The sequence below is a fragment of the Clostridium sp. C2-6-12 genome, assembly GCF_009928485.1.
Taxonomy (GTDB): Bacteria; Bacillota; Clostridia; order Clostridiales; family Clostridiaceae; genus Clostridium.
The window spans coordinates 1-57,671 of record NZ_JAABNP010000031.1 but is presented as its reverse complement, the minus strand read 5'-3'; the positions used below and the strand labels follow the sequence as shown (position 1 = coordinate 57,671).

The following is a 57,671-nucleotide window of genomic DNA, read 5'->3' as shown; positions in this document are numbered from 1 at the left end:
CTTTAAAATTTAAAAACAAAAAAACCCCTCATCCTAAAAAGGACGAGAGGTAAACTCACGCGGTACCACCTTTATTATCATTCATATTCATTTTTATATAAATTATGCTTAATTTATCTTTACTAAATACACCTGATATCTCAACTAGATACGGGAACGTCTTCCTATATCCTCTTTCTTTTAACGGTGAAAGTCTCCGTCTTACCTACTAATATTTCAGCTTGAAACTCCAGAGGGAACTTCAAAATATCCTCTTGCTGCGGGATCTCATCCTTCCCTACTCTCTGTAAGCTTTAGATAAATCTACTTTCCTCTATCATAGTCGTATCTATATATGATTTTTAACTATATTAGCACAATGAATTTCATAAGTCAATATATTAATATTTTATAATTTGATTACTAATTATGAATTTTATTCCATGTTAGAATAAATAAAAACATATAAGAGTAAATAAATTTATATTTAACCTCCATGATTTACTATATTCTATAAGCAACCCATCTAGAAAACCTTCCTATACTTTCAAAAGAAATTATACTGCACAATATCTCAGTAATTTTTCCAAATTTCCTATAAAGAAAGTTAAAAGCTAAAAATGGAAGCCATTGTTTTTTTGATTTTGGCAATCTTCTCATTATATTTTTAAAGGTATATATTTCTTTATATATCCACAGGTAGCCATTATATAATTCCTCAGGAGTCATATTCTTTGGTTCATATACAACATGAGAAGTATTATATTTAGATAAATTATAATCTATTATTCTATTTTCCTTTAATAGCGATGAATATAATTTTGTGCCTGGATATGGTGTCATTATGTGTGAAGTTACTGTTTCTATTTTATTTTTAACTATCCAATCTAAAGTATTCTTAAATATAGATGCATCATCTTCATCTAATCCAAAAACAAAACTTGCATTTATCATTATTCCTCTTTTATGAATTTCCTCCACAAGCTTCTCATATCTGCTTACGCTATTTTGAACTTTATTTACGCTTTCTATAGACTTGCTATTGATACTTTCAAAGCCTATGAAAAGGCTTTGGCACCCCGTATCCTTCATTTCATCTAATAATTGAGGCATGTCCACGATATTAGAAGTAACTGCTGCATTCCATTTTAATTTAAGGGGCTTTATTTCCTTTAAAAATTCTCTAGTCCATGTAGGATTTCCAATAAAATTATCATCAATAAACATAATATGTTTAGTTTTTAATGTTTTTATATCTTTAATCACATCTTCTATAGGTCTATTAATATAGGTTTTGAGAGAATTAGTGCAGCTATTATAGCAAAAATCACATTGAAAAGGACATCCTCTGCTTGTACTAATAATATTGGTATATAAATACTTCTTATTATCAATAATTTCATATTTAGGTGATACTATTTCCTTACCAGAAACATTTTCCATATCATAATATATCTTTTTCATTGAGTTATTCTCTATATCTTTAAGCACTTTTCCCCAAACTCTCTCTGCCATTCCTACCATTATTGCATTAAAACTATTGATAGTACCCTCTGGATCTGCTGTTATATGTATTCCTCCAGCAATTACTTTAACACCACGCTTTTTGAATTCCTTTGAAATTTCTGCTGCTCTATTCATAACATCAACAGTAACTGTTATTGCAACTAAATCAACAGGTTCATTAAAATCTATCACTTCAACATTTTCATTTTCAATAATAATTTCATGTTCTTCAGGAGTTAGGTTTGCTAGTGTTAATAAGGCTAATGAAGGAGACATTCTTGTTTTCAATTTTGTATCCATAGGTCTTGGTAACATAGCAGGTTGAATTAATTTAATCTTCATAACATTATCTCCTCAAGTATTCAAAATAGTAAAAATATTTTTCTTTTATTCATCATTTTTATATTCTAAAATATCACCTGGTTGGCATTCCAATGCTTTACATATTGCTTCCAAAGTTGAAAATCTAATAGCTTTTGCCTTTCCATTCTTTAAGATTGAAAGGTTTGTCATTGTTATTCCAACCTTCTCAGTAAGTTCTGTTACACTCATTTTCCTTTTAGCCAGCATTACGTCAATATTAACAATAATAGCCATATTGCTCACCTCATACTGTTAAATCATTTTCTGATTTTATATCTATGGCTTCTTTTAAAAGTTTTTGAAGAACAGCAGCAAAAACAGCAATTACTGAAGACCCAAAAATAAAAACTAAAGGTAGTCCCATTAGGCCTGGTGCATCATCAGCATCTGCTACAGAATATACTAATGGTATAAGTGCTACGTATATAGTCCCAATTGTAATTGCACAGTATTTTATACATTTTAAAGCATTTACTGATAATTCAGAAAAAGCTTTATTCTTATCGATATAGCTTAAAAGTTTTAAAGCTTGATATAATGCAAAGAAAAAAGTCATTGCTGATGCATAAACACCTATTAAAATTGGATAATGTAAATAATCAACAGCTGAAGGCAGCCAAAATATACATAAAGCAAGAACTGGCATTCCAATAAGTAAAACAGTTATCTTTAAAAAAATCGTTGAATATCTTTTCACAAAAAGCACCTCACTAATTTATTATAGATTTGATTTTAGCATATCTTTTATCGTTTATCAATAAATATTTATTAGTTTTCATTATATATTTATTGATTTAGCATATTGTGACGACAATTAAAACTCAATTGTAAAACAAAATGCTATTTTGTAAATCTAAATGCAATGTTTGTAACTGACAACTGAATATTTGTAAATGAAATGCAGTTTTTGTATGCGAAAAGCAAGTTTTAAAACAAAACACCACATTTATAATCCAAATTCATCTTGATTTCCACTTAATAGAACTCAAGTGTGTGCATTTAGTTTTTAAAATTTACTATGCTAATGACTTAATAGTAAACCGAATTTTGATAATAAATAACCCCTCACCCAAAAAAGGATGAGGGGAAAACTTAGTTGGTAAAACATTTAATCCAAATCATTGTTCTTCTTTATAACAAATAATAGGGGTTCCATCTTCTATATTATCAAAAATTGTTTTAGCTAAATATTTTGGAGCATTTACACATCCATGAGTTCCATTTCTCTTATATATATCGCCTCCAAAAGAGTATCTCCAACTGGCATCATGTATGCCTATATTTCCATTAAAAGGCATCCAATAAGTTACATCTGATTCATAATTGTGACCAGTTAAAGTTGCTCCTTTTTGTTTATAATTAAGCATGTACACTCCAACACTTGTGGAATTTCCCTTATTAGGATCACCTGTTACTACAGGCCCTTGAGTTATAAGCTTTCCATCTTTATAAAACCATAAATGTTGTCTTGTTATATTAATTTCTACATAAGTTTTACCTATGTCATCAATATTACCAATTTCATCTTCATCCCTAGATAAGGCCTTTTGAGTATATATAGGCTCTTTTTGAATTATTTCGCCAAGCTGTATATTTTCTAATAATGCTTTTGTTTCGGCAGTACAATTAATTTTCCATCCATAGAAGCCCTCTTTGACTTCTATAATTTTATTTATAGATGCTTTAAATTTTCTTGGTATACCAACCGTGTCATATTTTTTACTCAATCTTTTTACATATTCATTAACTGCATTTTCATTTATTATTATTTCTAATTTATCATCAACATGAAGCCACTCATTTATTATATTTCCATCTAATATTTCGTCTTTACTTCCAAATGTATATGTTATTTTTGTTGATACATACTTATTCAATAAATTCTTAGTTTCAATAGTTTTATCAGAATTTAACGTGTACTTTGGATTTTCGTAACAAAGACTTTTATCTAAATCTAATTTTGTTTTTCCTTGTAATATACTCGTTTTTAGGGCTTCTTTTAATTTATCTGTGTATATCTTATTTCCATATACTTCTTCAACCACTTCATAAGAGCCATTTGAATACTTAAAACTTACATTTTTAGGTTCTATAATATCTTTATTTAAGCAATTTAACTTATTTATGTTATCTTCTAAATATTCCTCATTATAGAGAAATAAATCATTTATATAATACTCTTGTTTTATTAATAATGAACTTATCCATTTAAATGAACTTTGCAGCTTATTAACTTTCCAAATGGAACTATTTTCATTATACTTCATTCCTATATCTTGTCCTTTTATTTCTTCTATTACTCCATTTCTTTCAACTAGCTGCAACTTATAATCCTTAATGTATTTTTCAATTATAAAATTTGCATCATCATGTGCTTTTAATGATACATCCACTCCATTTATTGCTGTATTAAAAAAGTAATGATTAGAAAAATATAATGAAATAATTAAATATATTAGTATGCTTGAAGCTATAAAAATAATGTTCTTTCCTATAGATTCTCTTTTAAAAAGTTTTTTTATATCAATATTCTTCATATAGATTTATACCCTTCATCAAAAATACATATTATTTAAACACAATTAATTTATAATATGATTACATTTTTGATTTTAAAACTTAATAATAAAAAATCCTTACTTACTAATTTATTTCTAAGAATCTCTTTCAATTTTCTTAGAATATCTCATATCATTTTTACAGCTATATTTTCATTATCTTCTTTTTTATAAGTCTATAAATTAGTTTCTATATTGCATCCATTATAAAAGATCACCAAAATTTAATTAAATTTTTTGGTGATCCATGATGAAACAGAGATATAATTTTATTAAAACTTTACTGAACTTCCAGGTAAAAATACTGTTATCCTAGTACCAATGCCTTTCCTGCTTAATACAGAGAAATATCCTTTATGTCCATCAATAATCCACTTTGCTATAGACAACCCTAAACCAGTACCACCATTCTTTCTAACTCTTGCTGTATCTGCTCTAAAAAATCGTTCGAAAATATGGGGGATATCCTCTTCACTGATTCCTATACCATTATCTTGAACTGAAAAATAAGGCTCTCCTTTTTCATTAACTCCAGTTCTTAGTGTAATTATCTCATTTTCTTCAGTATATTTAGCTGCATTTTCAATCAATATTCTAGCTGCCTGCTTAAGCAAACTAATATCTCCATATATAATTATATTTTCTGAAGTAATATACCTATAAACATGCTTTTCATCTATCATTTTTGATTCTTCATAAACTTCATTTATTAAATCATTTAATAATAATTCATTAAAGTTTATTTCAGTCTTTCCATTAATTCCTCTTGCTAAAAATAATAACTGTTCTACTAGATTTTTCATATTTTCAGCTTCACTTTTTATTGCAGTAATAGACTCATTTAAGACACTTTCATCCTCTTTCCCCCATCGATCCAGCATATTTGCATATCCTTGAATTACTGAAATTGGTGTCCTAAGTTCATGGGATGCGTCAGAAACAAACCTTGCTTGTTGCCTGTAAGAATCTCTCATTCTTTCTAAAAGATTATTTATTGCCTGTTCTAATCCATGAAGTTCACTATCTCCAGTATAAATTTTATCGTCTGAAATTATAGGGCTAATTCTAGAAATAGCTTCTTCAAGGTTTTGAAATTTTTCTTCATCAAAGTTAATATTCCCAAGTCTATTTGCAGTTTCAGCAATTTCATCAAGAGGTTTTAAGACTTTTCTAATTTTCATGGTACCAAAGATAATTTCCTTTAATATATAAAAGCCTTCTACAATCCCAATAGCCTGAGCTACCCTTATAATTAGATATAAAAAGCTTTCAGCTTCTCTAACCATAGTTTTACCGTTATCCCAAACTACAGTATAGGTGGAATTTTCTAAAGGATAGAAATTAATAATTCTCTTAGCATTAGGCACTAATTCTCCGTAGAAATTTATTTCTCCATCAATGCACCAAAAGCCTATAAGAAAGATTATTAAGAATATATCAATCCAAAGAAATTTAAAAAATAAATCTTTTACAAAAATAGAATTTAATTTTATTGCAATAGATGTAACATTTTTTGATTTATTTTTCTTACTCATCTTTTATAACATATCCTACTCCACGCACAGTGGATATTAATTTTGTATTAAAAACATCGTCTATTTTTGTTCTTAAAAATCTTACATATACATCTATTACATTAGTTTCTCCAACATAATCATAACCACAAACTTTTTCTATTAAAGTATCTCTATTCAATACTATATTCTTATTTTCCATTAGTATTTTTAATAAAGTGAATTCTCTATTAGTTAATTCTATTTCTGTCCTATCATACATAACCTTATGTCTTTGAATATCTAAAGTTAATAATCTGCATTTTAGTATATCATTATCTTTTTTTTCAATAGTATTTTTCTTTTTAAGGGCTGTTCTTATTCTAGCTAATAATTCTTCAATTGCAAAAGGTTTTGTTACATAGTCATCTGCACCTGCATCAAGTCCAGATACTTTGTCCATAACAGCATCTCTAGCAGTCAGCATTATAACCGGCAAATCTGATATTTTTCTAATTCTTCGCAATACCTCTAGTCCATTTATTTGTGGAATCATTATATCTAGTAAAACTAAATTCACTTCTCCTTTTTCAGCAATTTCAAGTCCTGTTCTTCCGTTATCTGCTTTTATTACTTCATACCCTTCATGCACTAATTCTAACTCTATAAATCTTGAAAGTTTTTCATCATCCTCAACAATTAAAATTTTAGCCATTTCTTTACCCTCTTTCTTATCTATTCTTTACGTTTTTTTATATTTGAAGATATAACCTTAAGTACATGGTTAATCTTACTAATTTCCGGTCCATTTCCTGAAATTGAATATTCTATATTGAGGAAAAAACCTAATATAAATAAAGGAATAGCTAACCAAAAAGCAAATAACAGTAACAAAATAACCACAGTAATTGGCATTCTAAGAAAGGTTTTATTTTCTTTTTTTATTTCAAAGAAAATATTATTACAAGTGTCTATAATTTTGCATACCCTTACAAAAAGCCCTTCAAACTTATTTTCTTTATTCCCATTTTTATAAGTATTATCTTGATTGTTATTTATAAAGAGTTCTTTGCTTTTCTTATTTTCGCTTTCTTCATTAGAATAATATATATTAATACTCTATTTTGTAATTTTCTCCACTTCCTCCAAATAAAGTAATGCATCTAAAATATTCCACTCTGACTTTTCTAGAGCTATTTTTGCTTCTTCATAACTTATATTGGTTTCATTTTTTAGTTTTTCGATAAGTCTATGACTTTCCATGCATCCCCCTCCACACTTATTCAAATTATCATCTCTTCTTTCAAAAAATACGCACCTCTAAAAAGAGTAGCTATGCTACAACACGGATCTTTTCACCTCTAAAAAGAGCAGCTATGCCACAATAAGGATCTTCTCACCTCTAAAAAGAGCGGCTATGCTACAATACGGACCTTCTCATCTCTAAAAAGAGTAGCCCTACTACAATACTGATCTTTTCACTTTTAAAAATTATACCACAAAAATATCTACCTAATATATAAGCTAAAATAAGAGGTTTTGAATAATTTCAAAACCCCTAGTACTATGCCTAATTATTATTTAGATTCTTTATAGCTTTCTTTAAAATCATTTTTTATATTATTGGCAGCTTCTGAAGCTTTATCGAAAATATCGTTAACTTTATTATTAGTATCAGGACCTGTTATTGAATATTTATATCCAAAAAGTAAACCTACAACTAACATTATTCCAACAGGCCAAAATGCTATTAACAGCAAAATCACTGATATTGTTAAAGATATCCTTATTGGTTTTGTATCATCTTTTGTAATTTCAAAATAATTTTCATTACCTTTACGAACAGCCTTCTTAATAAACTTAAATATTCTTCCTATAATTTCTCCAATACCACAGCTTTTATTTTTATGATTCTCTTCATTTTCTTTACTGTTTTCAACCACTTCTATAATTGTATTAGTTTCATTATTATCAGATTTTCTGTTCCTTTCTAAATAAATTATAGAATCTAGAACATCCCATTGACATTTTTCCAATACTTCTTCTGCTTCTTCATGACTTATATTTGCCTTTTCCATTAAAATTTTAATCATTTCTTCTCTTTCCATATTAATCATCCTCCAAAAAAATTATTTATTGCTTTATCTTGCTTATATAATACTTTGGAATAATTAATCTAAAATATAAAGAAGATTAAAATTAGATTAAAAAATATTTAAATTATAATAATCTAACAAAAACTAATCTTAACATTCTTACCCATTTTATTTAAACCTTCTTCAAGTTGTTTTGTTAATGCTAATTTTGCATCAAAATCAATATCTGTTCCTTCATGTGCAGCATTTTCAGACATTCCAAAATAAATATTTACATCTGTTGCTTCTTCAATCAACAAAAGAGCAAGTAATGATGCAGGATCTTTGCTTTTACATAGTTTAATACAGCTCATAGGATTTTTTATATAATTTTCAATTAACTCAACAACTTTTTTTATAGTAATGATACCTTCTGTGACGTAATCTAAACCTTCAATTGAAGACATATCTGGAATTTCTTCATTTCCACTTCCTTGCATTACTCTAATAGGCTTTTTTAAATAATTACTAACCACTTTAGCTGTACTTCCACCACAAATAACTTTTTTACCACTTTTAGAAAAGAATAAATTTAATACTTTGTTATCATCCTCCTTATTTTCAGGAGGACCAATAAGCATATTTACAACTTCCCTATCTCTAACTTTTACAACAAAAACAGTTGCATCATCATCTAGTGATTCTTCACTTAGTGTCAAGCTACAATTTACTATTTGTGCAGCAATATGAGCTGGTGACATTTGTTTTGTATCAAGACGTTCTAAAAATTCTTCAATTTCAGAATTTCTCCAGCCATTTGGTGCCAATTTACCTATTCCAGCATTAGTAACTCCATCTGTCATAAGTATGATAATATCCTCTTTTTGAAGAAGGATTCTACTTTCATGGATTTCTTTTTCCTTAACAAAGTGGACATTGTAATTGTAGGATAATCTTTTTCCATTTCTCAATATAATTGCACTTGGATTGTCATATTGTACAAGGTAAGCTTGCCCATTTGTAAGCTCTAATACTGAAAAAGTTGCATAAGCCAATCTTCTTTCTTTGCACATTGGAAGGGCTGTTGCTACAGTTTCTATGCAATCATCTAAAGGCATATTTTTAGATAGCATGGTTCCAAGTATTGTTGACGTTAAAGTAGAAAGTATATTTGCTTTAACTCCACTCCCCAAGCCATCTGAAAGTACTATTATTTTTTTATCTGGATTTTCAAAGACCTTAAACCAATCACCACATAAAGTTTCTGAATGTTTATTAATGCTTGCATATCCAGTTTCTATTGTTAAAGCTTCATCCTTTTCATACATAACACTCTTACTCCTTATCCTCTAGCATAATAGTGTTCTTCAAGTCTTGGATTGCAATCTTTGTTTCAGCTGCAGTTTCACCAAGTAGTGAAGCAATTTCATGTACAATTCTTAACTGTTTATCAACTATATCATCTGCCATAGCAGCTGCTTGTATTTTCTTTTGTATCAATTGATTTCTTTTTTGACGTTCTTCAGTAATATTTTTCATAATGCACACTATGATGCTATTACTCTTATCATACATAAATACTTGACTAAGATATGCATTATACTCAGCTAAGAAAGTGAATTTTTCAGTTTTTAAAGTATCACTTGTAATAATATTTACAAAATCAAATTCATCTAATATACGTGATACTGGCTGATTGATTATATCCTTAGGTTCTAAATGAAAAATATCACTTGCAGCCTTGTTAATCTGCTGAACTTTAAGATCCATATCTACTGTAAGTATTGCATTTGGTGTTATATTTAAAATTTGATTTGAGAAAGACTCTGCCCTTTCTTTCATATATGGTAAACACATGCTTATTTCTGCCTTTCCTGCAAAAACAGCTTCAGCTTTTTCACGGCAGGAAAAGTAACCGCACATACCGCAATTTAATTCATCAGCTTCTGTATATTTACCCATTTTGTGAAGAATAGCAGCAATCTGAAGTTCAGAAGGCTTTTTATAAATAATTGTATCTTTATCTGTATAAACCTTTTTCAAGGATTGTTTGCTGATTACATTAAAATCCTCAGAATAATCCAAGTTCCTTAAGTTCTTATTAATCTCTAAATTTGAAGTTAATAAAGAAATATTATTCCTTTGAAAAGATGGCCCGCCAACGCAGCTGCCTTCACAAAAACTCATTTCTACAAAACACCTTGAAACCTTATGATTACATATATCCTCAATTGCCTGAACACAATCTTTATATCCACTAAGGGAAATATATTCATGCTCATTATCTGGTTTCATTGAACCAATAATGCCACCATGAGTAGGAAATTTTCTTGATAGATATTTAGGCTCACCTTCTCCAAAATTTGAATTAGATATTTCTATGTTGTTATCTTTCAGCATTTCACTAAGTTCTTCAAAAGAAATTATGTAATCAACATGAGAATCTTTGTCATATCTCTCTATTTTTTTAGAAATACAAGGTGATACAAACACAATCACTGCATCTTTATATCTCTCCTTTAAAAGTTTTGAATGAGCCTCCATTGGTGTTATAACTGGAGCAAGATACTTGGAAGCCTTTGGATAATACTTCTTAATCAATTCATTTAAAGAAGTACAGCATGAAGATATGTAAGTTTTCTCTGGATTTTCTCCTAGAAGTTTTTCATATTCTGTTTTCACTAAATAAGCGCCTTCAGCTGTCTCAAAAACTTCTGCAAAATTAAGCTTTAAAAGTGCTTCCCTAAAGTCTGAAAAAGCAGAATGATAATATGCAGAAAAAGATGGCGCAACACTTACAACAACTTGCTTATTTTCCTCTAAAGCACCCTTTATTTTTTCTACATCACTAATTGCTTCTTTAGCTTTTTGCGGACATACAATTGTACAACGACCACATAGAATACATTCCTCTTCAAGGATCTGTGCACAGTGATTTTTTATTTCAATAGCTTTAACAGGACAATAACGAACACATTTATAACAGTTTTTACAGTTTACGTTTTCAAATTGTAAAATTTTCATCACATTACTCCTATATATCTTTTAAAGTTATATTTACTCTTTAACAATAATAACTCAAGCTTTATTTAATCAATATATTAAAATCTTTATCTTTATTTTTGTTTCATTAATATCATACACCTTGAAAGTATTTACTTATTTTAGAACTACATACCAATAATTTCCATCACATTTAATGGTACACTCTTATTATACATCATTTCCCATCAATCATCCTCTAAAACTTTTACTTATTACTTTTTAGTTCTTAATAAGAATTTTACTTATTTTAACCATACATTTATACTTATCCCTATCTATTTAATGTATTTTGAGTACTTATATTGCTAATATCAATACAAAATGTTACAATTTATTAGAAATAAATATGAATTAAATTTTATAAAATACGGCTATATAACTAATTTAATTATTTAAGCTTATATTAAGGAGTGAATTTCAATGGAAAAAATAGCAAGTTTCACAATTAATCATTTGGACTTACTTCCAGGTGTATATGTGTCAAGACAAGATAAATTTGGAGATACAGTTCTTACAACTTTTGATATCAGAATGACAAGACCAAATCTTGAGCCAGTTATGAATACTGCAGAAATGCATGCAATCGAACATTTAGCTGCAACATTTTTAAGAAATCATAAAGATTATGCAGATAAAACTGTTTATTTTGGACCTATGGGGTGTAGAACAGGTTTTTATTTAATTTTACATGGTGATTATAAATCAAAGGATATAGTATCACTTCTTATTGAACTATATAAATTTATTGCTGATTTCCAAGGAGAAATTCCAGGTGCTTCTGCTAAAGACTGCGGAAATTATCTAGACATGAATCTTCCAATGGCAAAATTCTTAGCTAATAAATTTCTTAATGATATTTTATTGAACATTAAAGAAGAAAATTTAAATTATCCTAATTAATATTTTCACATATAAAAATTATCGGCTTTAGTTTATTAAATCTAAAGCCGATAATTTTTTTGTTCACACAATAAAAATCTAGTAAATCTCAAATTAATTCCTCAAATCATTTTGTCTAATATTGCCCTAGTAGTGCTCTTTTCTTAGCTATCTTACAACATTGTTCAAAAATAAGAAATCCTATAAAAAAATAAATAGCAGAATTCATAATCATAATTCCAAATTCAGTAGGTGAAAAATTTATAATAGAATCACCATAAAGCGCAATTCTATATACAGCTTCTATTGAAGGTCTAAATGGAAGTATCACTGATAAAAGTCCATTTAAATTCTCTGGAAGTGGTAAAACTAAACCAATAAGAAAATATTGAATTATATTTAATAAAGATTTAATGCTTTTAAATATTAATGCTAAGCCTCCAAATATTAAAGAAATACCTAATATGCTAAACACACCAATGAATATTGGTATAAATACAGAACCAAAACTTATATTTAACCAATACTTAGTTGTGAACATTATTAAAAATAGAAGTATAAATGAAATTAGTACACTAATTACAATATTACAAAGGCTTCTTACCACTAATATACTTGATAAACCTATACTTGACATGTTTAATTGTTCCAATGTACCTCTATTAGCATCTCCTACAATGTTATTAGCTGTCTCTGAGTATGCCAGCATCATTATGTTCCAAATAAAATATCCAATAATAAAGCCTTCTATGGTATTACCAAAATCCAAAGAAGATACCTTCATACTTTGTCCAAAAACTTTAATCCCTACGAACATTGCTAGAAACAAAATATAGGAACTTAAAATATCTGAAAATGTATTAAATTTATATCGAGCTAATTCTTTTACCGACTTTTCCATTGATACTTTAAATAGATAATATGCTTTTATCACTTCTTTTCCCTCCTTCACTAGTAAGATTTAAGTAGACTCTTTCAAAGTCTACATCCTTTTGTTTAATTTCAGTAATCATAATATTTTTAGCTTTTAACTTTTCAATAATATCGTAAATATGGCTTAAATCAGAAATATCAATTTCTATTTTTTTATCATCTTCTGCAAAATAAAAATCATAATCTAAACTCATTAAATGATTTTTGATTTCTTTATTAACCTTTTCTAATAGTATAATTTCATAAGTCATACTCTTAAACATATTTAAAAGATTTTCTACACTATCTTTAGCCACTAGTTTTCCTTTATTTAAGATAACAACCTGATTGCATAATTCTTGAACTAAATCCATATGGTGAGTGCTCAATAAAATTGTTTTATCCATATCTGAAGCAATGTTACGTAAAATATTCTTAATATCAATATAGCTTTGAACATCTAAACCAAGGGTAGGCTCATCTAATAACACTATTTCAGTATCACATACTAAAGTCATGGCTATAGCTATTTTTTGCTGCATACCTCTGGATAAAGTATTAACAGTTATATCCCTTTTTTCGCTTAAATTAAATCTATCTAATAATTCATCAATTCTGCTTTCGATCTTTTTACCACCCATTCCCCTAATACCTGCAAAGTAGCGCAAGTTTTCTCTAGGAGTTAACCTCCAGTATAAATTTCTAGTACCCTCAAATAAAGCTGAAATATGCTCAATGGATTTACGATTTTCTTTATTAAACAATTTAATCTCACCTTTGTCTGGAATTATTAAATTGCAGATACTTTTAATTGTTGTAGTTTTTCCAGAGCCATTAGGACCAAGAATTCCACAGATAGCTCCTTTTTCTACTGAAAATGAAACATCATTAACAGCTGTTATTTTTCCATAATTTTTAGTCAAATTTGTAACTTCAATAGCTTTCAATTTTGCTCCCCCAAACCCTCTTCTAATTTCATCCTAATATTCTTTATCTATATTTTCTTCTGATACATATAATTCAAAACTATATTTTAAGACTAAATACTTTTAAATTTTTATATAATAAATTTAAAAGTATTTAGCCTTTATAAAATTTTAATTCTGAGCTCTAAATTATCCTATTACCTCAACTACATTACCTTCCTGATCTTTAATCATTGTTTTTTCTATTTTAACCTTTACTTGTTTCATAGTTTCTAAAGTAAAGCTTTTTTCCTTTGGAGCTAACTTAGCAACCAATTCCTTTACTATATCATCATTAATCATGAAATTAAGTGTATCTCCATCAACAGATATTTTAGGTTCACTTGAATAAGAAATAGTAATATTTTTATCATTTCCAACTAGGATTAATTCCCTCTCTTTAGGTATTCTACCTTTAAGTACCTTAGCTATGGTTGGTGCTTGAAGAGCTCCAAATACTATAGTATAACTTTTACCTGCAAATAATCCCTTCTTCTCTATCCAATTTAATTTGTCATTAAATAAAGTTCCTGTACTTGAACCATCTTTTTCCATTCCTACATCAACTAATTTTTGAATTTCTTCCTTATTTAATAGAGATTCCCTATTCAAATCTGTTACGTACAATGGAAGATACTTATCTATTAACTTTAAAAATTCACTGCTATTCCAACACTTTATTGCTTCTTCTTCATCTACAGTTATTCCTACAACTTGTAAAAATTCTACTTTTCCATTTGGTGTTTCTATTTCAGGTAATTCTGGATCTTCAACAAATGCTATTGCTCTAATTAATGAATCTGTTCCTATAGCTATTGGCCCATTAGCATTTAAGTAATGACCGGCTGCAAAATAATTACCTGAGGAAAATACGTATCTAGCTAGATTTTGCAGGAAATTCAAAGCCCAAGCTGGAGGTTCTGTTTCTAACTTATCTTTTTTTAATCTAAAAGTAAGTTCAAACCCATAACCACTGTATTCAGGATTCTCCCATTCCTTTTCATATAATTCAGTAAATCCATATGTTATAAAGTGCCAATGTGGTACAGGCTCTTCTCTTTCGTAAACACTTATTCCTGATAAAGGATCATTACCACCTAAAAAATAAGGAACTACTGTACCATAATGTTTAGGTTCCTGACTGCCATATATTTTCTCTAAAGCGCCGTCAATTGCCTCCCAACCAACAGCTTGTACTTCTTCCGTTTCATTGTTTTCCTCAATTTGATCCCCTAAATCAAATTTATTTTTATCATCCATAAATGTTTCTCCTTTACACTTCAAAAATAGTATTTTATTTATTAATTCTATTTGACCACCATTTTTTACAAATACAATTATATTTTACAATAATATCATAATATATGCAAAACTAAAGCCTTCATGAGAAACCATTCACTTATATTTATTTATCTTAAATTCTATTCTAGCCTTATACTGAAATAAATTAATTTTTTACTATAGAAAAAAAGGATGTATAGAAACGATTTTTCAATCTTTTCTATACATCCTTTTTTAATTAATTCTTTAATAACAATTTGGTGGCTCACCCGGGAATCGAACCCGGGACACCATGATTAAAAGTCATGTGCTCTACCGACTGAGCTAGTGAACCTTAAATATGGGGTGAACGATGGGACTCGAACCCACGACAACCAGTGCCACAAACTGGCGCTCTACCAACTGAACTACGTTCACCATAAACATATATTATATTCTTAATCAATCCTATATATCCCACAAACCTTGATTATAAAAGGCTTGCTGAATTTGGACTGCTTGTTTATTATATGTTACATATACATAATTGTCAACCACATTTACATAATTATTTTAAAATTCTTTTTAAGCTTTCTTTTATATCATTATTAGCAAAGCTGGATTCAACACTATTGCAGTAAATTTTCTTATAATCCTCATAATCAATATTAAATTCCTTAGCTGTTATTTCAATTTCTTTAGCCATATTTGTATTTGATACAGTTCTGTTATCAGTATTTAAGGTTACTTTTATCCCATCTTTATAAAAATCATAAATTGGATGATCACTAAAACTGCTTACTGCTTTTGTCTGTACATTACTTGTAGGACACATTTCAAGGGTAATATTTTTTTCCTTTACAATTTTATAAGCCTCTTCACAATTTCTAATATAAACACCATGTCCAATTCTTTCTGCCCCTAAAAGTTCTACAGCCTCTAATACATTTTTACCTATTCCCGTTTCACCTGCATGAATGGTTACTCTATATCCGTATTCTCTTGCCAATTTAATAGGTTCTACAAACTTTTGACAAAAGCCTTCCACCTCTGCTGCACATAAATCTATTGCTACAACACCCCTTCCAAGAAATTTCTTTCCTTTTTCTACTACTTCAAAAGCTTTCTCTGCACTCATAAATCTCATACAGCCTAATATAATATTTCCTTTAATATCATACTTTGCTTCTGCAGCCCTCATTCCTTCTATTACACTTTCTATTATCTCCTCAACTGTTAAACCTTTTAAAGTATGGAGTAATGGTGCAAATCTTACCTCCATATATTTAACATTTTCCTCAGCTGCATCTTCGTAAAGTTCAAAAGTAATTCTTCTTAAACTTTCCTTTGATTGCATAACTAAATTAGGAAGCTCAAAAGCTTTTAAATACTCATCAAGTGATTTGCAATCCAATGGCACAGTTACTGCTTTTATAATTTCATCTATATCTTTATAATTAAGCTGTATTCCTTCTTTTTCAGATATTTCAATTATTGTCTTAGGTCTTAGACTTCCATCTAAGTGACAATGAAGTTCTATTTTCGGTAAAGTATTTATATTCATTAAAATTCCTCCTGCAAATTGGTGACAGTCACCAATTAATTTTTTGTATAAAAAAATCCTGACTACAAAGAAAATGCAATTAAAATCATAATTACATCTTCTTCGTAATCAGGAATTAATGGTTCCTGGTAGAGACCTCCAAACCTTATTATTGGAGTTATACGTGAAGTTTTATTTTATTTCATACTTAATTTTTTTACTAGTATAATAAATTTAATTTAGAAAGTCAAGCTTAAATGAAATTAGTATCTATTTATTTACATATATAATTTACACTCTTTTCTCAGCAATAATTAAAATCCATTCACTTTCTGTTTTTAATGGATTTCCTGCTAAAGTTACCATATCAACAATTGTAAAGCCAGATTTTTGAACAATTTCACTAATTGTTTCGGCAGTATAATCATGAAACCAATTTCTATATACTTGTATACCCTCATCATCGCCAACTATATATTGATCAAGCCAAATATTGTTCTCGTATTGAAATCCTTCTTCTAAAACAATATGTGCTTTTCCCCTCCAAAAACCCTCTTCACTAATGTACCAGTTTTTCTTTAGACTACAATTTTTCCTCAAAATAGGAGTTGAAATATCAAAAATAAATCTTCCATTTTGTTTTAAAGCTCTATATATTAACTTTAATAATCTATCTCTTTCTTCATCTGAAAATGTATTTATTTCACCATAACTTTGAATAACAGCATCATATTCTTCTGAATATTTTAGATTAAAGAAATCCTCACACTTATAATCTATATTAAGATTTTCTCTTTTTGCATTTTCTTTAGCATAACATATTGTATTTTCGGAAAAATCTATTCCAGTTACTTTATGTCCCTTTCTGCATAATTTTTCTGCATATAATCCTGGACCACAACCCAAATCTAATATGGAACTTTCTCTTCTTAGAATCTTTTTATCAAGAAAATCTACAGTCTGTTCAATAATTGAGCTTCTTCTTGATGCCCCGTCAAATTCTGGATTAAGATGTGCTTCAAGCATTTGTCTTGCTATATATTCTTCAGTCCATATATTTCCACCCTCTTTATTAAATAAAGCTAGCTTCTTACTTTTTTCTTTTATTTCATTAATTAAATTTTCATTTACCATAGTAATAACACTCCTTTAATTTTTTGTTTTAAGCAAGATGAACATTTTATAATTTTTAAATAAACAAAATGTAATAGTATAATTTAATATAAAATAAAAAAGCCATAGATTTACTCTACAGCTTCCATCTAAAAAGACAGTTTGATTAAATGAAGAGTAAAGATAAAATCATAATTACAATAAATTTGCACGAAAAATAAACCATTAAAAAATAGCTTTTTTCCAAATTATTATATTAAATGATTTTATTTTACTCCTCCGAGTTTACTTAGCTTTTTGATTGCACAGCACAAGTAAGCCGGATAACCATTCCACCTTCCATAATTATACTATTACATATTTTTATTATATTCTTAATTTATTCTATAGTAAATATAAATAATTCTAAATCTGCTAAATTTTTAATATAGATAGTCTTATAATGTTGTTCTTATACTTATTATATTTTGGCTAAAATTCTTTCATCAACTCTCCTAACAAAGCTATAAGTATAGCTTTCAAAATATTTTGCCCAAAAATGAAGTGCTGTTGGATTAATTGTTTCACAATCAACGCCTAAATATTTCAACCCTTCATCTGCTAGTTTTGTCATAGTATAATTTAATAATTCTTTTGCTACAGAACTATTTCTATAATCTGAATCAACATAGGTTCCACAGATATTAAGTACATCAGGATCTTCTGAAATGAATGTTTCTCCATCAACCCCAACTTCAATGTACCCTACTGTTTTTTCACCAGCATATGCAACAAAAAATCGGCTTTTTCTCTTTTCACACAACTCAGTAAACTTCTCTGCTGTAAATTCTGGATTAGGAAAATAAATAGGACTCTTTCTCAAATGGTTAACAAGTCCATTTTTTAGCTCTAATAAAACTCCAGCTTTTTTGTAGCTGATTTCTTCATATCTACATTTGCTATTTACTTCTGTTTTATTTATTTCGGATAAGTCTTTAATTGCATCACTGCAACGTATACCAAAACCATTAAATGCAAGAGTTTCTGATATTTCTTTATCATGTGCATATTTACAAATTGCAAAGCTGAAAATCCCTTCATCAATCATAGTTTTAGATACCTTTTCAAATAACAAAGAAGCTGTTTTCTTTCTGTTAGTTCCTCCAAAAGCGCTTCCATGCAATGGAGAAAAGGAACCTTTTACATTTCCAAAATGACCTTCAAATGGTCCCCAAAACATCATATATCCTGCAATTTTCCCATCTTCAATTGCTACTAAGCCATACCTACTCTTAAAAATATCAAAAATTAATGCTTGCAACTTTTCCTTTATATTTTTCTCTATCAGTTCCTTATTATTAGCACATTCATTTTTATATTCTATTAATGCTAATTTAACTGCTTCATCTATGTCTTTTAATTCTGGTCTTCTAAATTCCATATATTTCTCCCAACTCTAATCATTAATAATTTATCAAAATTATTTCTTAAATAGCTCTTATTCATTTTTTACATCATTAGAATTTCATCTTCCAATTCCATATTTCATTTTCAGCTTGTGTCTTAAAACCTAAATCATAATAAAATTGTTGATCCCAGCCCATCATTCCTTTGCAACCAGGATACTTTTTCATAACCCTGTTTGCTAATTCATGTATCATAGCTCTTCCAATTCCTTTGCGCCTACACCACCAAACTACTCCTAAAGGCTCCAGCTCACAGTAAGGCATTTTTTCATCATACCAGCATATAGCTAGCCCAACTGGTTTACCCTCATCATCAAGCGCAACTAAATCAAAATTAGGATTATAGCCTTTCATTTTTTTCAAATCTTCAAATCCTGACTTTATAGTATTAGCTGTAGGAAGAGTGTAGTTAAAAGAAAACATGTGAACATTAGCAGAAAAAAATGGTGGAACTGAACTTCCGTCTCCTATTGTATATCCATCAGGTAGTTCTACCTCAAATACTTTTCCTTCAAATGGAAGGATATTCATCTTCTCAGTGTATTCAGCCTTAGCATAGCCTCTTTCTTGTGCCATCTTCTTTACACTACCCCAAGTAGGACATATTTTAAGTTCTAGAAATCTTGTTCTATCCTCGTATGGTACATTTCCTCTGAAACAAGACATATGTGTCTCTATGTGATGAAACATCTTTTTTAAGAGCTCTCTGTCTTGTGTTCGTTCATAGCTGTCAAATATAAAAAATGCATCACCTTGCCATGCTCCTACACTTATTGCAACTGAAACAATTTTGCCATTTTCCTCCCACAAACCGGTTGTCTGCTCCCAGTTTGCTTTATTATTTGCCCATGCTGAATGAATTCCTCTATCAAAATGAAGACAATTGTAAAAATACGCAGGAGTTCCCCATTTATAGCTTTTAACAATCATTTTTTCTATATCATTAAAATATTCGTCTTTGTAATATTTAAAAGTATATCTCATACTAATCTCCCTTAATTTTATTATTTATTTTAGTTTCTAATAAACTGTTACACTAAAAGTTCATAAGATTGTAAATCAGTTCCATCTTCTATAATTGTTTTTCTCCTTATATTTATTTACTTATGAAATAGCTTAATTCCTAAAGCTAAAATTCCAGAAGTAATTAAAGGACCAACTGGAACTCCATCTAAAAATGCTGCAGCTATTACTGCTCCTAGAATTAAAGCTGGCATCACTTGTCCATTACCTTGAACAGTAAGATATTGAAGCCCAAGTCCACTTAAATAAGTAGTAAAAAGTGAAATTAATAATGCTGCTATACCTGTCCATGATGTAAATATAATTTTGATGTTTTCAAAAGTAATTTGTCCATTTGCAATTGGAATTAAAATAGCTGCAATAAGTATGACTAATCCTAAAAACACTCCATAGCTTTCAACTATTGGGAATATATATTTATCTAATTTTATAAGGTTAATAAATAAAAGCACACATGAAGCAATAGCTACTGAATTGGCTTTTCCGAGTATAGATATAGCCAATATTGCAATTAAAATAATGTTTGAATCCAATAAAAATCAATCCTTATTTATTTATTTTCAATAAAATTCTATTCTTATAAGTATCATATAATTACTTTAATATATATATAAATTCATGGTTACAGAAAAGTTTTTTATTGTGGTATAGCTGCTCTTTTTATTCATTATTTATTCTTCATCATTTAAGATATTGAATTTATAAAATAAATTTTACTAGCACAATCCGTTAACTTATATATTGGTCAATGAGGATACAACTGGTAATATGCATCGTCCATTCCACATATAACCAATCTCCACCTCTCTTGGACAAATATTTTGATAATTTCCCCTCATGCCTTTTATATTTACATGACCATTTTCTCCAATGGTAACAATAGCATACAACCCATCTTTATATAAAATCATATCTTTTAAAAATGGATATTGCTCATGTATTTCCTCAGAATAGCTAAAATGCTCATGCTCCGGTCCACACCATATATATGACATTGCATTCAAACCCAAATAATAGGTATCTCCTAATTTTTCAAGAGCATCTCCATGATCATGACCATTAACGCAGAGAAGTACTTTCTTTCCTGTATTATTTACTCTATCAATGAGTTTCCTAATTTCTTCTCTATTGTAAACACCTCTTTTTGCAAAGTCATTTTCTAAGCTATGGTGAGAAAAAATCACATAATATTCATTATTATCATTTAACTGATTTCTAAGCCATTCAATTTCGTAATCAGGAACAATTGGATATAAATCTTTACTTTTATCATAATTTCTCTTAAAATAAGGTTCATATCCATTTTCTGTTTTTATATAACATGTATCTAAAACAATAAATTTAACCTTTCCATAAGTAAAGGTATAATAACCAGAATCTATTTTCAAAAATTTTATTATCTTTTCCTTAGGATATAAGTCTGAATCATGATTTCCTATTGCATGATAATGAGGTTTACCATTACTATCAAGCATATTCAGCAGAAGTTTATTTTCCTCTTTTGGGCTGCAGAAATCTCCAAGATTCATAATAAAATCTACATCTTCAGCTTTTATATTATTAAGAAAATTTTTCATTCTTTCATATCCATCTGGAATATGCTCATAATGTAAATCAGTAAATACTGCAAATTTAATAGTATCCAATGAATACACCTCTCTATATTTATTTTTTCCTCTATATAGTTGAAGTTTTATATGGACGCAAGACTATACTATAATTATATTCTTTTGCTATTCTGAAATATATTCCAAAATCAATTATAATTATTTTATCCTATAATTTATAAATGCTATATAATTCTAATCATTTTTTTCAGCCCACACTTTTACTCTTCAATACAATATTATCAAACCAAAATTTATTATTCTTGACGTTTTCTGTATAAATTTGTTCACTTACACAATAATTAATTAAAGCCAGTGAAAAAATAGTAAGTGCATACATATTTGTCACACTTTTGACATAAAACCATAATATAATAAGTTTAAAGGTTGATAATAATTTTTTTCATAACTATTTTCCCTATATGTATAAATCAAAAGAGTAACATGTATATTCCCTATATACATGTTACTCTTTTGATTTATACGTTTTTAAATTCATATATCTAATTTCCAATTAGATATATTCATAGTATTCTTATTTTAAAGTCTATATTATATAAATATTATCATCACTTTATCTAATCCAAGCTCCATTTGAACCCAGTCTATATCCGCCAATTGTAGTACTATATGCCATAGCTCCATTTGAATATAAATAATAGTATCTTCCATCTACATCCATAATCCAGCCTGTTTTCATTTTTCCTTCAAAATCAAGGTAATACCATGTCCCATTATATAATTGCCAGCCTGTTTTTTTAGCACCATCATTACCTAAGTAATACCAGCTTCCATCATAAATTATCCAACCTGTTGCCATATTTCCATCTGGTTGTAAATAATAGTTCTTTCCTAAAGTTCTGTCATAGAACCAAGTATTCTTAACAGGGTTACCTATTGAATCGATATATTGCCACTTTCCATTAACCATAACCCATTGGTTTGTTTTGTCTGTTACTCCATTATTTACATCAGTTTGTCCTCTATAAATATTTAATGTGTAAGTTCTCTTCTCATGATCATCATTTTCAACTGTTATCTTAAATTCATTTTTCCCTTTATTCAATAAACTTACTGTTCTTTTGAAATCATCACTTTCATTTATAGTTACACCATTTATTTTCACATCATAGTCATCATACTCATCACTATCACAATCTGGCTTAGCAGTTATTTTTAATTCGCTAACCGATTCATTAACATTTACGTTATATGTGGAAGTATTTTTTGAAAAATTTAATTCTCCTTCACTTAAACGTAAGGTTTCTAAATATACATCTCCATTGTCTTCTGTACTAGTTTCTGAAGAAGTTCCTGTACATTTTACTTTTATAATATATTGACTTTCATAACTATCATCATATCTTGCAGTACCAGGATCATCATTATATGTCCTAATAGTAAGTGTTGTAGTTGAACCAGATGTTAGCTCAATAGTATTGCCAGGTTTAATCCCTCTTGCAGAACTACTTCTACTCTTAAATATTCTAACACGGCTTGAACTAACCCCTCTTGTACTTATAGTTATTTTATTAGATGACGTTTTAGCATAATAAGTTTCATTATCATTTAATTCATTATAATCCACTTCATATCTGCTTTTATAGCTATCCTCACTGTAAGTTTTTATTGTATCTCCATCAGAATTTTTCACTCTAATACTTGTTAAATCACCACTTGATGCATAAACCTTTGCATTAATAAAATCTAAATTTGCTACTGGTACAACAGAACTAAAAGCAGTAACCGTAAGAGCAATTGCAACAATTTTTTTAATGTTTTTGTTCATATTAATCTCTCCCTGTCTTTGATTTTTTTATCTATTCACCGGTGTCTATTATTTTTAGTCACTCTAATCTTTTTACAAAGTATATACTCATTATATAATACAGTAACAAAAACCATTTTGGGTACTTTTTTTAAATTATCTCTAAAAAAAGATAAAAACAATCTGTATTCCCTTAAAATATATCTATAAATACTATTTAACACACCTGATTATGTCTATATTTGTATATTTATTAAATAATTTTTTATTTTAAAAGAGGTTGTTACAAAACTGACTATGTTAGTTTTGTAACAACCTCTTTTAAGCGACAACTCTTTTTAAATATACAGCATATTCTCTGTCAGCAATCATAATATGCTTACTGATCCATTCAGACAAAAAGTCTATAACTTCTAAAACTATTTTTCTTTGATTTTCATCTATATCATCTCTAGATGCTATGCTTTTTATTTTATAGATATAGAAACTATGTTCTTCTTCCTGCTCATGAACATGAACATAATTATATTCCTTTAACATTTTTTCTTCATATTCAAAATGATATTTTGTATATTCTAAGAGTTCATCGATGATTTCCATAATTTCATCATATCTATCATATCCATCATCTATTATTGCAATGTCATAAGCTCTCTTACCTATTTCCATTAATTTTTTGTGCTGTTTATCTATTTCTTCAATATTTAAATTAAATTCTTCTTTCCATTTAAAAGCCATTTCTCATCTCTCCTATCGATAATTATTATTACTAAATAAATTTAGTCAAACTAGATTGAGAAATGCAAGTTCTTATTTATAAATTATGAATATATTTTTATATGTCCACAACTATTTTGAAATAATAAAAAGTCTAGTTGTAAGATTCTTTTATAATTTTTTCTTTTACTTTTACCATCTACATCCACCAACTCTAACACTCCAATTTCTCATCTTCCTAACATTTTGTTCGTTTCTATATGCAAAAAATTCCCTTTCCGCCTTTCTTCGTCTTTCGCGTATATCCTTAATAGTTTTTTCTGTTAGCTCTTTTGGAGTCATAGTTTACACCATCCTTTTATTATATTTACAATTTAATTCTCTCAAATAAATGATAAATATAAATACATATAATGTTAACTTTATGTTATTTTTCGTGGTTACTGTAACTAATTTACCTTAAATTATGAATGAATTCTTTTTAATTTCACATAATAAAGTTGTTAAACTAAAGTATAAAGAATTAGAAGGTGATTTTATTATGAGAAAATTTTTCACTTCATTTTTAGTTATATTATTTTTGTTTTTTACTTTGCCCTCAAATGTTGTTGGGGAAATTAAAAGTTTGACTCAAGGTATGTATAATATAACAGATGCAAAGCTGCAACCTGGGATTACTTATAAAGTTAGAAATACTTCCACAAGTAAATCTCTCCTTCTTATCGTTGACAATAATCAAAGCATACAACAATTAATGAGGTTAGAACCAACATCTCCTGAATACATTTTAAAGCCTATTAATTCAAGTGATTTAATTATAGTTATAGGTGCTGCTAAAATAGAGTTCTCTTAAACGCAAAAAAGTTACTTATTGTGGAGAAGTTCTGCATTGTGGCATAACCACTCTTTTTATATGTGAAAAGTTCCGAATTGCAGGAAAGTTTCGTATTACAGCATAGCTGATCTTCTCATAAGTGCATAGTTGCTCTTTTTATATATGTATATTTTTAACACAATAGCTATGAAATCATATAATACTACCATCAGAAATTAGAAGAAGTGATTAAATGAACGAACTAAAACCAGAAAAACTATTCGTTGAGTTAAGAGCTGGCATAACTCCTACTGATCCTATTATCCCAAGGCGTTACACACTTACCCACAATGATATAACTGCTGACCTTTATTTAACTATTGGAGTAACATATGCTTATGATAAAATAACTGCTATGAGAGATGAAGTTCTTGGTGAATGGATTAAGCTTCAAGATGAATATATTTTTTATGTTTATCTATATGTGAGTGGAGATTATAGCTCAGATGTTACTTCTATGAGAAATTATATTTTTAGACGTGAACTTCCTCTTGCGTTAAAAGCCATAAGATACGGAGATAAGGATTTTTTTAATGCTCATTCTGAGCTAGATTCAGTACCTATAATTGTTTATTTTTCTTCAACTGATAATCAATATAATAAAATAGAAAATTGGGGGACTTTTTCAGATTATTCTATTAATTAAGAATAAAATCATAAATATGGCTTTCTAATAAATATCATGTTGATTTTAATAAAAGATAAAGACAATAAACATTAACAATTAAAATGCTTATTGTCTTTAAAATAATTTCTATAGCTCTGTAATTTTTCACTAAACTAGATACATCAAATTCACCTATTTTTCATTCCACAGATCAAGTCTGAAAATTCATTAATCGATTATCTTAAAAATTCAACTATAGGTATTGAAGATTTTATTTTTAGATTTTAGACAAGCCCTTGATTTAATATATAAGTGATCTATGTCACGGCACTAAAACTATTTATATATTAAAATTATATAGTTGAGTAAATTACTTAACTTAAAAATATAATTTTTAGGAGGCCTATTAAATGGAAAAAATAAATGTTAACTATGAAAAACTTTATTATGGATTCCCTATAATTCTTGTGAGTTTTTATGATAAAAATGGAGTTCCAAACGTAACTACCCTTTCGTCATCTTATACACTTAAGGACATGGTAGTTTTAGGTTTTAGCAGTAAGGGATATGCAATTAATCAACTAAAAGAGGTTAAAGATTTTGTAATTAATATACCAGAAAGTTCCCTTGTATCTGAAGTAGATTTTTGTGGAGCTCATTCTGGCTACAAGTGCCAAAAGTTTGATAGTGTGAAATTAAAACCTGTTAAATCTAAAGTTATAAATGCTCCTATTATAGAAGAATGTCCTATTTCAATTGAATGTACCTTAACTGAAGTGATAGAAAGAGATTCCTATGCAGGTATAACTAATATTTTAGCTACTATTAAGGGCAGACTTATTTCAAAAGAATATTTAGATGATAAAGATAGAATTAATCTTGTAAAATTTGATGAAATTCTATATATCGGTGATGGTGTAAATCGTGGATACAGATACATGAAAACAGAACAATAAGATAAGGAGAACATAATATGTCTTATGAAGTGCTTTGGTCTAAAGATGAAAAACTAAATGAAGTCGAACATATAAAACTTGAAAAAGATGGTTTAGATGTAATTCAAACTATAGTTGAAAAATATTCTAGGGAAGGTTATGCTTCCATAACGCCTGAAGATATGAATAGATTTAAATGGGCTGGAGTTTATGAACAAAAGCCAAAAAACGGATATTTTATGATGAGAGTACGTATTAATTCTGGAATAATGAATTCCAATCAAGCAAAAGTTCTAGCAGGCATTGCTAAAGATTATGGGCATGGAATTGCAAATGTTACAACAAGAGGGGCTATTCAATTTCATTGGATCCAAGTTGAAGATTTACCTGCTATTTTCAAAAGACTTGAAGCTTGTGATTTAAGTTCATTTGAAGCTTGTGGTGACTGCCCTAGAACAATAGTTGGTAATCCACTTGCTGGAATCGATAAAGATGAACTTATGGATACAACTGAAATTGTTGAAGAAGTTAATAATTTCTTTTTATTAAACAAAGATTTTTCTAATTTACCTAGAAAATTTAAAATATCAATATCTGCTAGCATACATAATGCAGCACATGCACAAATTAATGATCTTGCTTTTACTCCTGCAATAAAAAATATTGATGAAAATGAAGTAATTGGCTTTCACGTATGGGTTGGAGGAGGACTTTCTGCTACCCCTCATTTAGCACAAAGACTTGATATATTTGTAAAGCCTGAAGATGTCCTTAAAGTTGCAATAGGTGTATGTACTATATTTAGAGATTATGGATATAGAGAAAAACGTACTCGTGCCCGCTTAAAATTCCTAGTAGCAGATTGGGGTGCAGAAAAATTTAAGGACAAATTAATAGAACTTATTGGAGATATGCCAACTAGTGGAGATGATAAGCTAGCTACCTGGAATGGAGCTTATTACTTTGGAGTACATGCACAGAAACAAAGTAGCAAAAATTATATTGGGTTAAATCTTCCTCTAGGCGAAATAACTAGTGATGAACTTTTTGAACTTTCAGACATTTCAGAAAAGTATGGGGATAATAAAATAAGAACTACCTTATCGCAAAATTTAATCGTAACTGGTATAAACCATACTGATGTTCCTTATTTATTAGAAAAAGATGTATTTAAGCACTTATCTCCTGCTCCAGAAACTTTTATTGGGTACACCGTTTCTTGTACTGGAAAAGAATTTTGTAACTTAGCTATTGTTGAAACTAAGGTGAGAGCCAAAAAAGTTATTGAATATCTTGATTCTAAAATTAAGTTAAATACACCAATTCGTATCCACTTTACTGGCTGCCCTAACTCTTGCGGTCAAAAACATATAGCTGATATCAGCCTGCAAGGCGCATTAATAAAAACTGAAACTAGCTGTGACGAAGCCTTCACAATATGGCTTGGGGGTACATTAAATAGCACTGGAAAGTTTGCTGAAAATCTCAACTTACGTGTAAAATCAAATGAAGTGCACTTAGTTATTGAAAAGATAGTGCTTTTCTTTAAAAATAATAAATTAGAAAATGAGATCTTTAACCAATTTGTTAGCAGAATAGGAATTGATGAAATTAAGAAAAATATATAGAAATGAAAGAAAAGTTTTTATTCTATAATAGAGTTCTCGATAAACAATTGAATTAACAAAACAAACATTGTAATTAAAAAAACGTGGATTCACCACGTTTTTTTAATTCCTCTCTATAGATACCAAAAGTATTCTAGGCTTAAAATCTATAAATTATTTTGCTATTAATTTTCCAAAATCTCTGCATCTGTCTTCATCATCACCTTCTGGAGATTCCTGAACTGTTAAGCCTTCACTTATTAATACAGCCCCATATAACTCCATCCTCTTTTCCCATTCTGTCATCCATTCACCATTGCCCCATCCCCATGAGCCAAAAAGAGCAACTTTCTTTCCTTGAATATTTCCTTCTAATGATTTGACAAAAGGTTCCATTTCACTTTCATCTAATTCTTCTGATCCATAAGCTGAGCATCCTAAAATAAGTATTTCTTCATTATTTATCTCTTCAAGTGTTGCATTTGAAACTTCAACTAATTCAGCTGACTTACCCTCTGATTGGATTCCTTCAAGAATTAAGTTTGCCATTTTTTCTGTATTTCCTGTTTGACTAAAATATATTATTTTCATATTAAAACCTCCTAAATTGTAATATTTATTTCTAAATTGTTTTTTTATTTAACTTCTGACATTATTATAACTTTATTCGTTTATAAAAAATGTGATTTGAATCAAACTCTAATATTATTACTTTATGTACCAAGTGTTACAGACTTAAATAATTTTAAAAGCTACAATATTGTATATTAAAATCTTTAGTCTATTATATAAGGAAGGTGACTTTTTTGAAGATTAAAAAATGCATAATAAAATGGGTAAAAAAAATCACTTACAATAATGCTGATTTAGTTAATGAAAAAAGCAGTCCTCATTGTCCAAACTATGCTACCCGCTGCTGCTTAACTTGCAATAGATGCTGGAAGGGAAAAAATTAGCTACTTATCAGTTTATATATTTTTAAATACATCAAATGTAGACTTCAATAAATTTTTCTTCTCTTCATATCTTCCCATAGTATTTCTCTCCTTTATATCCACTAAGGCACAATTAAGAAATAACCAGTTACTGTAACTAAATAGCATAAAATTCCACAAAAAAATTATTGCCTGCTATATCAATTAACTATAGCAGGCAATAATTTTATCTAAATTACTTACTTTATAATGCTTCTAATATTTCTTCTAAGTTTAATCCTTTAACCTTTGATACATCTTCAATTGTTTTTTTATTTAACTTCTGACTTTATTCTAAACTTCCTCTTAAAATAAGATGTTATTGAAATCAAATACCACTGAAAATTTATTTTAATTATGAAAATAAATCCTAGCTACGATTTCGCAGCTAGGATTCTATATTGTAAATTATATTGTAGATTACAAATAGGGTACATTCTTATCTATATATTTAATAGTTTGTTATTATAATGTAATAATACTATTTTTTAAGCTTCCATAAACATCTTCATGTCATCTTCAACATTAGTGATTCCACCAATACCAAAGTTTTCAACTAAAACATTAGCTACATTTGGTGAAAGGAAAGCTGGAAGTGTTGGTCCTAAGTGAATGTTCTTAACTCCTAAGTGTAATAATGATAATAATACTATTACAGCTTTTTGTTCATACCAAGCTATGTTGTATGAAATAGGTAATTCATTTACATTACTTAAACCAAATACTTCTTGAAGTTTTAATGCTATAACAACTAATGAATATGAATCATTACATTGTCCTGCATCTAATACTCTTGGAATTCCACCAATATCACCTAAGTTTAATTTGTTGTATTTATATTTAGCACATCCTGCAGTTAAGATAACTGTATCTTGTGGTAACTTTTGTGCAAATTCTGCATAATAATCTCTTGATTTAGCTCTACCGTCACAACCTGCCATTACAAAGAATCTCTTTATTGCACCAGTTTTAACTGCATCTACAACTTTATCAGCTAAAGCTAAAACTTGATTATGTGCAAATCCACCAACAATTTGTCCAACTTCTATTTCAGTAGGCGCTTTACATTTTTTAGCCATTTCTATAACCTTAGAAAAGTCTTTTGTACCATCAGCCTTAGCTTCTATATGAGCACATCCTGGCATTCCTGTAGCACCTGTTGTAAATAATCTATCTTTGTAAGAATCCTTTGGAATAACTATACAGTTAGTAGTCATAAGGATTGGTCCATTGAATTGTTCAAATTCTTCTTTTTGCTTCCACCATGCGTTACCATAGTTTCCTGCAAAGTGACTGTATTTCTTGAATTTAGGGTAATATTGTCCTGCAAGCATTTCACCATGAGTATAAACATCTACTCCTGTTCCTTCTGTTTGTGCAAGTAACATTTCTAAATCTCTTAAATCATGTCCTGAAATTAATATTCCTGGATTAGTTCTAACACCAATGTCAACAGATGTTATTTCTGGGTGTCCATAGCTTTCAGTATTAGCTTTATCAAGTAATGCCATACCATCTACACCAAACTGACCAGCTTCTAATGCTAATCCTACATAATCATCAACTGTTAAAGTATCATCAATTGTTGCAGCCAAAGCTTTTGCCATGAATCCATGAACTTCTTCATTGTTATATTTTAAGTTCATAGCATGCTTCATGTAAGCAGATAATCCCTTTAATCCATAAGTAATAAGCTCTCTTAAGCTTCTAATATCTTCATTTTCAGTTGCAAGAACTCCAACTTTTTCAGCCTTTGCATCAAATTCTATTGTGTTGTCAGCTGTCCAAGTAGCTGCTTCTGGCATAATCATTTCTGTAGTTTGCATTCCAAAGATCTTCTTGAAGAAACCACCAGTAACTTTTACTTCTCCAACAACGCCACCAGCTTTAATAACTTTAGCTTTTAATTGTTCTCTGATTGTTAAAGTTTCTTTTACTCTATCTAAAATAGAATCTCTATCAAAATTAGCATTAGTGATTGTTGTAAATAAGTTTTCAACTATAAATTTATCAACCTTGCTGTCAGTAACTCCAACTTTTCTACCTTCATTGCTAACTATAGCTAGTCCTTTAGTTACATATATTAATAAGTCTTGAGCCTTTGCTACATATTCATCTTTACCGCAAACCCCTACTTTAGTACAGCCTTTGCACCCAGCTGTTTCTTGACATTGATAACAAAACATTGACATATTATGCCCTCCTAATATTTTCATTTATTATTAAATAATTATTAACTTTATTAATTCGTTCTCTCAAACAAGATTAAGTTTACTATATTACTCATATTTTTAATGTAACAACTGTTACTAAATTTATTTTTTTATTATTTATATGAGTTATTTGCTCTGTTTGTATATTACTAAAATGCTCTGATATAATCTGTAACAACGGTTACGTACTTTAAATTATTAATAAAAACTGCTATCTTTAGTAACTTTTTTATTATAAAAAATTATTTTAACTTCCTATACATCTTGTTTTTTCTTACCAACTGCAGCAAGATAGATTACAAATTCCTCATCTCCATCAAGTCCTAACAGTTCATCTATCATTTTTTGATCATATATCCCAATTGCACAAGTTCCAACCTCAATAGATTCCCCTGCTAAATATAGGTTTTGACATACATGCCCAACATCAATTAAGATTTTTTTATGAGCCGTAATATCAAATTTCCACTCAGCACGATAAGGTGTAGTGCTCCATGCAAATGTAACTGCAGCCTTCTTTGCAAAATTAGGTACAAAAGGCTGATCTAAAGTCAATTCATCTACTTTTTCATCTATACCATCAACTTTATTTATAAATATAAGCTTATGTCCTAAAGGCTCATATCTATATATCCCCTTATTTATTCCATTAACATTCATAATAAATAAATATGTTTCAAAAGAATGAGTAGCACCACTACATGGAACTTTCCTATACATAAGCCCATTACTATTAATTTCAGTGATGCCTTGAGTTGCCCATAATAAATATGATAATTCTTCTATACTCATAGCTTCTTCAGAATAAAATCTTGTACTTCTCCTATCATTTATACAATCATAAATATTTTCCTTTTTCACAAAATCTTTATTAAACTTTGGAAGTTCAATGATTAAACTTGATGATTCATAAGGCTTTATTATATCAGGTTGTGCTATCCCTTTCATCTTATCTGTCTTTATGTTTTTGAATTCATTAAAATTAGACTTTAAAAAATCCCTTTGTTCTTTATATCTCCCCATATATTTACTTCCTTTCAATAGATAAATTAATAAATAACTATACGTATGTGCTTATGTAATTTCCTGTTGGTATTATTTAAGATTACCAATACACATATTTTAAATTATTTAATAAATTAGTAGCGTGATTTAAATCACAATTCATATAAATATTTATTTTAATACCCTATCTACGTTAAACCCTAACTATTCATAAAAAAATAAACTCTCTTATGATATATTTATCACAACGAGAGTTTATTAATTATTTTATACTAACATTAATTCTAGACGACTCCTATCAGAATTTGAACACCTTCATTACTTAAAAAAACTTCACAAATTCATCAGCAGGTTTTCTATATCCTCTTATTTTACTACTACTCTTGTCCATTTTTCCCATAGTAATCATTATTGCTGGCACTTCATTTTCAGGAATATTAAGTAGTTCTTTGATTTTATCTTTATCAAAATATATCATAGGACAAGTATCCCAATCTTTATTTTTAGCTAATAGCATGAATTGCATTGCTGATAAAGATGCATTTCTAATCGCTTCATCATGTTGAAAGCTTTCTCCCCAGCCTTCATAAAGATTTTTAATAGTATCTATCATAATATCATATTGAGTTTTATCTATCATTCCAAGCATCATTGATCCTTCATATATTTTACTTGCAGATAAATATGCGTTTTTATCTCCTGTCACTATTATTGTTGCTGAAGCAGTTTTTATTTTATATTGCTTAAAAGCGGCTTCATAAACTTTATCATTTAATTCTTTATCTTCCACAACATAATATTTAGCATGTTGCAGATTAAAAGCAGAAGGCGCTAAAGATAAATCTCTAAATATTTCATTAAAATCTTCCCTTGGTATTGTTATGTTTTCAATAAATTTATCTGCTGATCTTCTTTCTCTCACAATTTTTAAAAATTCGCTCATTAAAATCCCCTCCATTTTATATATCGTAAATTTATTGTTCTTTATATTTTAATCTTTTTCATTGGTTTCTAATTAGTAAATGTTATTTATTAAAAACAATTTTCAACTGATTATTTTATTATACTCCTTAATTTACGTTTTTTCCATATATTAAATTTATCTACAATAGTTGCTATTAATCCATATGGCAACCATATGGCAATATGAAATAAGATTTAATATTATCTACTTTACTACATTATCAATTTTGGAATGTTCTTAGAACTTCAATTGTTCTTTGAATTAAATTATCTAGTTCCCATCTAAGCATCTCAGCTCCTCTTTCAATAACCGCTCTAGAGCATCTATCTGCAAATTTAGCATTCTTATATTTCTTTTTGACCGATTTAACTTTTAAATCTTGAACACTTTTAGAAGGCCTCATTATTACAACTGCACCTATTAATCCAGTTAACTCATCTACGACATATAAAACTTTCTCCATTTCATGTTCAGGTTTAATATCAACCGTTATGGCATAGCCATGGCTTGCAGTAGCGTGAATTATTGCTTTATCTATTCCGTATTCAGCCGTAATTTCCTGCTCTTTTATGCAATGCTCTTCTGGGCACTTTTCAAAATCTAAATCATGAAGTAAACCTACAATCCCCCAGAAATCAATTTCATCCTCATATCCAAGCTCTTTAGCAAAATATCGAAGAGTATTTTCTACAATTACAGCATGTTCTAAATGAAATGGATCTTGGTTATATTCTTTTAATAAGTTTCAAGCCTCCTCTCTTGTAATTATCTTTTTCATAGTAATCACATTACTTTCTTATATAAATAATAAATATTGATTTTAATAAAAAATCAATATTTATAAAATTCAACTTTTGAATTTGCAATTCAAAATATAGTGATATTAGAATCATTAAAATCAAAATAGATTGTTTGTTATTATCTTAATTTTCTAAATCAACATAATAACAAACAATCTAATATATATTTATCAGTATAAAAATAATTTTCTAATCATCAAATAATGTTGTACTTAAATATCTATCTCCTCTATCAGGAAATACTACAACAATATTTCCAGTTTCTATTTCCTTTGAAAGCTTTAATGCTGCTGCAAGTATAGCCCATGAAGAGGAACCAACTATTAATCCTTTCTTTTCGGACCTTCAATCATGGCTACACCGATTCTATCTTTAACACTACCTCCCGGATTAAAGCATTCTAATTTAGCAAATATATTAACATTTTCTTTTACACAAATATGAGTAAGCTTTATTAATTGAGTATTTCCAATTAGCTCTTTTATATCACTCACAAAATTCATGATGAACTCACCTTAAATGCATTATTTAAATCTTCTAATAAATCCTCAACATTTTCTATTCCAACAGAAAGTCTTACTAAATTATCTACAATTCCTACCTCCTGTCTTATTTTATATGGAATTGCTGCATGAGTCATAGTAGCAGGATGGCATATTAAAGATTCAACTCCACCTAAGCTTTCTCCGAGTGTTATAAGCTTTAATGAACCTAAAAACTTCTTATAATCAACCTTTTCATTTATTACAAAAGATAATACACCTCCAAATCCAGAAGCTTGCTTTTGATGAATTTCATAACCTTTAGAATCTTTTAATCCTGGATAATATATTTTTGAAACATATTCGCTTTTTAATAAAAATTCTGCTATTTTTTCTGCATTTTCATTATGCCTGTCTAATCTAACTCCTAAAGTTTTTATACCTTGAAGTAATATAAAAGAATCAAATGGTCCAAGAACTCCTCCTGTAGAATTTTGTATAAAATGTAGCTTATCCCAAAGCTCATCATCTTTTACAGCTATTAACCCAGCAACAACATTACTATGACCTCCTAAATACTTTGTAGCACTATGAACTACTATATCAGCTCCAAATTCTAATGGTCTTTGGAGATATGGCGACATAAAGGTATTATCTACAACTGTTAATACACCATATTCTTTAGCAAGTTTACTTATTTCCTCAATATCTGTAATATCCATAAGCGGATTTGTAGGTGTTTCTATAAACACAGCCTTTACCTTAGAAGTATGTTTATTACTTTCTAAAATTCTTTTTACATCACTTAATCTTGAAAAATCAACTATTTCATAATGAATGTTGAAATTTTTAAATACCTTATCTATTACTCTAAAGGTTCCTCCATAAAGATTGCTAGGAATTATTATCTTATCGCCACTTTTAAATAAAGACAATATTGCTGTAATTGCAGCCATACCACTTGCAAATGCAAGACCTCCAGTTCCACTTTCTAGTAATGCAATAGTTTTTTCTAAAACTTCTCTTGTTGGATTTCCTGTTCTTGAATATTCATATCCTTTATTTTTACCTAGTTCCTCTTGCTTATAAGTAGATGTTTGAAAGATAGGAACATTTACTGACCCTGTTGTTTCATCTCCATCTACTGCTCCGTGAACTAATAACGATTCTATTCTCATTTTCTTTCCTCCATCTTAATAAAATTTTATCGTACTATTGTATTTCACAACTTTTTGCATTTCACTATTTATTATTTATAAAGTACATTTTTATATATTATTCCTATTCACTTACTTTGTTTTGATACAAAAATTGTATATTTTCATGAATGACTTACTGGTAAATGTATTCTTCCATATTTAAAATTCGCTTCTCCTCCACGACAAGGATGAGTCTTTGCAAGATTATAAACTTTTCTAAACAATCATTCCTTTTCAATAATATCTTTTTAAATTATCCTTAAAATATATCTATTATATTTACTTTAGAATTTAAAACTTTATTTAGTATCTCTTCAATAAAGTAAGGCGCTTCAATACCTTTTATCCCTTTTCCTTCAACTCTTACCAAAGCACCTTGTCCTATTCTTGTAACAAAAACCGCTTTACAATCTGATATTAATTCAATAATTTTATCCATGGCCTCTTCAGCATGTTGAAAATCCTGACAAGGTGGTTCATTGACTCTGGTTTCAACATATTTATAATCTTTGCCATCTATCTCAACAATTAAGAATTGTTGAGTTCTTCCAAAATGTTGATTAACAACTTTTCCATCGCTGCTTGCAAATGCTATTTTATACGCCATATTCTTTCTCTCCTTTTAGAATTCGGGAACCATACTTTTCTCTTATAAAGCTTTTAACCTCTTCTGTTGTTAGTGCTTTTATACGAGATTCAATTTCAATTCTATCTTAATCTCCTTTTCTAACTACAGCTATATTGGAATATTGAGTGACTCCAATTTCTCAAAATTAAATTACATATTCAGAATCATCCATTAGTCCATATTCGATTAAAATTTCTTCAAGCCTCTCTTGACTCATTGGCTTTGGTATTACAAATAATTTGTTTTCTTCTATCTTTTTTGCTAATTCTCTGTATTCATTGGCTTGTTTATCTTCTGGACTAAATTCTATTACAGTTTTCTTTCTTATTTCTGCTCTTTGTACTACATTATTTCTTGGTACAAAATGAATTAATTGAGTTCCAAGTTCTTTTGCAAAAGCTCTTAAAAGATCAAGCTCCCTATCAACATTTCTGCTATTACAGATAATTCCACCAAGTCTAACTCCTCCTTTTAATGCATACTTTTGAATTCCCTTTGATATATTGTTTGCTGCATATAATGCCATCATTTCACCACTTGCAACTATATAAATTTCCTTTGCTTTCCCTTCCCTTATAGGCATTGCAAAACCTCCACATACAACATCTCCAAGAACATCATAAAATACGTAATCTAAATCCTCTGTATAAGCCCCCAACCTTTCAAGCATTCCAATGGAAGTAATTATTCCTCTACCTGCACATCCTACTCCTGGCTCTGGTCCACCTGATTCAACGCATTTTATTCCTTTAAATCCAGTTTTCATTATTGAATTTAATTCTATATCCTCTCCTTCTTCTCTTAATGTATCTAAAACAGTTCTTTGTGCTAAGCCTCCTAGTAATAATCTTGTTGAATCAGCCTTAGGATCACAACCAACTACCATTACATTTTTCCCAAGCTCAGCAAGTCCAGCTGTTAAATTTTGTGTTGTAGTTGATTTTCCTATTCCTCCTTTACCATAAATCGCTACTTGTCTTAAGATTTTTTCTGCCATTTCTGTTTCTCCTTTTTCTTTAATATTAAAAACTTATATAATGAAATATGAAAATAAAAATTGTTATAATTTATTTACGATTTTATTTTATATTCCTAAGTATTTTCAATTTTATTGGCTTATTTTTTTATATTTACCTCAATTTCTATTATTAAATTATATTTATATACATGTATTATTCTTATAAAAATGCTCTTATTTAAAACCACACTAAATTCTTATTTATACCTTTAAAATATATCTTCTATTTCTAACCAAGTTCTCAAAGCATAGCTATTATTGCGTGTCCATGAGTTGGACTTTCAGTAATAGATAATTGACAAAATGCATGCCCTGAATTACATCCCATACATTGAGAAAATTTTCTTAGAATATTAGTCATTATAAAAAGAAAAGAGGACATACTTCTATAATTAGAAGTACATCCTCTGGTTTTCCAGTCAGATTTACTTAAATAATATTCCAAACAATTCTTCTTATTCTTATAAGTTTACTGTGTTTTGTTATAATATATTCCTTTTATTTATTTTTGTCAATGTTTTTTTCTATTTTTGTATATTACTTCATTCTTATTTTTTCATTCTTATCTACTTGTATTATTACTCCATCTTGTATTATTAAAGTTATAGACCCATATTTTATCTTTTCAACCATCTTTAATATTTCTTTCAATTTTTTATTTTCTATGATTTCTTTGCTCTCTATAGACATATTATCCTCCCCCAATTTAAATAAAAATAAATTTATATATGATTATATATACTCCCCAAAATTTAATTTATTTACAGAAAATAAAATGCCCCTGTAAAAAACAGAGGCAGAAAATTTCCGCGGTTCCACTCTGATTATTATATTTATATACAAAACATAATATCTCCATGTGCTGTATCAGGCACACCTGCTAAGCCTACTATTACATGTTCAACTCAGTGCTCTAGGATGCATTCCATTAAGTTCCATTTAAAATTCCTTTCAGCTATTTTAAGAATTCCTCTCTGAAAATTTTCCTTAATGTACTTTTTCCCTTCATTGCATTTACTTAAATATATTTTCCATAATTCCCATTGATTTAATAAGAATTCATTTTTATTATTATATGCTATATAATTATAATTAGTCAATATTATTTTATAAAAAAATTGGCAGCTTAATTATTTTTTTAAGCTGCCAATTAATTTAATTTAAATCTACTTATTCTTAAATCTAATTACCAATTTCATTTAGAGTAGCCTTTGAATATGATGCATATTGTGACTTAGGATAATTGTTTTTTACCTTATTAAAATATATACGAGCATTATCATAATCATTTGTTTGCTTATAGCACATAGCTATTTGATAATTAACCCATGGTGCAATATCTAAATTAGGTTCAATTTCTGCAGTTATTAATAATTTAGGTAATGCTTCTGAATACTTATTTTGCTTATATAAAGTATTTCCATCATTATATATTTTCCACATTGGATTCGGCTTTAAGCGTTGCCAAAGCTCATTTAATTTGATTTTTGATTCATTGTTTAAATTTCTATTCTTGGCATCTATTAAAATTGTAGCCGCTTTTTCATAACTTTCACTATTCAATAATTTTTCAGCATCACTTAACATATTTGCAGTAGTTTTATTGTAGTTTTCTATTTCTGATTTAGTATTATCTGTATTCTTCTGGCCATTATCCTGTTTTTCGTTTGATGGATTACTTGAGACAATTTTAGCTTTTAAGCCAGTATCTTCATTTGGTTTTTCATCTGTTGAAGTCTTAGCTTCATTTAAACTTTCGTTTGTTTCTTCTTTTGAAACCACTTCTTTATTATTGGATTGGAATTTCTCCTGAATACTTGCCTTAACTTTGTTTAAAGCACCTTTAACTGTTTCTGGATAAAAATAATTTAAACCTGTTCCAGCTATGATTATAAATAAACATATTGCTAAATTTCTTTTTAAATGTCCACTTTTAATAGATCTTCTATTTTTTTTATTAGAAATATTCCTAGCCGCCTCATCAACGGTAATGGCTTCTGGCATGGATCTTAATAAGTCTAAACCTTTTATATATTCATCACTTAACTCATTATCCATTAAATATTTACTAAGTTTTTTAAATATTCTTTCCGCTTTTTTATATTCTTTCATTTTCACATAACATAATCCCATTAGCTTCACAGCTTCTGTAAATCCTTCATTGTATGATAATGCTTTTTTTAAATCATCTATGACTAATTCGTAATTACCCTTTTTAATCTCTCCAACAGCTGAATTATATAAAATTATTGATTTTTTAATGTCTTCATCAATTGCATAGCTGCTTAATTCCAATTCCTTTATATTAATGGGATGTAATTTTTTTAACTCAAAATCAAAATCAACCAATGTAATCCCCCCTAATATTTCAATAATCATCATATCAATTTATTGTACATTCAATTCTATGTATTCATTTACAAATAATTTTACACAAATTATGTATATAAATCTAATAATACCCTTATTAATACATAATACCTTATTTAATAGCAAATTAGCAAATAATAAAATTATTAACTTCTAAAAAATATTAATTCTTCAAAACTCTTTTAAATTCCTTCTTTTTAAATATAGAAAAACATACAGTTTTTTATAACTGTATGCTTACATTATACTTATAACAATAATTTTATTTAAATGAGGCTTTAGTCACACTTCTTTTTTCTAAGCATAATACTTTTATTAAAACTCTTTTTCAATCTCAAAAATTGCCTTTGTCAATATTTTAGCACGCTCTACTAATGATATAATTTCAGCTCTTTCTTGTAACGTATGATGATTCTCACCGCGAACTCCAGTCTGGCATAATACTGGTATACCTAGTCGGTATGCAATAACAGCATCTGAGCCTCCTCCTGCAAAATAAGGCTCATTCTTTTCAAAGCCTAAAGACGCTGAAACTTTTGCATAGTGATTATATAACTTCATGTTTTTTTCATTAGGAGTCATTGGTTTTTCTGGCTCATTGTGCGAAATTATTTCTGAATGTGTTCCTTCAACATATGATTTATCTATAATTTTTTTTACTTCCTTTATTATATGTTCTATTTCACTCTCACTTTTAAATCTAATATTAACATTTATAATACAGTTATCTGGTATTGCATTTACAACTGTACCACCAGATATTAAACCACAATTGACTGTAGTTCCTGTTCCGTCAATATCTGTTAATTTTTCCAATTCAATAATTTTATATGCTGCCTCTAGTATTGCACTTCTACCCTTTTCTGGATCACTTCCTGAATGAGCACCTACTCCATCAATTATAATCTTGAAAACATAAGATGACTTTCTACCAACAGCAAGCTTCCCATCAATTGGAGCACTTTCACAATTAAAAACGGCGGCAGCTCCTTTAAGTTCATCTGATATTACTTTTCCATTATCAGAATATCTATGCCCAATTTCTTCATCACCTGTAAAAAATAATTTTATTGGTCTTTTACTATAACCACTAGCTTTCAGCGCATTTACAACTAATATGGCAATAATTAATCCACCTTTGCAGTCAAAAACACCAGGTCCATATAAAAATCCATCTTTTTCAAAAACCATAGGTTCTTTAAATATTCCCAGCTTATGAACAGTATCCATGTGTCCCATCAAAACAATGCCATCATTTTTTTCAGTAAACTGTTTTGTATACGCAACTAAGCTGTTTCCTGCATTTTCAAAAGTAATTATCTTAGTATTTAACCCATCCTTTTCGCAAGTATGAGCAAGTAGTTCTGCAACTGAATCAACACCACTTTTATACTCAGATGGACTCTCTATTTTAGAAATATTAATCCATAATTTTTTCATATCTTCTGCTTTAGAATCTATATATGAAAATGCCTTTTCAATTTGACTCATTTCTTTCTATCTCCTTAATAAATATTTATTTAATTTATTTTATCCTCTTCACTTAAGTATTGAAATGCATAATTAATTAAAAACTCAACTCCATATTTTAATACCTCTTCATTAATCAAAGTTTTATCAGTGTGTAAATTACTATAAACTCCATCAACTGCACCACCTACATGTGCAAAAACACCTGGTATAGTTTTTTGATAAATTGAAAAATCTTCACCACCCATAAAAGGTCTATTGCTAAAAACCGATTCTTCTCCAAAACTATCTTTAATTACTTTAATTGCTCTATCTGTACTCTCTATATCATTATTAACAGCTTCTCCTGGTCCCCATAGCTCTACTTTTGCTTCTGCTCCATATGCTTTAGCAACATTTTGAGGAATATCGTCAAAAATTCTCTTCAATATATCAATGTTTATTTTGTTTAAAGTTCTAAAATTATATGCAATTTCTGCAGTATCTGGAATTCCATTTGATTCTAATCCTGATCTTATAACAGTAGGTACCAATACAACCTGTTGATCACTGGCAAATTCATATACCGCTGCTGCATTAATCGCTGTTACAATTTGACCAATTACTACTAAGGCATTTACTGCTTTCTCTGGAGCGGCAATATTCCCACTCCTTCCCAAAACAGTTATTCTTGCACCTGCTCCATATGAAGTTTGTATACCATATCCAAGTGAAAACTTGCCTAAATCTAATTCCTGACTAACATGTAATCCCACAATATTATCTACATCATTTAAAAGCCCTGATGACATTATTTTTATTGCACCAACCCCAATCTCTTCACCTTCTTGAAAAATAACTTTAACATTTCCATGAATTTCATCTTTTAACTCATTTAATATTTTTGCAGCGCCTAACATAAATGTAGTATGGCAATCGTGCCCACAAGCGTGCATAACACCTTCATTCCTAGATGCAAAGTCAACATTAGTATTTTCCTGTATTGGCAAAGCATCAATATCTCCCCTAATCGCTATTGTCTTTCCTTCTATTTTTCCTCTTATTGTTGCTATTATACTATTTTCTCCTGTTACTGCATACGCTATCTGAAATTTCTCCAATTCACTTTTTATATACTTCCCTGTTTCATATTCATGACAACTTAATTCTGGATACATATGAAAATACTTTCTTGCATCAACTAAATATTTATAATTTTCAAGTACTTTCTCCTTAATATTTTTGTTCATATATTTTTCTTCTCCTTACTAATTTCCCATTTAAATAAAACTAAGATTTCTCAAATACTACCTCAGCAGTAGCACCATATAATGTACTAATGGACTGTGAAGTTTTAGATATTAGTTCATATAATATTTTCGAATACGAAAAATTTACAAACACACCCTGATAAGTAACTTTAGCTTCTTCTGGAATTATATTTTCCTTTGTTCCTGCTTCAAATGCTGTTGGAACTAATGTAAAATCATCAAAACTATCAAATTGATAAGCCAAATTTGCATTTATCGCATTTATAATCTCAAATCCTATTATAATTGGATTGTGAGTTTTATGTGGTGTTGAGCTATGACCACCTTTTCCTTTAATAACAATTTCCACATGAAATTCGGATTTATTTTGATTTGCTATTTCATTCATTTTCTATTCCTTTCCTACTATATAGCTACAATTAATTTCACATATAAATGTACTAATTTATTGAACAGTCTTTTGTTTTTCTTTTTCATTCTTAATATCTTCTAATGTAGGCGTATAATCATCACCATTGAAATACTTTTTGCTAATATTTAATATTGTTCCATCTGCCAATGCTGCTTCAAAGGCTTCATCCATTTCCTTTGCTAACTGTTCCTGCCCTTTGGGAACAATAAAAAAATTTGCTCCTCCTTCTGAAAATTCTTCCTTAGGAATATCAATAAGCTTTAAATTTTTGAGTCCCATATCTTTCATTTGTTGCTCCATTGTAATTTTCGTAAAAAACTCAAAATCAATTTTTCCATCTGATACATCTTGTACTGAATGATCTTCCTCAACTTTTTGTATAATTACTGGCTTTTCTGGATGACTCTTATTATATTTGTCAAACCAATCAGCATTAAATGAAGTTGGAGTAACTTCTGTAGAATATCCTCCCATATCCTTTATAGATTTAATATTCGTATTATCATCTCGTACTAAAATTGCTCTTTTAGAGAAACACATTTCATCGGTGAATATATATTTTTTTGCTCTATCAGCATTAAATCCTAAATGATTAAAGCCAACTTGAAAACGACCTGAATCAAGTCCTGCAAAAATCGATGCAAACTCAGTTTTTTGAATTTCAAGTTCATATTGGGGTAGTCTCCTAAATATTTCTTCCAATACTTCAGTATCATACCCAGTTACCTTACCATTACTATCAATTGATATAAATGGTGCAGGTGATGCACTTGTAGCTGCTACAATCTTTTGTTTTTCTTTTGCTGCTGGCTCACTACTGTTTTTTTGTACTGGTGAATTGCCACAAGCTGCTAATGCGACCATAGTAACTGCACAAGCTGCAAACACTAATATTAATTTCTTTAATTTTTTTATATTCATAACCATTTTCCTTTCTTATTAATTATATAAAAAATAGAGGTTTTGAAATTCGCGTAATGCAAGTCTCAAAACCTCTAGTTTTCCAGTCAGTTTTAATCTGTTTAATTTATCAAGACACTTAAATAAAACTCATTTTCTTAAGTTCCTCCAGATGATCTTTTTGATACATTGCCATACCAGTTTTCATCTTTAAAAAACCAAGTTTTTCATAAAAATCAACTGTGTTTGGATGTGTATATAAAATAATATTACATTGTTTTACTTGTTCAATAAGCTGATTAATGATTTCTCGGCCTAGTCCTTTTCCATGGTATTTTTCATCCACTGCAATATTATAAATTGCTGCTTGGCAAATTCCATCTGAAATAGCTCGTCCAAAACCTATTAATTCTTCATTATCAAAAAGAAATACAACTGCATAACTCCGTTCAAATACCTTTTGCTGAATTTCAGCATCAAGGTCACTTAAGCCAAAATGAGACAGCATTTCTGCAACTTTTGACCAATTAACACTTTCTGTAGTTTTCTGTATCTTATAACTCATTTTTATATTCTCCATATAGCACATGAAACATAGTAAATTAAAATTACTTTAATTGTGCCTAAAATTTATTTTATGATAACGGTTTGGTTCTATTGGCCATTCATATGGCTTATCCCCAAATTTCTTTGTAAAAAGATTGTTTTGTTGGATGAAAGATTCGTCCTTCTGTATTTCATTTGAAAAAGTTTTGAATTTTTTAAACTTGCTCATTTTACCACTTCCTAATATTGATTTATTATTCTCTAATCAATGTTTTAATATCTTAATCTTGTTTTGTAAATTAAATCTCATATTCTGGAGCTTTAGAATAATATATCTTTGAAATAAATTCTTTTGCTCTATGGCTTTTAGGATTTTGAAATACCTCTTCTGGAGTACCATCTTCTATTATTTTTCCTTTATCAAAAAACAGAACACGGTTTGCTACGTTTCTAACAAAATTCATTTCATGAGATACAATAATCATTGTATTCCCTTCTAATGCAGTTGCCTTGATTGTTTCTAGAACTTCACCTACAAGTTCTGGATCTAAAGCCGATGTTGGCTCATCAAATAGCAATATTTTAGGATTCATTGCTAATGCTCTTGCAATGGCAACACGCTGCTGCTGCCCTCCAGACAACTGTTTGGGATAATAATTAATACGTTCAGATAAACCTACCTTGGTTAATTGTTCAATAGCAATTTTTTCAGCTTCAGCTTTTGGAATTTTTTTTACTATAACCAAACCTTCCATTACATTTTCTAAAGCAGTCTTTCTGCGAAATAAATTAAATTGTTGAAACACCATTGCAGTATTTTTGCGAATGTTTATTATATCAGCTTTAGATTTTTTTGTAAGATCTACTTCTAAATCCTCTATTTTCACAACACCTCTTTCAGGATTTTCTAACAAGTTAAGGCACCTTAAAAGCGTAGATTTCCCTGTTCCAGATGGTCCAATAACAGCTACAACATCTCCTTTTTGGATTTTTAAATCAACACTATCTAAAACAACATTATTATTATATTTTTTTGATAATCCTTTAATTTCTATCATGAAAGAACCTCCTCTTTTGCAACGCTAGCTTGGATAATATCGGGGATACTTATTCTTTTCTCAAGAAATTTTATAATTTGCTCAATGATTATCGTTAATACCCAATAAATTATAGCTAATGAAACATATACTTCAAAATATCTATAATTAGCTCCAGCTAAAATCTTACCTTGAGCTGTTATCTCTACGACTGAACATACGAATGCTAATGAAGTGCCCTTAAGTAAACCTATTAATGCATTCCCTAAGGTTGGAAGCGCTACAACAAAAGCTTCGGGAATTATTATTCTTCTAAGCACTTGCAACGAACTCATCCCAAGAGAATGGGCAGCTTCAACCTGACCTTTATCAATAGATTGAATAGCTGCACGAATATTCTCAGAATTATATGCTGCCTCATTTAATGAAAAAGCAACTAATACAAAAAGTAATGGGGGAATGCTATTTAAGTTATAATTTGTTCCGTTGTAATAGTTATAGTATTTTAATAGAATTGGTATTCCATAATAAGTTAGATATAATTGAACTATAATAGGAGTACCTCTTGTAAACGAAACAAATATAGCAGTAATTCGTTTTAATACAGGTATTTGTTTTATCTTAATCATTGCCAAAACAAGTCCTATTATAAGTCCTAGAATCATTGATAATATTGTAATTTCCAAAGTCATAGGCAGGTACTTTAGTAATTCAGGAATTTGAGTAAATACAAGTTTGAAATCAAAGATATTTGGCATTTGCTACACCCTCTCTTAATTTGACTTTGGAGTAAAATCTTCCTTGAAATATTTTTCACTAATTGCTTTAACTTTTCCCTCACTGATTACTTCTGCTAAAGCTTTATTAACATATTTTGAAAGTGCTTCCCCATCTGTACCTTTTCCTATTAGTAAATAGCTATAAGGAGTGCCGATTAAATCTGAATCTTCTTTACTTAATTGTATAGTTTTTAATTTTAAACCATGCTCCTCAATATAACCTTTAAGCATTGCTGCATCAATTAATTGAAAATCAAATTGTCCACTTTCTACTCGTTGTAAAATAGATATTAAATCAGCATCAGTATAATTAATAACTACAGGTTTATCTGAATGATTCTTGTTATAATTTTCAAGAGCCGTTGCATAATTTGTGCCAGAAGTAACCTCAGTTTTCTTTCCTAAAAGATCCTTAAATGAATTAATATCTTTATTATCACTTGATACAGCTATAACATATTGATTTTTAAAAATCGCATCTGAATAAATATACTTTTCTTTACGCTTTTCATTCATGGCAAAATTATTTGCACCTATTTGATATCGTCCTGAATCTAAACCTGCAAATATTGAAGCAAATTCTGTCTTTTCAAAAGAAACTTCATATTGAGGCAGCTTTTCAAAAACAGCTTTTACTAAATCAATATCATAACCAGTTACATTATTATTGCTATCAACAAAAGAAAATGGTTTTGGTGCTCCTCCTGTTGCTACTATAATTTTCTTCTTAGCTTCCCCGCCGCTACTTTTTGAAGTACTCGTATCACTCTTTTGACCGCAACCTACAATTGCAAATGCTATGGTTAATAAAATAGTTACTAATATTCCTAATTTTTTATTTATTTTTGTTTTCATTAAAAATACCCCTTTTCTTTTACTTTATTTCTTTTTGTGTAATAAAAATTTATTTTCAGAATCACTGCTTAAGCTCTCCCTATTATGTGGTTGTCCCCAAAGCCCTTCAAAATCAATTTGATTCCAAAAACGTGTATTATAATCAATAAAAATTGTATTTGTATCTCCATGTCTTTCTGCTAAATCTCTAAGATAAGTATTATTCTTAAAAGCTGGTATAGCATATAAATCACGTGCATAACCCCATATATTTTTAAAATCAACAATACGTCCACGTGTTGGCCCAAGATTCCTATAATAAGATATATCAAACCTTGCTAAGGTCACAAAAAAACGTACATCACTATCTGTTACATAATCTCCAAATAAGAACCTATTAGTTTCAAGTCGTTTTTCTAACTCATCTAATCCCTTATAAAAATTATCATATGCTTCTGTATAAGCCTCAATTGATTGTGCAAATGCAGCTTTATATACTCCGTTATTCACATTATGAAATAACCATTCATTAAATTCATCTATATCTTTCCTTAAATGTTCTGGATATAAATCTGGTGCATCTTCTTTATGGAACGGTGCAAAATCAACTTCAAAATAGTTTGTTAATCTATGATAATCATTATTAACAACTCTTTTTGTTTTAATATCTACTAATGCTGGTACTGTTGATCTACCTGTATACTCTGGATCTCCATTTGCATATAACTCGCTTAAAAATTCTACCCCTAAAACTGGATCTGTATTATTTTCGTCATATACAAATTCCCAACCTAAATCTACTTCTCTTTTTTCTCGTCCTACCAAGTTTACACTTATAGCATCTATACCTAGTAATTCTCTTACAATGGCAGCCCTATTTGACCAATTGCATCCCTTTGCCCAAATCAAACGATATCTATCAGCTTCAACTGGATTTTCATTTTCACCATTTCCAAAAGATTTATCAAAATGATTCTTTTGCCTTACAAAAGCTCCCTTATTATCAATTTCATTTTCTATTTCCTTTGGACGTGGTCTTACTATATTTTTATTTGACATACTTTCATCCCCAATCATCTATTTCTTGATATATTAATTCATGCCCTATTTTGTTAATTTATCTCTACCATGAGGTGTATTCCATATTGATAAATCAGGTCCCTTTGCTAAAATTTGATATGGATTTTCAGCATGATTTCCTAAATGATATCCTCTTTTTATTGCATCAAAGTTAGTAGTATCACCAAACCCAGGTGTTTGGTATAAATCTCTAGCATATGCCCATAAATTGGGAAAATCAATAATTCTATTTCTATTTACACGGAATACTGGATAATATGCTATATCGAATCTGGCTAATGTTACATACAAACGAATATCAGAATCTGTTATTTTATCTCCAAACAAATAACGATTATTTGACAATCTCTCCTCTAAATAATCTAATCTAGCAAATAAAGCATCATAGGCTTTCTCATAAGACTCTTGCGATTGTGCAAATCCTGCCTTATAAACTCCATTATTTACATCATGAAAAATAATATCATTGAGTTTATCAATTTCTTCTCTAAGCTCTTCTGGATATAAATCAGGAGCATTCGTCTTGTGAAATGGCTTCCAAACTGTTTCCCAGTAGTTACTTAATTTAAAATAATCATTATTAACAACTTTGCCAGTTTTCACATCGACCACTGTTGGTACTGTAGCTCGTCCATTATAATTAGGATCTGTTTTTTCATAGATTTCTGGCAAATAGCGAATTCCAAGTACTGGATCTACTCCGCCTTCATCTAAAGAAAATTCCCAGCCCTTTTCAGTTCTAACTGGACTAGCTTCTCCTATACTAATTACATCTGTTAAACCTAGCAAGTTAAGTGCAATCACTTGACGATGTGCCCATGGACAAATACCCGCCCATAATAACCTATATCTATTTGCTTCAACGGGAAGTTCATTTTCTCCACTCCCAAAAGGTGTTGAAAAGTGATTTTTTTGTCTTACAAAAGCTCCATCTTTGCTAATTTCATGGGCAGATTCTGAAGTTGCTATTTTGAATTCTATCTTTTCTTCATTATTTAACCCTGTTTGTTCATTTTTACTCATAATAAAAAACCTTCTTTCTTTGTTACTTTTTTATATATACGTTTTATTTTCACTTCACCTATCGATTTAATTGGTTTTTAGATAATTCTTTTCTATTTAAATTAACTAGCAAATAATTATTTATCTTTCCATATCTCTTCTGAAATTTCTTTTATTGGTTTTAGCTCTGCCCATTGTTCTTCTGTTTTATAATACCTTTTCTGTATTTACACATTCAAACACATCATTCTCTTCTCTAGTAGACCAGTCAACTTTATAACCTAATTTTTCATAAAATCCTATTGCCTCTATACGACTTGAAATTAATATCTTATTTGCACCTTGTTCCTTAAGCCACTCTTCAGCTTCTAATATAACTTGTTTTCCTATACTTTTATTCCTGTAATCTTCAAGAACACATACTCGTTCAATTTTTCCTGTTTTTTCGTCTATCCAGTTTAATCTACAAGTCCCAACTGGATATCTGCCATTAAGAGCAACTACATAATGTGTATTTTCTGTATCATTATTATCAATTTCCTGATCCAGTCTTATTCCAAAACCCTTAACCATAGCTTCTATCCTCACATTGTAAGCTGCTGCTCTTTGCCAAGTTTCTGTAGCCCTAATTAATTCCATCAAATTTCCTCCCAAAATTCTTTTTTTATTTATTTAACTATTTTAATAATCTAACTATCTATAAAGTTATAAAAAAAAGGAGACAAAACTATCTCCTATAAATTTTAGAAGATAATTTTGGTCTCCAGTTTTCTGGTCAACCGATTTATTTAAGTATTCCGATTTGTTTTGTATGATTTTATTTTCTTTATATTAAAACATTCAAATGAATTTGTCAATAAATAAATGTTTAAATATAAAAAATTTATTCCATTAATTTTATTTACTCTTTTGATATCATTAATGAAATTGTCAATTCTGCAATATTGCATAATTCATTTATAGTAGTATATTCATCACATGAATGACACTGATTCATAGCATTTGCTATTACAAGTCCATGAATGCCTTGCTTATTTAATATATTATTATCACTTCCTCCAAAAGTTTCTACCAAATTTGTTGGAAGTTTTAATTCATTAGAAGCTTTTTCAAAACGTTTTATAACTGGATGATCAAGGGAGTTTTCATATGCTTCACAATTAATTTCAACATTAAAGTCTATTTCAGCACCAATTTTTTTAGCCGAATTAATAAAATTTTGTTTTATATCTTCTGATACATCAAGAGCTTTTTTGTGGGAATAACTTCGTATTTCTCCCCTAACTATACATTGACTAGGCACAATATTGGTTGCAATTCCACCTTCTATTATACCTATATTAACAGTTGTTTCTTCATCTATTCGTCCCATCTTTATACTACTTATGGAATTTGCAGCAGCTAAAATTGAGTGTATCCCATTTTCAGGAGCAAAGCCAGCATGTGACGATTTCCCATTTATAGTAATAGTAAATGATAAAATTGTTGGTGCTTTAAAGGCTGCTGCTCCAACGGTTCCTGATAAATCAAGAATGTAAGCTTCTTTTGATTTTATTTTAGAAAAATCAAATTTCTTAACCCCTTTGCAATACACTTCTTCTGCAATTGTAAATAAAACTTCTATTGGGCGATGTGAAATATTTTCATCTTTTATAGTCTGCAAAGCCTCTAATATTGCTGCTATTCCTGAGCAGTCATCAGCCCCTAATATAGTATCTCCATTGCTTCTAATTATTCCATCTGTACCAATTACAGCTACTTTTCCACTACAAGGTTCAACTGTATCCATATGGGCACAAAATAATAATGGCTCTAATGAAACATCTCCTTCCTTAAATCCATATATATTACCGCAGTTTCCATTAAAAAACTTTCCCGAATCATCTTCAAATATAGAAAAACCAAGTGAAATTAATCGTTTTTTAACATACTCCCCCATATCTTTTTCAGAATATGATGGACTGTCTATTGAAACTAATTTAGTAAATTCAGAAACAATCCTTTCTCTATTAATCTTCACTAAAACTCCTCCTCAAATTATATTTTTACATAAGAATTTAAATATTAGTTTATAAAATTAAACTGTCTGAAATATTAAATTAAAATAATTTTATATTTTACACTAATATTATATTATTACTATGGTTTCATAATGAAAGTAATAACATGTTTTGTCAAGCATAAATATATTCGACTTATATTTTTCTTTAATAAAAAATAGTTGACAAAAATGCTCAAGTAGAATACTTTATTTATAATACTAGTAAACATATAATTCTACTAGGGTATCAATTTTTTATAGTTATTATAAACACTAAAAATTAATACTTTGAATTATTAAATAGCTGGATAAGAATAAAAATTTTAATTGCTGAACAATTTATTTCAACTCAAAAATCTATAGTAAAAATTATTAAATTAAAGGGGGAAGTTTAAATGTCATTAACAATACAAAAAGCTGAATTAGATAAAAAAGGCGGCTTTAAAAGGCAATCCAATAAATTTAATACGCCATTTGGAGATGATCTAGGTGAATTACCTGTTGAAGCTGGAAGATACAGAATATTATGGTCACCTGTATGTCCTTGGGCTCACAGATCAATCATTGTAAGAAGTTTACTTGGCTTGGAAGATGCTATCAGCGTTGGAACCGCAGATCCAATAAGACCTGATGTTCCTAGAACTGATTGGGCCTTTACTTTGGACAAGGATAATGTAGATCCTGTGTTACAAATCAAATATATTAGCGAGGTTTATCTAAATGCAGATCCAAATTATGAAGGCAGACCTACTGTTCCAGCTGTTGTGGATATAACTACTAAAAAAGTTGTATATAATGATTATTTTAAGTTGACTAACTACTTTGAAACAGCTTGGAAGAAATTTCATAAACCAAATGCTCCCAATCTATATCCAGAAGAACTCAGAAATGATATTGACGAACTAAATGATCTTATTTTCCATAGCGTAAATAACGGAGTATATAAAGCTGGATTTGCCCAGTCACAAGAAGCTTATGAAAAAGCTTACGATGAAGTATTTAATTTTTTGGATGAATTAGAAAAAAGACTAGAAAATAGAAGATTCCTTTTTGGAGATTATATAACTGATTCAGATGTAAGATTATATGTAACCCTAGCTAGGTTTGATTCAGCTTATTATAACGGTTTTAGAGTAAATCGTAATAGATTGGTTGAGTTTCGAAACTTATGGGGATATGCACGAGATTTATATCAAACTCCAGGTTTTGGAGATACCACAGATTTTCTTAGTATAAAAAAACACTATCATTTATCAACTATTAAAGGAAATAAATATAAAATATTACCTAAGGGTCCAGATCTAAGCCTTTGGAACACACCTCATGACAGAAATCTTATTAGTAAAAATCCATCCCAAAAATTTATTGTTAAAAATAACATCTACCTAATTTAAAAAATCTATTGACATTTATATAATATTTTGTTTATCATTATATCATATAATTCATACAGGATTACTTTTATTTATAATTTAATGCTGACTAGAAAACTAGAGGCTTGTTACAAAAACGTAACAAGTCTCTAGTTTTTTACATTAAGCATAAAATTTTATACAAAAGGGGTTGTTAAATTAACAAAAAATTTATTACTCATGTGACAATCAAAAAATAATAGTTAATTATTAGGAGGAAGATTATTATGGGGAAAATTAACAAATCAATTACAGAATTAGTAGGCAGAACACCTTTATTGGAACTTGTAAATTATAATAAAGAAAATAATTTACATGCAGAAATTGTTGTAAAACTTGAATATTATAATCCTAATCAAAGCGTAAAAGACAGAATAGCCTTATCAATGATAGAAGATGCTGAAAAAAGAGGATTATTAAAACCTGGCTACACTATTGTAGAAACAACTAGCGGTAATACTGGAATAGGACTCGCAGCTATTTCAGCTGCTAAAGGATATAAATTTAGAGTCTACATTCAAGATAATGTAAGTGTTGAGAGATTTAAAGTTATACATGCTTTTGGCGGTGAAACAATTAAACTATCTGAAGTCCCTGAAGTTGCTAACGTGCTTCAAGAAACAGGAGGTGATTTTGTTGCTGCAATAAAATCACTTGAAGAACATGTATTATCAAAAGAAAAGGATATATATTTTATTAATCAAATTGAAAATCCTGCAAATCCTGAAATTCATAAACTAACAACTGGTCCTGAAATCTGGGAAGATACAAATGGCGAAGTAGATATTCTTGTTGCATCAGTTGGTACTGGTGGTACCGTATCTGGTACTGGAGCATATCTAAAATCAAAAAATCCTAATTTAAAAGTAATTGCTATTCAGCCTGGACCTAATTCTCTACCAACTGAAGCAAACCCAGAACCTTTAGAAATTACTGGAGTACATCCATTCTCAGGAATACCAAAAGAAAGAATTCCTTTAACAATGGATTTAAATATTTATGATGAAAAATTAGAAGTAGAAACAATTGATGCATACCAAACAGCTAGAGCTGTTGCAAAATCTGAAGGTATACTCATAGGCACATCATCTGGCGCTGCAATTTATGCGGCAACTGAAATTGCAAAGCGTCCTGAAAACAAAGGCAAAAGAATTGTTGCAATTGTACCTGATACAGGACTACGCTATTTATCAACTGATTTGTTTGAATAGATTTTTATAAACAATATTTATTCAAATATGTATAAGCTTTTTTCTAACTTATATGTAAAATAAAACCCACTAAAATTTGATTTTAGTGGGTTTTATAATGTAGGTGTTAAGCAGGTCATTTAAATTCCAGTAACTGAATATCAACTCGTCTTATAAATTTTGATTAATTATTCTCTCAACATTTTTATACATTATTCTATCTATTTCCGATGGCAAAAATCCACATAACTCCATTTTATCAATCAAAACTGGCATCTTAGAGGCATCGCTTATTTCCAATTCCCCTTCCACCCCATCAAAATCTGATCCAATCCCTACACACTCTATTCCTCCTATATTAATAAAATGCCTGATATGTTTTATAATATCTTCAATTTTGCTTACTTTATTTTTCAGATTATAATTACTATTGTTTAAAAAATCAGGTCCAAAATTAATACCTGCTACACCACCTTTTTCTGCTAAAGCACGTATCATTTCATCAGTCAAATTTCTAGGATGATATGTAATTTCTCTACAATTCGAATGTGAAGCTACAAATGGTTTCTTACTATATTTAACCACATCCCAAAAACCTCCATCACTTAAATGAGATACATCAACAATAATTCCAAGCTCATTCATTCTTTTCTTTCTACTGCTTCAATCCCAAATGCTTTCAATCCTTTATTCATAATTAAATGATTTGTTGAATTTGGAAATCCAAAACAATTCTCATAGTTCCATGTCAAAGATATCAGTCTAACTCCAAAATCATATAGTTACTGCAAGTTTTTCAAATCATTATCTACTATTTTTCCATCCTCAATAGTTAAAAAAGCTGATATTATTTCATTATTTTTATTATCATTATAATCTGACGAACTTTTGCTAAACTTTATAATATTTTCATACTTTTTAATCTCACTAATAAACCCTTTATATAACCTATCAAAATATTCTTTTTCACTTATTGCTGGAAGGTTTCTATGCTTATAAAAATCCTCACTTACCATAAATATTGCAAAAAATTGTGCTAGCGAATTACCGGATTTTAACTTTAAAAAATCCACCTGTAAATCATTTTTATATAAATTGTTTTTTGGTGAATTTATACTACATCCATTTCAATAATAAAATGAAATAAATATAAAATACTACCAAAATGATCCTATTTAAAGATTTATAACACACGTCATAACAGAGAGATTTTAAGTAAAAATCCACCCCCAAAATTTATTGTTAAAGTTAAACCTGATATCTTAAATTCTTATAGAATTTATCCAATTAAGTATATTTACGAATATATCCCTATTTGAAATTTCATTGTGAAGAGAATGATACAGTCCTTTCCATAATTTAAAAGTAGCTAGATTAGAAGGGGCTTTCTTTATAAATGCCTCACTTGCAACATGTGAAGTGATTTTATCTGAATCACCGTGAAAAAGCAAAAGTGGTATATCAAGATTTGAAGCATTATCTATAGCCCATTCACCTGCTTTGTATGCATTCGTAAAAAGTGATGCAGAAACAAAATTATGTACTAATGGATCATTCTTTTGATTTACAGCAATATCCGGATTATGAGATAAATTAGATCCTTCAACTACATTATCCACGATAAATGAGGGTCTAATCTTACTCATTAAAAAAGTAAAATATAATTTTATTTTTGATGGATTAGAATATAAACTTAGCCATGGAGCACTTACTATAATTCCAGATATATCTGGACGATATCGAAGTGTATAATTTATTACTTGATTACCTCCAAAACTATGTCCATATAAAAATATAGGGACTCCATTAAAGTTTCTCTCAGCTATATTCAAAAGCAAAGATATATCTTTCATTAAAGCTTCATAAGAAGGGATATGCCCTCTTTTCCCATCTGATTTCCCATGACCTCTTAAGTCAAATGTTAAAACGGCAAAGTTGCTGCTAGCAAAGAAATTCAATAGATCTTTAAACCATCCGCTATGATCCCCCAATCCATGAACTAAGCATACTACTGCTTCTATGCGACATTCAGGTACAATTTCTCTAAAATATAAATTAATTTTATCATCTGATAAATGAAAAAATTCTCGTTCTATCATTTAAAATCCCCCTATAACGAAATCAAATTCATAGTAAACCTACATGTATTATTAGAATAATAACATCCTTATTTATTAATGTCTATAATTAATTTCAAATCCTATAAATTTATTATTACTTACTAATAGTTGACAAAGTGGACAAAAAACATTATATTTAATATATAGTATTTTTATCGGATTTATAAGAATAAAAACAAGAAAATATTTATCTATTATAAGAATAGCATATCTGGCGAATTAAAAGTTGTTACCCTAAACGAAGTAGACTTTGAAAATAATTAATAAGGAGGTAAAGGAGTACCATGAGAATTTTGATAGTTGGTGGGGATAATATCAACATGATAAATTTCCATCTTTGCGAAAAAGGATTTTCTATTGTTAAGCATATAAGTGGAAGGAAAAATAATCATAAATGTGCTGAGATACCTATAAATATAGACATAGTAATAATTTTTATTGATTATGTTAACCACAAATTATCCGAACATATAAAAAAAGAAGCCAAAAGACTTGGTATAAAAATTGTGTACTCAAAAAGAGCTTGGTCTAATATAGAAAGGGTATTAATGTAGAAGTTTAATATGATGTTTGCATCTTCACCCATTAATCCTTATGAAAAACTTAATAGAATGATGACAATTCTTTTTTCTAGAGTAATTATTATACTTAAAAATCAAAAATCATTTGATTTTTATGCTGATTATGAAAATAAAATATATGAACGTAAAAAAGAGGTGCTGGTAATTACTGAACCCCTTTATATTCAATCAATTACTACTGAAAATGATACAATTATAATTGATTGTGTTAATGGAGTTGAACATTCTAAAAGTTATATGATTTATATATAAACAATAATGCAACAGTTAACAGAAATAAGTAACCTGTTGTGTTTTAATTTCTAAGTAATTTAGATGAGTGATTCTAAGAACATAAGTTATCCCCAAAAATCTTAGACCATTTAAATTCCTAATGAAACACTCCACACAACTTATTACTTACTTCTAATTCTATTTACCTAAATTTAGTTATAATTCATTTATACCTGTATTGAAATGCATCTGCTCTTAACACTTCCAATATGATAAAAAACTATCCTTATATTTTTCATCTTCTTTCTCCTTTCCTTTTATTTGCTATTGGAATAAATAACCATTAAGTTGATATATTTCTTTTCAACTTACTTTACTCTCTTATATTCTTTAATGATTAGTTTCCATCACTTCTTTTGTAATACTTTATTATTATTTTTAATGCTTCATCAAGTTTTAAACTAACTGCGAAAACGGATATATTATTCTTACCTAATTGCCTTTCTGAGCCCTGTCCACATTCAAAACACAGAACACATCTACAATCAGAAATAGCTTCTACTTTCTTTTGTATTACATGATCATTGTGTCCACCACAAGAATGTCCACAAACTCCCTCTCCACAGCTTGTACTTATATTGCTATTGTTATTATTTTGACTTTCTTCTACTATTCTTTCTCCTAATTTTTCATATGTTCCATCATCATTAATTCTTATTATTATGAAAGAATCTGATTTTCCAAAATGTTTATCTATATTTATTCCATCTGTTGATGCAACTGCAATATTGTAGCTCATTAATATTTACATCCCCTTACTCATTTACGATCTGTTAAGTTATATGAACATTGCGCTTCTCAACCTTAGGAAATACAA

Annotated in this window: 58 protein-coding genes, 2 tRNA genes, 2 pseudogenes, 1 riboswitch and 1 other annotated feature; of the genes and pseudogenes, 10 read left to right on the top strand and 52 right to left on the bottom strand. The window is 28.9% G+C overall.

Annotated features, from left to right (window positions below):
* Positions 1–483 precede the first annotated feature (483 nt).
* From GXK56_RS21185 to GXK56_RS21140, 10 genes are all read right to left on the bottom strand, one after another.
* Positions 484–1,827, bottom strand: coding sequence for a radical SAM protein (locus GXK56_RS21185; protein WP_160691155.1), 1,344 nt, complete (start codon positions 1,825–1,827; stop codon positions 484–486).
* Between the two features lie 45 nt (positions 1,828–1,872).
* On the bottom strand, positions 1,873–2,082 hold the full coding sequence (locus GXK56_RS21180) for a helix-turn-helix transcriptional regulator (protein ID WP_160691153.1): 210 nt from the start codon (positions 2,080–2,082) through the stop codon (positions 1,873–1,875).
* Between the two features lie 10 nt (positions 2,083–2,092).
* Entirely contained in the window at positions 2,093–2,545 is a 453-nt protein-coding gene (locus tag GXK56_RS21175) for a DUF2975 domain-containing protein (RefSeq protein ID WP_160691151.1), read from the bottom strand.
* Between the two features lie 421 nt (positions 2,546–2,966).
* A complete protein-coding gene (locus GXK56_RS21170; protein ID WP_160691149.1) occupies positions 2,967–4,385 on the bottom strand; it encodes a L,D-transpeptidase family protein in 1,419 nt (472 codons plus the stop codon).
* Positions 4,386–4,678: 293 nt separating this feature from the next.
* Positions 4,679–5,941, bottom strand: a complete 1,263-nt coding sequence (locus GXK56_RS21165) for an ATP-binding protein (protein ID WP_160691147.1) — start codon at positions 5,939–5,941, stop codon at positions 4,679–4,681.
* Positions 5,934–6,614, bottom strand: a complete 681-nt coding sequence (locus tag GXK56_RS21160) for a response regulator transcription factor (RefSeq protein ID WP_160691145.1) — start codon at positions 6,612–6,614, stop codon at positions 5,934–5,936. The genes GXK56_RS21165 and GXK56_RS21160 overlap by 8 nt, the downstream gene beginning before the upstream one ends.
* 404 nt (positions 6,615–7,018) lie before the next feature.
* Positions 7,019–7,162 carry a hypothetical protein gene (locus GXK56_RS28320; RefSeq protein ID WP_243156207.1) on the bottom strand — a complete coding sequence of 48 codons (144 nt, stop codon included), beginning with the start codon at positions 7,160–7,162 and terminating at the stop codon, positions 7,019–7,021.
* Between the two features lie 314 nt (positions 7,163–7,476).
* Positions 7,477–8,007, bottom strand: coding sequence for a DUF4342 domain-containing protein (locus tag GXK56_RS21150; protein WP_160691143.1), 531 nt, complete (start codon positions 8,005–8,007; stop codon positions 7,477–7,479).
* A 122-nt stretch (positions 8,008–8,129) separates the two neighbouring features.
* A complete protein-coding gene (locus GXK56_RS21145) occupies positions 8,130–9,302 on the bottom strand; it encodes a PP2C family protein-serine/threonine phosphatase (protein WP_160691141.1) in 1,173 nt (390 codons plus the stop codon).
* Positions 9,303–9,309: 7 nt separating this feature from the next.
* Positions 9,310–10,998, bottom strand: a complete 1,689-nt coding sequence (locus tag GXK56_RS21140) for a [Fe-Fe] hydrogenase large subunit C-terminal domain-containing protein (RefSeq protein ID WP_160691139.1) — start codon at positions 10,996–10,998, stop codon at positions 9,310–9,312.
* A gap of 441 nt (positions 10,999–11,439) precedes the next feature.
* On the opposite strand from GXK56_RS21140, the gene GXK56_RS21135 reads away from it, so the two are divergent.
* Entirely contained in the window at positions 11,440–11,919 is a 480-nt protein-coding gene (locus GXK56_RS21135; protein WP_160691137.1) for an S-ribosylhomocysteine lyase, read from the top strand.
* Positions 11,920–12,034: 115 nt separating this feature from the next.
* Here the strand turns inward: GXK56_RS21135 and GXK56_RS21130 are convergent, their stop codons facing one another.
* From GXK56_RS21130 to GXK56_RS27870, 14 genes are all read right to left on the bottom strand, one after another.
* A complete protein-coding gene (locus GXK56_RS21130) occupies positions 12,035–12,832 on the bottom strand; it encodes an ABC transporter permease (protein ID WP_160691135.1) in 798 nt (265 codons plus the stop codon).
* Entirely contained in the window at positions 12,807–13,757 is a 951-nt protein-coding gene (locus GXK56_RS21125) for an ABC transporter ATP-binding protein (protein ID WP_160691133.1), read from the bottom strand. Before GXK56_RS21125 ends, GXK56_RS21130 begins: the two co-directional genes overlap by 26 nt.
* Positions 13,758–13,925: 168 nt before the next feature.
* Positions 13,926–15,035 (bottom strand): suppressor of fused domain protein, encoded by a 1,110-nt coding sequence (locus GXK56_RS21120; RefSeq protein ID WP_160691131.1) that lies wholly within the window; start codon positions 15,033–15,035, stop codon positions 13,926–13,928.
* Positions 15,036–15,314: 279 nt separating this feature from the next.
* Positions 15,315–15,390, bottom strand: a tRNA-Lys gene (locus GXK56_RS21115).
* A gap of 7 nt (positions 15,391–15,397) precedes the next feature.
* Positions 15,398–15,473: transfer RNA gene (locus GXK56_RS21110), tRNA-His, on the bottom strand.
* A 130-nt stretch (positions 15,474–15,603) separates the two neighbouring features.
* Positions 15,604–16,599: an adenosine deaminase gene (add, locus tag GXK56_RS21105; RefSeq protein WP_160691129.1), complete on the bottom strand. Its 996-nt coding sequence runs from the start codon at positions 16,597–16,599 to the stop codon at positions 15,604–15,606.
* 85 nt (positions 16,600–16,684) lie between these two features.
* Positions 16,685–16,784, bottom strand: a riboswitch (purine riboswitch).
* 85 nt (positions 16,785–16,869) lie between these two features.
* Positions 16,870–17,712, bottom strand: a complete 843-nt coding sequence (locus tag GXK56_RS21100) for a methyltransferase domain-containing protein (protein WP_160691127.1) — start codon at positions 17,710–17,712, stop codon at positions 16,870–16,872.
* A gap of 439 nt (positions 17,713–18,151) precedes the next feature.
* Positions 18,152–19,111 (bottom strand): GNAT family N-acetyltransferase, encoded by a 960-nt coding sequence (locus GXK56_RS21095; protein ID WP_160691125.1) that lies wholly within the window; start codon positions 19,109–19,111, stop codon positions 18,152–18,154.
* 76 nt (positions 19,112–19,187) lie between these two features.
* Entirely contained in the window at positions 19,188–20,120 is a 933-nt protein-coding gene (locus tag GXK56_RS21090) for a GNAT family N-acetyltransferase (RefSeq protein WP_160691123.1), read from the bottom strand.
* A gap of 116 nt (positions 20,121–20,236) precedes the next feature.
* Positions 20,237–20,692 carry a DUF441 domain-containing protein gene (locus tag GXK56_RS21085; protein ID WP_160691121.1) on the bottom strand — a complete coding sequence of 152 codons (456 nt, stop codon included), beginning with the start codon at positions 20,690–20,692 and terminating at the stop codon, positions 20,237–20,239.
* 201 nt (positions 20,693–20,893) lie between these two features.
* Positions 20,894–21,805 carry a metallophosphoesterase gene (locus GXK56_RS21080; protein ID WP_160691119.1) on the bottom strand — a complete coding sequence of 304 codons (912 nt, stop codon included), beginning with the start codon at positions 21,803–21,805 and terminating at the stop codon, positions 20,894–20,896.
* 535 nt (positions 21,806–22,340) lie between these two features.
* Positions 22,341–23,555: a cadherin-like beta sandwich domain-containing protein gene (locus GXK56_RS21075; RefSeq protein WP_160691117.1), complete on the bottom strand. Its 1,215-nt coding sequence runs from the start codon at positions 23,553–23,555 to the stop codon at positions 22,341–22,343.
* Positions 23,556–23,855: 300 nt separating this feature from the next.
* Positions 23,856–24,272 carry a bacteriohemerythrin gene (locus GXK56_RS21070; protein WP_160691115.1) on the bottom strand — a complete coding sequence of 139 codons (417 nt, stop codon included), beginning with the start codon at positions 24,270–24,272 and terminating at the stop codon, positions 23,856–23,858.
* 171 nt (positions 24,273–24,443) lie between these two features.
* Positions 24,444–24,593, bottom strand: coding sequence for a hypothetical protein (locus GXK56_RS27870; RefSeq protein WP_202127927.1), 150 nt, complete (start codon positions 24,591–24,593; stop codon positions 24,444–24,446).
* A 124-nt stretch (positions 24,594–24,717) separates the two neighbouring features.
* Between GXK56_RS27870 and GXK56_RS21065 the strand changes: the two genes are divergently transcribed.
* From GXK56_RS21065 to GXK56_RS21050, 4 genes are all read left to right on the top strand, one after another.
* Entirely contained in the window at positions 24,718–25,104 is a 387-nt protein-coding gene (locus GXK56_RS21065; RefSeq protein WP_243156206.1) for a hypothetical protein, read from the top strand.
* 214 nt (positions 25,105–25,318) lie between these two features.
* On the top strand, positions 25,319–25,771 hold the full coding sequence (locus GXK56_RS21060) for a staygreen family protein (RefSeq protein WP_160691113.1): 453 nt from the start codon (positions 25,319–25,321) through the stop codon (positions 25,769–25,771).
* Positions 25,772–26,142: 371 nt separating this feature from the next.
* Positions 26,143–26,688: a flavin reductase family protein gene (locus GXK56_RS21055; RefSeq protein ID WP_160691111.1), complete on the top strand. Its 546-nt coding sequence runs from the start codon at positions 26,143–26,145 to the stop codon at positions 26,686–26,688.
* 17 nt (positions 26,689–26,705) lie between these two features.
* The gene (locus GXK56_RS21050) at positions 26,706–28,295 is read left to right on the top strand and encodes a nitrite/sulfite reductase (RefSeq protein WP_160691109.1); all 1,590 of its coding nucleotides are present in this window, start codon (positions 26,706–26,708) and stop codon (positions 28,293–28,295) included.
* A gap of 153 nt (positions 28,296–28,448) precedes the next feature.
* Here the strand turns inward: GXK56_RS21050 and GXK56_RS21045 are convergent, their stop codons facing one another.
* On the bottom strand, positions 28,449–28,865 hold the full coding sequence (locus GXK56_RS21045; RefSeq protein WP_160691107.1) for a flavodoxin: 417 nt from the start codon (positions 28,863–28,865) through the stop codon (positions 28,449–28,451).
* A 215-nt stretch (positions 28,866–29,080) separates the two neighbouring features.
* Here GXK56_RS21045 and GXK56_RS21040 point away from each other — a divergent pair, with 215 nt between their 5' ends.
* Positions 29,081–29,230 (top strand): hypothetical protein, encoded by a 150-nt coding sequence (locus GXK56_RS21040; protein ID WP_160691105.1) that lies wholly within the window; start codon positions 29,081–29,083, stop codon positions 29,228–29,230.
* A 506-nt stretch (positions 29,231–29,736) separates the two neighbouring features.
* Here GXK56_RS21040 and hcp read toward each other — a convergent pair.
* The 23 genes and pseudogenes from hcp to GXK56_RS20915 all read right to left on the bottom strand — a co-directional run bounded on the left by hcp (position 29,737) and on the right by GXK56_RS20915 (position 51,257).
* Complete coding sequence (hcp, locus tag GXK56_RS21035; protein ID WP_160691103.1) at positions 29,737–31,440, bottom strand: hydroxylamine reductase; 1,704 nt, start codon at positions 31,438–31,440, stop codon at positions 29,737–29,739.
* 276 nt (positions 31,441–31,716) lie between these two features.
* A complete protein-coding gene (locus GXK56_RS21030) occupies positions 31,717–32,484 on the bottom strand; it encodes a SagB/ThcOx family dehydrogenase (protein WP_160691101.1) in 768 nt (255 codons plus the stop codon).
* Between the two features lie 304 nt (positions 32,485–32,788).
* Positions 32,789–33,409, bottom strand: coding sequence for a nitroreductase family protein (locus GXK56_RS21025; RefSeq protein ID WP_160691099.1), 621 nt, complete (start codon positions 33,407–33,409; stop codon positions 32,789–32,791).
* Positions 33,410–33,650: 241 nt separating this feature from the next.
* Positions 33,651–34,208 (bottom strand): annotated as a pseudogene (locus tag GXK56_RS21020) (hydrolase).
* A 345-nt stretch (positions 34,209–34,553) separates the two neighbouring features.
* Positions 34,554–34,733 carry a pyridoxal-phosphate dependent enzyme gene (locus GXK56_RS28315; protein ID WP_243156205.1) on the bottom strand — a complete coding sequence of 60 codons (180 nt, stop codon included), beginning with the start codon at positions 34,731–34,733 and terminating at the stop codon, positions 34,554–34,556.
* Complete coding sequence (locus tag GXK56_RS21010) at positions 34,730–35,890, bottom strand: PLP-dependent aspartate aminotransferase family protein (protein WP_160691097.1); 1,161 nt, start codon at positions 35,888–35,890, stop codon at positions 34,730–34,732. Before GXK56_RS21010 ends, GXK56_RS28315 begins: the two co-directional genes overlap by 4 nt.
* Positions 35,891–36,170: 280 nt before the next feature.
* Positions 36,171–36,518, bottom strand: coding sequence for a NifB/NifX family molybdenum-iron cluster-binding protein (locus GXK56_RS21000; protein ID WP_160691095.1), 348 nt, complete (start codon positions 36,516–36,518; stop codon positions 36,171–36,173).
* Between the two features lie 166 nt (positions 36,519–36,684).
* Positions 36,685–37,536, bottom strand: coding sequence for a nitrogenase iron protein (gene nifH, locus GXK56_RS20995; RefSeq protein WP_160691093.1), 852 nt, complete (start codon positions 37,534–37,536; stop codon positions 36,685–36,687).
* 558 nt (positions 37,537–38,094) lie between these two features.
* Complete coding sequence (locus tag GXK56_RS20985; protein WP_160691089.1) at positions 38,095–38,247, bottom strand: YezD family protein; 153 nt, start codon at positions 38,245–38,247, stop codon at positions 38,095–38,097.
* Between the two features lie 99 nt (positions 38,248–38,346).
* Positions 38,347–38,575 (bottom strand) — a binding site (T-box leader).
* 164 nt (positions 38,576–38,739) lie between these two features.
* Positions 38,740–39,906 carry a tetratricopeptide repeat protein gene (locus GXK56_RS20980; protein ID WP_160691087.1) on the bottom strand — a complete coding sequence of 389 codons (1,167 nt, stop codon included), beginning with the start codon at positions 39,904–39,906 and terminating at the stop codon, positions 38,740–38,742.
* Between the two features lie 336 nt (positions 39,907–40,242).
* Positions 40,243–41,418, bottom strand: a complete 1,176-nt coding sequence (locus tag GXK56_RS20975) for a M20/M25/M40 family metallo-hydrolase (protein WP_160691085.1) — start codon at positions 41,416–41,418, stop codon at positions 40,243–40,245.
* Positions 41,419–41,447: 29 nt separating this feature from the next.
* Positions 41,448–42,626 carry an amidohydrolase gene (locus GXK56_RS20970; protein WP_160691083.1) on the bottom strand — a complete coding sequence of 393 codons (1,179 nt, stop codon included), beginning with the start codon at positions 42,624–42,626 and terminating at the stop codon, positions 41,448–41,450.
* Positions 42,627–42,666: 40 nt separating this feature from the next.
* Positions 42,667–43,035, bottom strand: a complete 369-nt coding sequence (locus tag GXK56_RS20965) for a peptidase dimerization domain-containing protein (RefSeq protein ID WP_160691081.1) — start codon at positions 43,033–43,035, stop codon at positions 42,667–42,669.
* 57 nt (positions 43,036–43,092) lie between these two features.
* A complete protein-coding gene (locus GXK56_RS20960) occupies positions 43,093–43,980 on the bottom strand; it encodes a transporter substrate-binding domain-containing protein (protein ID WP_160691079.1) in 888 nt (295 codons plus the stop codon).
* A gap of 118 nt (positions 43,981–44,098) precedes the next feature.
* Positions 44,099–44,524, bottom strand: a complete 426-nt coding sequence (locus GXK56_RS20955) for a GNAT family N-acetyltransferase (RefSeq protein WP_160691069.1) — start codon at positions 44,522–44,524, stop codon at positions 44,099–44,101.
* A 48-nt stretch (positions 44,525–44,572) separates the two neighbouring features.
* The gene (locus GXK56_RS20950) at positions 44,573–44,734 is read right to left on the bottom strand and encodes a hypothetical protein (RefSeq protein ID WP_243156204.1); all 162 of its coding nucleotides are present in this window, start codon (positions 44,732–44,734) and stop codon (positions 44,573–44,575) included.
* A gap of 70 nt (positions 44,735–44,804) precedes the next feature.
* Complete coding sequence (locus GXK56_RS20945; protein WP_160691067.1) at positions 44,805–45,563, bottom strand: amino acid ABC transporter ATP-binding protein; 759 nt, start codon at positions 45,561–45,563, stop codon at positions 44,805–44,807.
* Positions 45,560–46,300, bottom strand: coding sequence for an amino acid ABC transporter permease (locus GXK56_RS20940; RefSeq protein WP_160691065.1), 741 nt, complete (start codon positions 46,298–46,300; stop codon positions 45,560–45,562). The genes GXK56_RS20945 and GXK56_RS20940 overlap by 4 nt, the downstream gene beginning before the upstream one ends.
* 15 nt (positions 46,301–46,315) lie before the next feature.
* Entirely contained in the window at positions 46,316–47,176 is an 861-nt protein-coding gene (locus GXK56_RS20935) for a transporter substrate-binding domain-containing protein (protein ID WP_160691063.1), read from the bottom strand.
* 24 nt (positions 47,177–47,200) lie between these two features.
* A complete protein-coding gene (locus GXK56_RS20930) occupies positions 47,201–48,214 on the bottom strand; it encodes a glutathione S-transferase C-terminal domain-containing protein (protein ID WP_160691061.1) in 1,014 nt (337 codons plus the stop codon).
* Between the two features lie 45 nt (positions 48,215–48,259).
* The gene (locus GXK56_RS20925) at positions 48,260–49,258 is read right to left on the bottom strand and encodes a glutathione S-transferase C-terminal domain-containing protein (protein ID WP_160691059.1); all 999 of its coding nucleotides are present in this window, start codon (positions 49,256–49,258) and stop codon (positions 48,260–48,262) included.
* A gap of 186 nt (positions 49,259–49,444) precedes the next feature.
* Positions 49,445–49,876: a GNAT family N-acetyltransferase gene (locus GXK56_RS20920; RefSeq protein ID WP_160691057.1), complete on the bottom strand. Its 432-nt coding sequence runs from the start codon at positions 49,874–49,876 to the stop codon at positions 49,445–49,447.
* A gap of 262 nt (positions 49,877–50,138) precedes the next feature.
* A complete protein-coding gene (locus GXK56_RS20915) occupies positions 50,139–51,257 on the bottom strand; it encodes a M20/M25/M40 family metallo-hydrolase (protein WP_160691055.1) in 1,119 nt (372 codons plus the stop codon).
* Between the two features lie 416 nt (positions 51,258–51,673).
* On the opposite strand from GXK56_RS20915, the gene GXK56_RS20910 reads away from it, so the two are divergent.
* Positions 51,674–52,672: a glutathione S-transferase C-terminal domain-containing protein gene (locus GXK56_RS20910; protein ID WP_160691053.1), complete on the top strand. Its 999-nt coding sequence runs from the start codon at positions 51,674–51,676 to the stop codon at positions 52,670–52,672.
* Between the two features lie 245 nt (positions 52,673–52,917).
* Positions 52,918–53,901, top strand: a complete 984-nt coding sequence (locus GXK56_RS20905) for a cysteine synthase family protein (protein ID WP_160691051.1) — start codon at positions 52,918–52,920, stop codon at positions 53,899–53,901.
* A gap of 150 nt (positions 53,902–54,051) precedes the next feature.
* On the opposite strand, the gene GXK56_RS28625 is transcribed toward GXK56_RS20905, so the two are convergent.
* The 3 genes and pseudogenes from GXK56_RS28625 to GXK56_RS20885 form a co-directional block, all read right to left on the bottom strand.
* A complete protein-coding gene (locus GXK56_RS28625) occupies positions 54,052–54,525 on the bottom strand; it encodes a membrane dipeptidase (protein ID WP_160691049.1) in 474 nt (157 codons plus the stop codon).
* A pseudogene (locus GXK56_RS28620) lies at positions 54,522–54,953 on the bottom strand (membrane dipeptidase). The gene GXK56_RS28625 and the pseudogene GXK56_RS28620 overlap by 4 nt, the downstream one beginning before the upstream one ends.
* Positions 54,954–55,142: 189 nt before the next feature.
* Positions 55,143–55,979: an alpha/beta hydrolase gene (locus GXK56_RS20885; protein ID WP_160691044.1), complete on the bottom strand. Its 837-nt coding sequence runs from the start codon at positions 55,977–55,979 to the stop codon at positions 55,143–55,145.
* A 305-nt stretch (positions 55,980–56,284) separates the two neighbouring features.
* Between GXK56_RS20885 and GXK56_RS20880 the strand changes: the two genes are divergently transcribed.
* Both GXK56_RS20880 and GXK56_RS20875 read left to right on the top strand, forming a co-directional pair.
* Positions 56,285–56,554, top strand: coding sequence for a DUF2325 domain-containing protein (locus GXK56_RS20880; RefSeq protein ID WP_160691042.1), 270 nt, complete (start codon positions 56,285–56,287; stop codon positions 56,552–56,554).
* Positions 56,555–56,563: 9 nt separating this feature from the next.
* On the top strand, positions 56,564–56,833 hold the full coding sequence (locus GXK56_RS20875; RefSeq protein WP_160691040.1) for a hypothetical protein: 270 nt from the start codon (positions 56,564–56,566) through the stop codon (positions 56,831–56,833).
* Between the two features lie 358 nt (positions 56,834–57,191).
* Here the strand turns inward: GXK56_RS20875 and GXK56_RS20870 are convergent, their stop codons facing one another.
* Positions 57,192–57,593 carry a NifB/NifX family molybdenum-iron cluster-binding protein gene (locus tag GXK56_RS20870; protein ID WP_160691038.1) on the bottom strand — a complete coding sequence of 134 codons (402 nt, stop codon included), beginning with the start codon at positions 57,591–57,593 and terminating at the stop codon, positions 57,192–57,194.
* Between the last annotated feature and the right edge of the window lie 78 nt (positions 57,594–57,671).

Bases quoted from the DNA above. Each gene is read 5' to 3' on its own strand.
- GXK56_RS21185 (WP_160691155.1), bottom strand. From the start codon at position 1,827: ATGAAGATTAAATTAATTCAACCTGCTATGTTACCAAGACCTATGGAT.
- GXK56_RS21180 (WP_160691153.1), bottom strand. From the start codon at position 2,082: ATGGCTATTATTGTTAATATTGACGTAATGCTGGCTAAAAGGAAAATG.
- GXK56_RS21170 (WP_160691149.1), bottom strand. From the start codon at position 4,385: ATGAAGAATATTGATATAAAAAAACTTTTTAAAAGAGAATCTATAGGA.
- GXK56_RS21165 (WP_160691147.1), bottom strand. From the start codon at position 5,941: ATGAGTAAGAAAAATAAATCAAAAAATGTTACATCTATTGCAATAAAA.
- GXK56_RS21160 (WP_160691145.1), bottom strand. From the start codon at position 6,614: ATGGCTAAAATTTTAATTGTTGAGGATGATGAAAAACTTTCAAGATTT.
- GXK56_RS28320 (WP_243156207.1), bottom strand. From the start codon at position 7,162: ATGGAAAGTCATAGACTTATCGAAAAACTAAAAAATGAAACCAATATA.
- GXK56_RS21150 (WP_160691143.1), bottom strand. From the start codon at position 8,007: ATGGAAAGAGAAGAAATGATTAAAATTTTAATGGAAAAGGCAAATATA.
- GXK56_RS21145 (WP_160691141.1), bottom strand. From the start codon at position 9,302: ATGTATGAAAAGGATGAAGCTTTAACAATAGAAACTGGATATGCAAGC.
- GXK56_RS21140 (WP_160691139.1), bottom strand. From the start codon at position 10,998: ATGAAAATTTTACAATTTGAAAACGTAAACTGTAAAAACTGTTATAAA.
- GXK56_RS21135 (WP_160691137.1), top strand. From the start codon at position 11,440: ATGGAAAAAATAGCAAGTTTCACAATTAATCATTTGGACTTACTTCCA.
- GXK56_RS21120 (WP_160691131.1), bottom strand. From the start codon at position 15,035: ATGGATGATAAAAATAAATTTGATTTAGGGGATCAAATTGAGGAAAAC.
- add (WP_160691129.1), bottom strand. From the start codon at position 16,599: ATGAATATAAATACTTTACCGAAAATAGAACTTCATTGTCACTTAGAT.
- GXK56_RS21100 (WP_160691127.1), bottom strand. From the start codon at position 17,712: ATGGTAAATGAAAATTTAATTAATGAAATAAAAGAAAAAAGTAAGAAG.
- GXK56_RS21095 (WP_160691125.1), bottom strand. From the start codon at position 19,111: ATGGAATTTAGAAGACCAGAATTAAAAGACATAGATGAAGCAGTTAAA.
- GXK56_RS21090 (WP_160691123.1), bottom strand. From the start codon at position 20,120: ATGAGATATACTTTTAAATATTACAAAGACGAATATTTTAATGATATA.
- GXK56_RS21075 (WP_160691117.1), bottom strand. From the start codon at position 23,555: ATGAACAAAAACATTAAAAAAATTGTTGCAATTGCTCTTACGGTTACT.
- GXK56_RS21070 (WP_160691115.1), bottom strand. From the start codon at position 24,272: ATGGCTTTTAAATGGAAAGAAGAATTTAATTTAAATATTGAAGAAATA.
- GXK56_RS27870 (WP_202127927.1), bottom strand. From the start codon at position 24,593: ATGACTCCAAAAGAGCTAACAGAAAAAACTATTAAGGATATACGCGAA.
- GXK56_RS21065 (WP_243156206.1), top strand. From the start codon at position 24,718: ATGAATGAATTCTTTTTAATTTCACATAATAAAGTTGTTAAACTAAAG.
- GXK56_RS21060 (WP_160691113.1), top strand. From the start codon at position 25,319: ATGAACGAACTAAAACCAGAAAAACTATTCGTTGAGTTAAGAGCTGGC.
- GXK56_RS21055 (WP_160691111.1), top strand. From the start codon at position 26,143: ATGGAAAAAATAAATGTTAACTATGAAAAACTTTATTATGGATTCCCT.
- GXK56_RS21050 (WP_160691109.1), top strand. From the start codon at position 26,706: ATGTCTTATGAAGTGCTTTGGTCTAAAGATGAAAAACTAAATGAAGTC.
- GXK56_RS21045 (WP_160691107.1), bottom strand. From the start codon at position 28,865: ATGAAAATAATATATTTTAGTCAAACAGGAAATACAGAAAAAATGGCA.
- hcp (WP_160691103.1), bottom strand. From the start codon at position 31,440: ATGTCAATGTTTTGTTATCAATGTCAAGAAACAGCTGGGTGCAAAGGC.
- GXK56_RS21030 (WP_160691101.1), bottom strand. From the start codon at position 32,484: ATGGGGAGATATAAAGAACAAAGGGATTTTTTAAAGTCTAATTTTAAT.
- GXK56_RS21025 (WP_160691099.1), bottom strand. From the start codon at position 33,409: ATGAGCGAATTTTTAAAAATTGTGAGAGAAAGAAGATCAGCAGATAAA.
- GXK56_RS28315 (WP_243156205.1), bottom strand. From the start codon at position 34,733: ATGAATTTTGTGAGTGATATAAAAGAGCTAATTGGAAATACTCAATTA.
- GXK56_RS21010 (WP_160691097.1), bottom strand. From the start codon at position 35,890: ATGAGAATAGAATCGTTATTAGTTCACGGAGCAGTAGATGGAGATGAA.
- GXK56_RS21000 (WP_160691095.1), bottom strand. From the start codon at position 36,518: ATGGCGTATAAAATAGCATTTGCAAGCAGCGATGGAAAAGTTGTTAAT.
- nifH (WP_160691093.1), bottom strand. From the start codon at position 37,536: ATGGCAGAAAAAATCTTAAGACAAGTAGCGATTTATGGTAAAGGAGGA.
- GXK56_RS20985 (WP_160691089.1), bottom strand. From the start codon at position 38,247: ATGTCTATAGAGAGCAAAGAAATCATAGAAAATAAAAAATTGAAAGAA.
- GXK56_RS20975 (WP_160691085.1), bottom strand. From the start codon at position 41,418: ATGAGTCAAATTGAAAAGGCATTTTCATATATAGATTCTAAAGCAGAA.
- GXK56_RS20970 (WP_160691083.1), bottom strand. From the start codon at position 42,626: ATGAACAAAAATATTAAGGAGAAAGTACTTGAAAATTATAAATATTTA.
- GXK56_RS20965 (WP_160691081.1), bottom strand. From the start codon at position 43,035: ATGAATGAAATAGCAAATCAAAATAAATCCGAATTTCATGTGGAAATT.
- GXK56_RS20960 (WP_160691079.1), bottom strand. From the start codon at position 43,980: ATGAATATAAAAAAATTAAAGAAATTAATATTAGTGTTTGCAGCTTGT.
- GXK56_RS20955 (WP_160691069.1), bottom strand. From the start codon at position 44,524: ATGAGTTATAAGATACAGAAAACTACAGAAAGTGTTAATTGGTCAAAA.
- GXK56_RS20950 (WP_243156204.1), bottom strand. From the start codon at position 44,734: ATGAGCAAGTTTAAAAAATTCAAAACTTTTTCAAATGAAATACAGAAG.
- GXK56_RS20945 (WP_160691067.1), bottom strand. From the start codon at position 45,563: ATGATAGAAATTAAAGGATTATCAAAAAAATATAATAATAATGTTGTT.
- GXK56_RS20940 (WP_160691065.1), bottom strand. From the start codon at position 46,300: ATGCCAAATATCTTTGATTTCAAACTTGTATTTACTCAAATTCCTGAA.
- GXK56_RS20935 (WP_160691063.1), bottom strand. From the start codon at position 47,176: ATGAAAACAAAAATAAATAAAAAATTAGGAATATTAGTAACTATTTTA.
- GXK56_RS20930 (WP_160691061.1), bottom strand. From the start codon at position 48,214: ATGTCAAATAAAAATATAGTAAGACCACGTCCAAAGGAAATAGAAAAT.
- GXK56_RS20925 (WP_160691059.1), bottom strand. From the start codon at position 49,258: ATGAGTAAAAATGAACAAACAGGGTTAAATAATGAAGAAAAGATAGAA.
- GXK56_RS20920 (WP_160691057.1), bottom strand. From the start codon at position 49,876: ATGGAATTAATTAGGGCTACAGAAACTTGGCAAAGAGCAGCAGCTTAC.
- GXK56_RS20910 (WP_160691053.1), top strand. From the start codon at position 51,674: ATGTCATTAACAATACAAAAAGCTGAATTAGATAAAAAAGGCGGCTTT.
- GXK56_RS20905 (WP_160691051.1), top strand. From the start codon at position 52,918: ATGGGGAAAATTAACAAATCAATTACAGAATTAGTAGGCAGAACACCT.
- GXK56_RS28625 (WP_160691049.1), bottom strand. From the start codon at position 54,525: ATGAATGAGCTTGGAATTATTGTTGATGTATCTCATTTAAGTGATGGA.
- GXK56_RS20885 (WP_160691044.1), bottom strand. From the start codon at position 55,979: ATGATAGAACGAGAATTTTTTCATTTATCAGATGATAAAATTAATTTA.
- GXK56_RS20880 (WP_160691042.1), top strand. From the start codon at position 56,285: ATGAGAATTTTGATAGTTGGTGGGGATAATATCAACATGATAAATTTC.
- GXK56_RS20875 (WP_160691040.1), top strand. From the start codon at position 56,564: ATGATGTTTGCATCTTCACCCATTAATCCTTATGAAAAACTTAATAGA.
- GXK56_RS20870 (WP_160691038.1), bottom strand. From the start codon at position 57,593: ATGAGCTACAATATTGCAGTTGCATCAACAGATGGAATAAATATAGAT.